The 45,342-nt window shown below is 72.6% G+C and carries 42 protein-coding genes, 1 rRNA gene and 1 riboswitch (1 of these 44 cut by a window edge); of the genes, 15 read left to right on the forward strand and 28 right to left on the reverse strand.

The annotated features are described in order from the left end of the window. The 3 genes in view from C8K30_RS13970 to C8K30_RS13980 are tightly spaced (each overlapping or abutting the next) and all read right to left on the reverse strand, a layout consistent with a single transcriptional unit that may run on beyond the window. A protein-coding gene (locus C8K30_RS13970; RefSeq protein ID WP_108493491.1) for an oxidoreductase crosses the window boundary here: on the reverse strand, nucleotides 1-1,410 show its 5' portion. Its footprint begins 249 nt before the window's first position; 1,410 of the gene's 1,659 nt are visible here — the first part of the coding sequence; it begins with the start codon at nucleotides 1,408-1,410; its stop codon lies off the left edge, out of view. Further along, nucleotides 1,407-2,312: an FAD:protein FMN transferase gene (locus tag C8K30_RS13975; protein ID WP_108493492.1), complete on the reverse strand. Its 906-nt coding sequence runs from the start codon at nucleotides 2,310-2,312 to the stop codon at nucleotides 1,407-1,409. Before C8K30_RS13975 ends, C8K30_RS13970 begins: the two co-directional genes overlap by 4 nt. After that, entirely contained in the window at nucleotides 2,305-2,811 is a 507-nt protein-coding gene (locus C8K30_RS13980; RefSeq protein ID WP_108493493.1) for an FMN-binding protein, read from the reverse strand. Before C8K30_RS13980 ends, C8K30_RS13975 begins: the two co-directional genes overlap by 8 nt. Nucleotides 2,812-2,998: 187 nt before the next feature. Here C8K30_RS13980 and C8K30_RS13985 point away from each other — a divergent pair, with 187 nt between their 5' ends. Together C8K30_RS13985 and C8K30_RS13990 are read left to right on the forward strand one after the other, a co-directional pair. Beyond that, a complete protein-coding gene (locus tag C8K30_RS13985) occupies nucleotides 2,999-3,541 on the forward strand; it encodes a GNAT family N-acetyltransferase (protein WP_108493494.1) in 543 nt (180 codons plus the stop codon). 243 nt (nucleotides 3,542-3,784) lie between these two features. Beyond that, a complete protein-coding gene (locus tag C8K30_RS13990; RefSeq protein ID WP_108493495.1) occupies nucleotides 3,785-4,057 on the forward strand; it encodes a hypothetical protein in 273 nt (90 codons plus the stop codon). Between the two features lies 1 nt (nucleotide 4,058). Here the strand turns inward: C8K30_RS13990 and C8K30_RS13995 are convergent, their stop codons facing one another. From C8K30_RS13995 to C8K30_RS14030, 8 genes are all read right to left on the reverse strand, one after another. Next, nucleotides 4,059-5,198: a dipeptidase gene (locus tag C8K30_RS13995; RefSeq protein ID WP_108493496.1), complete on the reverse strand. Its 1,140-nt coding sequence runs from the start codon at nucleotides 5,196-5,198 to the stop codon at nucleotides 4,059-4,061. A 10-nt stretch (nucleotides 5,199-5,208) separates the two neighbouring features. Beyond that, the gene (locus C8K30_RS14000; protein WP_146197471.1) at nucleotides 5,209-5,607 is read right to left on the reverse strand and encodes a hypothetical protein; all 399 of its coding nucleotides are present in this window, start codon (nucleotides 5,605-5,607) and stop codon (nucleotides 5,209-5,211) included. A gap of 83 nt (nucleotides 5,608-5,690) precedes the next feature. Then, nucleotides 5,691-8,747, reverse strand: a complete 3,057-nt coding sequence (locus C8K30_RS14005) for a S8 family serine peptidase (RefSeq protein ID WP_108493498.1) — start codon at nucleotides 8,745-8,747, stop codon at nucleotides 5,691-5,693. 169 nt (nucleotides 8,748-8,916) lie between these two features. Continuing rightward, on the reverse strand, nucleotides 8,917-9,273 hold the full coding sequence (locus C8K30_RS14010) for an RNA-binding S4 domain-containing protein (RefSeq protein ID WP_108493499.1): 357 nt from the start codon (nucleotides 9,271-9,273) through the stop codon (nucleotides 8,917-8,919). Between the two features lie 105 nt (nucleotides 9,274-9,378). Next, nucleotides 9,379-11,817, reverse strand: a complete 2,439-nt coding sequence (locus tag C8K30_RS14015) for a glycoside hydrolase family 3 N-terminal domain-containing protein (RefSeq protein ID WP_108493500.1) — start codon at nucleotides 11,815-11,817, stop codon at nucleotides 9,379-9,381. Nucleotides 11,818-11,902: 85 nt separating this feature from the next. Continuing rightward, nucleotides 11,903-12,778, reverse strand: a complete 876-nt coding sequence (locus tag C8K30_RS14020) for a carbohydrate ABC transporter permease (protein ID WP_108493501.1) — start codon at nucleotides 12,776-12,778, stop codon at nucleotides 11,903-11,905. After that, entirely contained in the window at nucleotides 12,778-13,797 is a 1,020-nt protein-coding gene (locus C8K30_RS14025; protein WP_108493502.1) for a carbohydrate ABC transporter permease, read from the reverse strand. Before C8K30_RS14025 ends, C8K30_RS14020 begins: the two co-directional genes overlap by 1 nt. Nucleotides 13,798-13,805: 8 nt before the next feature. Next, nucleotides 13,806-15,095: an extracellular solute-binding protein gene (locus tag C8K30_RS14030; RefSeq protein ID WP_369940038.1), complete on the reverse strand. Its 1,290-nt coding sequence runs from the start codon at nucleotides 15,093-15,095 to the stop codon at nucleotides 13,806-13,808. Nucleotides 15,096-15,278: 183 nt separating this feature from the next. Here C8K30_RS14030 and C8K30_RS14035 point away from each other — a divergent pair, with 183 nt between their 5' ends. Further along, on the forward strand, nucleotides 15,279-16,388 hold the full coding sequence (locus C8K30_RS14035) for a LacI family DNA-binding transcriptional regulator (RefSeq protein ID WP_108493504.1): 1,110 nt from the start codon (nucleotides 15,279-15,281) through the stop codon (nucleotides 16,386-16,388). A 29-nt stretch (nucleotides 16,389-16,417) separates the two neighbouring features. Here the strand turns inward: C8K30_RS14035 and C8K30_RS14040 are convergent, their stop codons facing one another. Next, nucleotides 16,418-16,993, reverse strand: coding sequence for a TetR/AcrR family transcriptional regulator (locus tag C8K30_RS14040; RefSeq protein ID WP_108493505.1), 576 nt, complete (start codon nucleotides 16,991-16,993; stop codon nucleotides 16,418-16,420). A gap of 110 nt (nucleotides 16,994-17,103) precedes the next feature. On the opposite strand from C8K30_RS14040, the gene C8K30_RS14045 reads away from it, so the two are divergent. Further along, nucleotides 17,104-17,727, forward strand: coding sequence for an NAD(P)-dependent oxidoreductase (locus C8K30_RS14045; RefSeq protein WP_108493506.1), 624 nt, complete (start codon nucleotides 17,104-17,106; stop codon nucleotides 17,725-17,727). A gap of 64 nt (nucleotides 17,728-17,791) precedes the next feature. Beyond that, the gene (locus C8K30_RS14050) at nucleotides 17,792-18,931 is read left to right on the forward strand and encodes a GNAT family N-acetyltransferase (RefSeq protein WP_108493507.1); all 1,140 of its coding nucleotides are present in this window, start codon (nucleotides 17,792-17,794) and stop codon (nucleotides 18,929-18,931) included. A gap of 70 nt (nucleotides 18,932-19,001) precedes the next feature. Here the strand turns inward: C8K30_RS14050 and C8K30_RS14055 are convergent, their stop codons facing one another. Next, nucleotides 19,002-21,458, reverse strand: a complete 2,457-nt coding sequence (locus C8K30_RS14055) for a glycoside hydrolase family 3 C-terminal domain-containing protein (RefSeq protein WP_108493508.1) — start codon at nucleotides 21,456-21,458, stop codon at nucleotides 19,002-19,004. A 123-nt stretch (nucleotides 21,459-21,581) separates the two neighbouring features. Between C8K30_RS14055 and C8K30_RS14060 the strand changes: the two genes are divergently transcribed. After that, on the forward strand, nucleotides 21,582-22,706 hold the full coding sequence (locus C8K30_RS14060) for a GNAT family N-acetyltransferase (protein ID WP_108493509.1): 1,125 nt from the start codon (nucleotides 21,582-21,584) through the stop codon (nucleotides 22,704-22,706). 45 nt (nucleotides 22,707-22,751) lie between these two features. Here C8K30_RS14060 and C8K30_RS14065 read toward each other — a convergent pair whose 3' ends face one another. Together C8K30_RS14065 and C8K30_RS14070 are read right to left on the reverse strand one after the other, a co-directional pair. Beyond that, nucleotides 22,752-24,245 (reverse strand): M81 family metallopeptidase, encoded by a 1,494-nt coding sequence (locus C8K30_RS14065; RefSeq protein ID WP_108493510.1) that lies wholly within the window; start codon nucleotides 24,243-24,245, stop codon nucleotides 22,752-22,754. A 56-nt stretch (nucleotides 24,246-24,301) separates the two neighbouring features. Further along, the gene (locus C8K30_RS14070) at nucleotides 24,302-24,880 is read right to left on the reverse strand and encodes a hypothetical protein (protein WP_108493511.1); all 579 of its coding nucleotides are present in this window, start codon (nucleotides 24,878-24,880) and stop codon (nucleotides 24,302-24,304) included. Nucleotides 24,881-24,982: 102 nt separating this feature from the next. Here C8K30_RS14070 and C8K30_RS14075 point away from each other — a divergent pair, with 102 nt between their 5' ends. The 4 genes from C8K30_RS14075 (at nucleotide 24,983) to C8K30_RS14090 (ending at nucleotide 28,927) form a co-directional block, all read left to right on the forward strand. After that, nucleotides 24,983-26,236: a phosphotransferase gene (locus C8K30_RS14075; protein WP_108493512.1), complete on the forward strand. Its 1,254-nt coding sequence runs from the start codon at nucleotides 24,983-24,985 to the stop codon at nucleotides 26,234-26,236. Beyond that, on the forward strand, nucleotides 26,233-27,714 hold the full coding sequence (locus C8K30_RS14080; RefSeq protein WP_108493513.1) for a cell wall metabolism sensor histidine kinase WalK: 1,482 nt from the start codon (nucleotides 26,233-26,235) through the stop codon (nucleotides 27,712-27,714). Before C8K30_RS14075 ends, C8K30_RS14080 begins: the two co-directional genes overlap by 4 nt. Next, on the forward strand, nucleotides 27,711-28,376 hold the full coding sequence (locus C8K30_RS14085) for a response regulator transcription factor (protein WP_108493514.1): 666 nt from the start codon (nucleotides 27,711-27,713) through the stop codon (nucleotides 28,374-28,376). Before C8K30_RS14080 ends, C8K30_RS14085 begins: the two co-directional genes overlap by 4 nt. A 122-nt stretch (nucleotides 28,377-28,498) precedes the next feature. Beyond that, the gene (locus C8K30_RS14090) at nucleotides 28,499-28,927 is read left to right on the forward strand and encodes a hypothetical protein (protein WP_108493515.1); all 429 of its coding nucleotides are present in this window, start codon (nucleotides 28,499-28,501) and stop codon (nucleotides 28,925-28,927) included. Nucleotides 28,928-29,045: 118 nt separating this feature from the next. Here the strand turns inward: C8K30_RS14090 and pgi are convergent, their stop codons facing one another. Then, the gene (pgi, locus tag C8K30_RS14095; protein WP_108493516.1) at nucleotides 29,046-30,761 is read right to left on the reverse strand and encodes a glucose-6-phosphate isomerase; all 1,716 of its coding nucleotides are present in this window, start codon (nucleotides 30,759-30,761) and stop codon (nucleotides 29,046-29,048) included. Next, nucleotides 30,758-31,522 (reverse strand): copper homeostasis protein CutC, encoded by a 765-nt coding sequence (locus tag C8K30_RS14100; RefSeq protein WP_108493517.1) that lies wholly within the window; start codon nucleotides 31,520-31,522, stop codon nucleotides 30,758-30,760. Before C8K30_RS14100 ends, pgi begins: the two co-directional genes overlap by 4 nt. Before the next feature lie 89 nt (nucleotides 31,523-31,611). Between C8K30_RS14100 and C8K30_RS14105 the strand changes: the two genes are divergently transcribed. Continuing rightward, a complete protein-coding gene (locus C8K30_RS14105; protein ID WP_233257174.1) occupies nucleotides 31,612-32,796 on the forward strand; it encodes a PrsW family intramembrane metalloprotease in 1,185 nt (394 codons plus the stop codon). Between the two features lie 75 nt (nucleotides 32,797-32,871). On the opposite strand, the gene C8K30_RS14110 is transcribed toward C8K30_RS14105, so the two are convergent. Together C8K30_RS14110 and C8K30_RS14115 are read right to left on the reverse strand one after the other, a co-directional pair. Then, entirely contained in the window at nucleotides 32,872-33,981 is a 1,110-nt protein-coding gene (locus C8K30_RS14110) for a M20 family metallopeptidase (RefSeq protein ID WP_108493519.1), read from the reverse strand. Between the two features lie 25 nt (nucleotides 33,982-34,006). Further along, the gene (locus tag C8K30_RS14115; protein WP_108493569.1) at nucleotides 34,007-34,360 is read right to left on the reverse strand and encodes a DoxX family protein; all 354 of its coding nucleotides are present in this window, start codon (nucleotides 34,358-34,360) and stop codon (nucleotides 34,007-34,009) included. A gap of 124 nt (nucleotides 34,361-34,484) precedes the next feature. Here C8K30_RS14115 and C8K30_RS14120 point away from each other — a divergent pair, with 124 nt between their 5' ends. Beyond that, the gene (locus C8K30_RS14120; RefSeq protein WP_233257175.1) at nucleotides 34,485-34,895 is read left to right on the forward strand and encodes a helix-turn-helix domain-containing protein; all 411 of its coding nucleotides are present in this window, start codon (nucleotides 34,485-34,487) and stop codon (nucleotides 34,893-34,895) included. Between the two features lie 105 nt (nucleotides 34,896-35,000). Here the strand turns inward: C8K30_RS14120 and C8K30_RS14125 are convergent, their stop codons facing one another. The 4 genes from C8K30_RS14125 to C8K30_RS14140 form a co-directional block, all read right to left on the reverse strand. Then, a complete protein-coding gene (locus C8K30_RS14125; RefSeq protein WP_199230476.1) occupies nucleotides 35,001-36,833 on the reverse strand; it encodes a CocE/NonD family hydrolase in 1,833 nt (610 codons plus the stop codon). A gap of 120 nt (nucleotides 36,834-36,953) precedes the next feature. Beyond that, on the reverse strand, nucleotides 36,954-37,721 hold the full coding sequence (locus C8K30_RS14130) for an ABC transporter ATP-binding protein (protein ID WP_108493521.1): 768 nt from the start codon (nucleotides 37,719-37,721) through the stop codon (nucleotides 36,954-36,956). Next, nucleotides 37,721-39,412, reverse strand: a complete 1,692-nt coding sequence (locus C8K30_RS14135) for an iron ABC transporter permease (protein ID WP_108493571.1) — start codon at nucleotides 39,410-39,412, stop codon at nucleotides 37,721-37,723. Before C8K30_RS14135 ends, C8K30_RS14130 begins: the two co-directional genes overlap by 1 nt. Then, nucleotides 39,409-40,491, reverse strand: a complete 1,083-nt coding sequence (locus tag C8K30_RS14140) for a thiamine ABC transporter substrate binding subunit (protein ID WP_108493522.1) — start codon at nucleotides 40,489-40,491, stop codon at nucleotides 39,409-39,411. The genes C8K30_RS14135 and C8K30_RS14140 overlap by 4 nt, the downstream gene beginning before the upstream one ends. Next, nucleotides 40,487-40,592: riboswitch (TPP riboswitch) on the reverse strand. (Overlaps the previous gene by 5 nt.) A gap of 37 nt (nucleotides 40,593-40,629) precedes the next feature. Between C8K30_RS14140 and C8K30_RS14145 the strand changes: the two genes are divergently transcribed. From C8K30_RS14145 to C8K30_RS14155, 3 genes are read left to right on the forward strand one after another with little or no spacing between them, the layout of a single operon-like run. After that, nucleotides 40,630-40,905 (forward strand): DUF4235 domain-containing protein, encoded by a 276-nt coding sequence (locus tag C8K30_RS14145; protein WP_108493572.1) that lies wholly within the window; start codon nucleotides 40,630-40,632, stop codon nucleotides 40,903-40,905. Nucleotides 40,906-40,917: 12 nt separating this feature from the next. After that, nucleotides 40,918-41,388: a cyclic pyranopterin monophosphate synthase MoaC gene (gene moaC / locus C8K30_RS14150; protein WP_108493523.1), complete on the forward strand. Its 471-nt coding sequence runs from the start codon at nucleotides 40,918-40,920 to the stop codon at nucleotides 41,386-41,388. After that, nucleotides 41,385-41,624, forward strand: a complete 240-nt coding sequence (locus tag C8K30_RS14155) for a MoaD/ThiS family protein (protein ID WP_108493524.1) — start codon at nucleotides 41,385-41,387, stop codon at nucleotides 41,622-41,624. The genes moaC and C8K30_RS14155 overlap by 4 nt, the downstream gene beginning before the upstream one ends. 78 nt (nucleotides 41,625-41,702) lie before the next feature. Here the strand turns inward: C8K30_RS14155 and C8K30_RS14160 are convergent, their stop codons facing one another. The 5 genes from C8K30_RS14160 to rrf form a co-directional block, all read right to left on the reverse strand. Then, entirely contained in the window at nucleotides 41,703-42,200 is a 498-nt protein-coding gene (locus C8K30_RS14160; RefSeq protein WP_108493525.1) for a molybdenum cofactor biosynthesis protein B, read from the reverse strand. Next, complete coding sequence (locus tag C8K30_RS14165) at nucleotides 42,197-43,123, reverse strand: sulfite exporter TauE/SafE family protein (protein ID WP_108493526.1); 927 nt, start codon at nucleotides 43,121-43,123, stop codon at nucleotides 42,197-42,199. The genes C8K30_RS14160 and C8K30_RS14165 overlap by 4 nt, the downstream gene beginning before the upstream one ends. A 168-nt stretch (nucleotides 43,124-43,291) precedes the next feature. Beyond that, nucleotides 43,292-43,750: an Rrf2 family transcriptional regulator gene (locus C8K30_RS14170; protein ID WP_108493527.1), complete on the reverse strand. Its 459-nt coding sequence runs from the start codon at nucleotides 43,748-43,750 to the stop codon at nucleotides 43,292-43,294. A 106-nt stretch (nucleotides 43,751-43,856) separates the two neighbouring features. Then, nucleotides 43,857-45,116 carry an AGE family epimerase/isomerase gene (locus C8K30_RS14175; RefSeq protein WP_108493528.1) on the reverse strand — a complete coding sequence of 420 codons (1,260 nt, stop codon included), beginning with the start codon at nucleotides 45,114-45,116 and terminating at the stop codon, nucleotides 43,857-43,859. A 139-nt stretch (nucleotides 45,117-45,255) separates the two neighbouring features. Further along, nucleotides 45,256-45,342 (reverse strand): 5S ribosomal RNA (gene rrf, locus C8K30_RS14180); the annotation flags it as partial.

The raw sequence follows: 45,342 nt of genomic DNA on the forward strand, positions 1-45,342 counted from the left end.
GACGGCGACCACCAGTGACGCCCCGGGAACCTCCTCGGGCAGCGGCAGCTCGGCGGCGTCGCGCACCGCATGCACCAGCACGACGTCGCGCCCGCCGTGCGGTACCGCCAGGTGCGCGAGGAACGGCGTGACGCCGACGCCCGAGGCGACGAGCGCGAGCCGGCGGAGGCCGCTCGGCCCCGATCGCCGGCCGGCCCCGCGGCGGCGTGGAGCGCCGGGGATGACCGGGGCACCGGGCAGGAGGAAGTCGCCGGCGACGCCGGTCGCGCGAACCTCGTCGCCCGGCACGAGTCGGGCGAGCTCGGCCTTGACGGCCGACGGGTGTTCCCCGACCCGGGTGATCAGCCGCACCTCGTCCGACGCCGGGTCGGAGGCGAGCGACAGCGCGCGGCGGCGGCCCCTGCCGTCCCGCGCGGCCGTCGGGACGTCCACCTCGAGGTACTGGCCGGCCCGGGCGCGCAGCGGCCGCGCGGCCTCGAACCGCAGGTCGAGCAGCGTCCCGCGCCGCTCGGCCGACCGGAGCCGGAGCACGACGGCGCGTCGCTGCCCGAACAGGAACGCCAGGACGTTGCCCGCCGCGAGGGCGAGCTCCGGCGTGAGGGGCACCGCGACGAAGAGCGGCAGCACGGAGCCGACGGCGACGAGCGCGGCGACAGCCGCTCGCTGACCGCGCCGTGGCGGCGTGGTCAGCGGCTCGGAGAGCATGAACCCGGCCAGGAACACGATCGGGCTCGCGCTCACGGCCCACCAGGCGGCGTCCGCGAGCGAGGTACCGAGCAGCAGGTAGCCCGCCGTCGTCAGGGCCCAGGCCGGCACGGCGTACGACGCCGCGTACCCGAGCCGCCGCGTGCGCCACAGCACCAGCAGGGCACCGAGCGCGACCACGGGCAGCAGCGCCGCGTTGCCGACCCACCACAGGGCCGAGCCGATGCCCGGTACGGCCAGGCCGACCAGTCCGACGGCGACGGCACCGGCGACGGCCGGGTTCAGCACGTGCCTGCCCCGCCAGGCCAGGACGAACTTGCTCAGGCCAGCGACGAGGCCGGCGACCGCGACGGTGGCCAGGGCGGCGGGCGTCAGGCCGGGCCACAGGAGCAGGGACAGGATCAGTCCGGTGATCGCCCACGAGCCCGGGTGCGGGCGGGCGCCCGTGAGCCGGGCACCCGCTGCGGTCCCGGCCCAGGTCGCGGCCAGAGCCACGGCAGTGCTGACGATCAGCGCGAGCGGGTCGGTGGACAGGACACCGACGGCCGAGAGCGTGACGGCCGCGGTGGCGACGAACCCGAGAACGGCCCGCACCAGGGTGTACATCGAGACTCGCCCCAGGGCCTGGTCGAGCCGCCCCGCGAGACCCGGGCGCGGAACGGCGGCGCCGGCGGGCATGGACGGGACGACGGCGGCGGCGGTCACGCGAAGACCTGCCCGTCGACCCCGACGGCCTCCAGCGGGCCGCGACGTGGCATCCGGACGACGCCCGTCACGGGCAGGAGCTCACGGACGGCGGCGGGGTCGAGGAAGAACGCGGCGGTCGCGGCGGCGTCGGCCAGCATGGCGGTCGGCGCCACCGCCCAGGTCGCGACGACGTCGGAGGTGGGCAGGCCCGTACGGGCGTCGAGCACGTGGTGCAGGCCGTCGCCCCAGGAACGCCGGTTGGTCGCCGACGCGCACACGGCGCCCCCGCCCGCGGGCAGGCGTACGAGGCCGACGGCGCGGCGCGGGTCGCCGGGGTGTTCCAGCGCGACGCGCAGCCCACGGCCGCCGACCTGGCGGATGTCGCCGCCTGCGTCGACGGTGAACGGCCCGACCCCTGCGGACCCCAGCAGGCGGCTGACGAGGTCGACGAGCCTGCCCTTCCCGATCGCGCCGACGTCGAGCAGCAGGGCGCCCGCCGGGTCGACCGTCGACGTCGTGGCGTCCCAGCCCAGCGCAGGCCACGCGGGGACGGGGCCGCGGCCGCGCGGGTGCTGGCGCAGGGTGTAGTCGGCGTCGTACCCCAGGTCCTCCAGGGCGTGGCCGACCAGCGGGTTCACCGCACCGCCGGTCGCCGACGCGAGCGTGGCGTAGACCTCGAGCATCGCGGCGCCGTCGGCGTCGACATGGTGCCGGCGCGGGCGCCGGGCCAGGTCCTGCACGAACGAGTCGGTGCGGAAGCGCGACCAGGTGGCGTCGAACGTGGCGACCTCGCGGCGCACCGCGGCCTCCACGCCGAACGGTAGCGGCGCGGAAGTGTCGATGATCCACCTGGTGCCGATCGCCTCGAACTCGAGGCGCCCGGGCGCGGTCGGTGCGGTGGGTGCGGCCGCCTCACGCACTGGCCTGCTCCGCGATCTGGGCGACGGCGGCGTCGAAGCCGCCGGAGGTGAGCGAGGAGCCGGCGACCTTGTCCACGTCGAGCTCGTCGAGCGCGACGCCGACGACCTCGGCGGAGATGCCCGACGCGAACTGCTCCTGGTACTGCGCGGACGTCGGGTCCTCGGCCTCGGGCGTGACGGTCACGGCGGTCACGACGCCGTCGGCGATCGTCAGCTCGACGCCGATCGTCTCCGTCCCGGCCGGGGACACGTAGCTGCCCTCGGCGGCGTAGGTGCCGTCGGCGTAGGCGCTCGTCGCATCGGTGGTGCTGTCGTCGGTGGTGCTGGTGCTGTCGTCGGTCTCGCCCGAGGTGCCGGACGACTCGTCGGCGGAGACGCTGCTCTGCGACGTCGACGTGCCGTCCTCGGCGGTGGCGTTCGCCGCGCACCCGGCGAGGGCGACGGCGGCAGCGAGCGGCGCGAGGCCGATGAGGACGCGGCGTCGGAGGGTGTGGTTCATGACGGTCTCCCTGTCGTGGTGTTGGGGGACAGTTCACCGGCCGATCATGGAACGGGCCTCGGACCCGTCTGTGAGTTGTCTGGGCCTGCTGTGAGAACGGGTGGCGCCCGGCGATGCCGGCCCTCCGCATGTTTCGACCGGACATGGCTGGTCAGGAGCGGCGGACTCCCTCGTCTAGCCTGAGGACATGCCCTTCCAGACCCCCCTGGCGGCCGACGTCACGCTGCGCGAGCTCAGCAAGGACGACGCCGCGGCAATCGCCGACGCCTACCTGCGCAACCGCGAGCACCTCGCCCCCTGGGACCCCGCGCGGCCCGAGGAGTTCTACACCGAGGAGTGGCACAAGGAACGCCTGTGGGCGCAGGTGGTGGAGAACTCGACGGGCCGCGCGCTCTACACCGTGCTCGAGTCGGACGGCGCGATCGTGGGCCGGCTGAACCTCACCGACGTCGTGCACGGCGCCTTCGAGAACGGGCACCTCGGCTACTGGCTGGACGGCCAGTTCACCGGGCGGGGCCTGATGACTCGCGCCATCGAGGCGCTCGCGAACCACGCGCGGGACGAGGTCGGCCTGCACCGCCTGCAGGCGGCGACGCTGCCGCACAACGAGGCGTCGCAGGCCGTGCTGACCCGGGCCGGCTTCGAGCGGATCGGCTTCGCGCCCGCCTATCTCAAGATCGCCGGGAAGTGGCAGGACCACGTCATGTTCCAGCGGATCCTGCACGACTGAACGCACGACTGAACCCACGGCTGAGCCCGGACGGCCGATCGGTCACCCCCGGGCCCAGGCGGTGCGACACGCCGCCGTCGGGCCTCTTTCGCCCCTGTCAACAGGCGCGACGCCCTGACCTGCGGTACACAAGGGTGTACGACCGAGGCCACAGGGGGTGGGGCAGCGGACGAGTAGCCCGCGGGCCTGCCCGCGGGTGCCTGATGCCCGGGGATCCCGGGCCCCGACCGGGGGGAGACCACCATGGCAAGCATCCACGGGAGCTCGTTGTCGATCGCACTCCTGACAGCCCTGCTCGATCCCGAGGAGGAGGGCCTCAGATCACCTCACGTCCAGGACCTGCTGCAGGAGGCGCTCGAGACCCGCGAGGACGCGCGTGACGTGATCGTCGCGCTGCTCGCCTCGTCCGGCTCGATGCTGCGGCAGATCAGCCACCACAACGAGCAGGAGCCGCTCGAGTCCCTGCAGAAGGTGGCCCTGGGCTTCCAGCGCAAGGTGGTCCAGCTGCCCGGCTGAGTCAGCGTTCGGCCAACCGGGCCGCCGCCGACTCGGCGTCCCGCAGCACTCGCAGCGCGTTCCCGCTGGTCAGCTTGCCGAGGTCGATGTCGGACCAGCCGTTGTCCGCGAGCGCCGCGAGCAGGCGCGGATAGCCCGTGACGTCCTCCAGGCCTTCCGGCAGGGCGGGCGTGCCGTCGTAGTCGCCGCCCAGGCCCACGTGGTCGATACCGGCGGCCTCGCGTACGTGCTCGACGTGCGCGACGACGTCGGACAGCGTGGTGCCCGGCTGCGGGTGCTCGGCCCGCCACCGCTCGATGAACGGCTCGAACGCGCCGATGTCGGTGCTCCTGATCCCCTCAGCCGCGGCGGCCTCCGCGCCCCCGGCCCGCCACTCGGCGACCGCTGGCGAGACGAACTGCGGCACGAACGTCACCATGCAGACGCCGCCGTTGGTCGCGAGGGCGCCCAGGACGTCGTCGGGCACGTTGCGGGGGACGTCGCAGACGGCGCGGGCGCTGGAGTGGCTGAAGATCACCGGGGCCGAGGTGATGCGCAGCGCGTGGCGCATGGTGCCCGCCGAGGTGTGCGAGAGGTCCACGAGCATGCCGAGGCGGTTCATCTCGCGGACCACGTCCTCGCCGAACGACGAGAGGCCGCCGAGCACCTCCTCGTCGGTACCCGAGTCCGCCCACGGCACGTTGTCGTTGTGCGTGAGCGTCATGTATCGCACGCCGAGCGCGTACAGCATGCGCAGCACGGCCAGGGACCCGTCGATGGAGTGGCCGCCTTCGGCGCCCATGAGGCTCGCGATCCGCCCCCGGGACCACGCCTGCTCGACGTCGGCGGCGGTCAGGGCGAGCTGGAGCGAGTCCGGGTACTTCTCGACCAGCCGGTGCACGCAGTCGATCTGTTCGAGCGTGGCCGTTACCGCCGCTCCGCCCTGGAGCCGGGTGGGCACGTAGACGGACCAGAACTGGGCGCCCACGCCGCCTTCGTGCAGGCGCGGCAGGTCGGTGTGCGTGGTCGTGAGCCGCTGCGCGATGTCGACCGCGTCGAGGTCGTAGAACGACTGCTCGCGCAGCTCCCACGGGAGGTCGTTGTGCCCGTCCCAGACGGGGTGCTTCTCGAGGAGCGCGGTGAGGCGGTCTGCGGTCGTCATGCGGGCGACGCTACCGCGCCGCCGCCCTGATCCTTCTCAGCCGCTCGTGGACCTCGTACGTCGTGAGTGCCTCGCCCGCGTGCCGCACGAGCCGGGACGTCCGGGGGTCGATGTACTCCAGGTCGCCGGACTCGCTCGCGACCGTCGTGTACCCCGCCTGGGCCTCCGTCACCTGCCGCGACGTGGCCGAGCTGTCGAGCAGGCCTCCCGCGGAGACACCCACGACGGCGATCCCGCACGGCAGGAGTCCCCAGGCCCAGAGCCCCCGGTCTACCGCCAGGAGGGTGACTACCGAGACGGCGGCTGCTATCCCGATCACCGTGCAGACGAGGGAGTGCCTCGACAGCGCGGCCTCGGACCGGCCGGGGAGCAGGTCTCGCCTGATGTCCGGGTGCCACTCAGCCGACAAGGTGCCTCCAGGATCGCGCCGTCGGGCGAACAGGTCGGACCTGCAGGTCACCTTCAGTGACCTGCAGGTCCGACGGTGGCAGGTCAGCTCACGCGCTGCCAGGTGCAGTTCGACGTCTCGAACCCGGTAGCGGTGGACGGCAGCGTAATGGTCAGCGCCTCCGTCGTGCTGCCGCTCGACACGAGGTGGCTCTGGTCCTGCTTGCCGATGAACTCCTTGATGATCGCGTAGTAGCAGCTCCCACCGTCGTCGTCCGCCGGCCCGGTCGTCACGTAGGTGCCACGCTGGAGCTGGTCACCGAGCATGTACACGCCGTTGTTGAACGTGCGCGTCCTCGGCTCCGTCATGCCCGAGTAGTACTTGGTCCAGGAGCCGCAGCTGTCGGACCAGAAGTAGTAGTCGGTGGGCTTCACCGTGGCGATCCGCTGGCCGTAGCCGAAGTCCCGGCCCCACACGACCGACTCGGACCCACGCTCCCAGCTGCAGAACCGGGTGCCTGCCTGTGCGACATAGGTGCCCGCGGGAACGCTGTCGCTCCCCACGAGGTATCCCCCGTCCGCGGGGATCGCCGTGGCCGGCTTGCCGACGGCGGCGGTGGGCCCGCCCGAGCGGACGGCGGTGGCGTACCCGAACTTGCGGGCGGTGACCACCACGGAGATCTTCTTGCCGAGCTGCGGGCCCTTGACGGTGTACGTCGAGCTGGTCGCGCCCGGGATGGGCACGCTGTCGGCGAGCCACTGGTAGGTGAACGTGGGCGAGGGCCGCCACGTACCTACCTTGGCCGTCAGCTTCGCCCCGACCCGCGCGGTGCCCGAGATCGTGGGCGTGGGAGACGCCGAGAACTTGGTGTCGACCGTGGAGTGGGCCGAGGTCACGGACTTCGTGGAGATGCCGGGGCGCTTGCCCGTCACCGTGACGGTGAGCTTGCGCCCCTCGTACGACGCCGGGATCCGGAACGTCGAGCTCGTCGCACCGGAGATGTTCCGGCCGTCGACCTTCCACTGGTAGGTAGTGGTGGTGCGCGCCGGCGTGGCCGGCGGCGCGACCGCCGAGACGGTGGCGCCTGGGTAGGACATCCCCGAGATGCGGGGTGCGGCCATGGAGAACACGCCGTAGTCCACAGTGACGGCGGGGCTGGTGCGGGTCTCGGACACGTAGCCCGCGCGCTTGCCCGTGATGGTGACGGTGAGCTGCTTGCCGCGGTGCGTGCTCGTGGGGACGAACGTGAAGGCGGTGGCGCCCGAGATCGGCGCGCCGTTCGCGAACCACTGGTAGGTGAACGTGGTGCCGGAGGTCCACTCGCCCGACTTCGCGTAGAGCGTGGTGCCGACCTTCGCGGTCGGGCTGATGGTCGGGTCGCTGGAGGCGAGGTTGCCGATCGCTATCGGCTCGCTCGGCTCGCTGGTCACGGCGGTCGGGAGGTAGCCGTCGGCGGAGCCGACGACGGTCACGGTGAGCCGTGCACCGAGGTCCGCCGGCTGGGGCTCGTAGGCGAACCTGTTCGCGCCGGAGATCATCTGGCCGTCGCGGCGCCACTGGTAGGTGAACGTGGCGGCCGGGTCCCAGACCGGATCTGTCCCGACGGCCAGCAAGCCGTCGACCGTCGCCTCGAGCACGTCGATCACCGGCGCGGGCGTGCTGGTGAACTGCTGCCCCTGGGCGAGCTCGTACGCCGCGAGGACGTTGAGCTTGCCCTCGCCCCAGACGTTGTTGTCGTCGTTGGTGCCGCCGCAGGTCGTGTTGCCCACGTTGGTGGCCGAGTCGTCCAGGATGGCGCGGGTCGCGGGGACGTTGCCGATGAGCTCCGGCACGGCGTCCCACAGCAGCGCGACGGCGCCCGCGACGTGCGGTGCGGCCATCGACGTGCCGGACCACTGCTCGTACCCGCCGCCGGGCACCGCGGACCGGACGGTCTCGCCGGGTGCGGCGATGTCGGGCTTCACGGTGCCGCTCTGCCCGGGGCCGCGCGAGGAGAACGAGGCGATCGTGCCCGACGGCGTGAACGCGCCCACCGAGTAGGAGGCCTGGCGCGACCCGGGGCTGCCGGACGTCTCGCAGCCGAGCTCGCCGTCGTTCCCGTTGGACCAGGTGCTGAAGATGCCCGCCGCTTCCCAGGCGGCGATGACGTCCTCCATGAAGGGGTCGGTCGACAGGGACAGGCCCCACGAGTTGTTGATGACGTGCGGACGCAGGGCGGGGTTCACGTCGGTGCCGTCCCAGCGGGTCGGCGCCAGCAGCCACTGGCCAGACGCGATCAGGGTCGAGTCCAAGCAGTTCCCGGCGCAGCCGTTGGTCGCGATCCACTGCGCGCCGGGCGCGACGCCGATGTTCATCTCACCGTCGTCGGTGCCCACCATGGTGCCCATGGTGTGGGTGCCGTGCCCGTTGTTGTCATATGGGTAGTTGCCGCCTGGGTCCAACGAGTTGTACCAGTTGTAGTCGCTGTCACCCGACTCGTAGCCTCGCCACTGCGGAGCCAGAGCCGCATGGTTGCTCACGCCCGTGTCCAGGCCCGCGACGACCACACCATCGCCGGTATAGCCCAGGCCCCACATGTCGTCGGCATTGATCGCCTTGATGCCGTACGTGGAGTTCGCGGCGGCGTTCGGCACGGCGCCGTCCGTCGTCTCCGGCTCCTCGAGCGCGTGCCGCGTCGTCGGCCGGACCTCCAGGACCTCCGCGTCCGCCGCGAGGTCCGTGGCCAGGTCGAGCGAGCCGTCCTCGACCAGGATCGCGTTGGTGGCCCAGTACGAGGTGTACTCGGTGCCGGACTCCTCGAGGGCGGCGACCGCCTCCTTCTGGGAGGACTCGGCCGCCGCGAGGAGCGTCTCGTACACGTACTCGCCGCGCTCGGACCAGTTCGTGATCCCCCCTGCCGCCGACAGGTCGGTCTCGCCGGCGAACCGGAGCCAGAAGTCGGTGGTGTCCTGAGCCTGGAAGGCCCGGGTGGCGGCGGGGGTGATCTTGTCCGCCGGGTCGACGACGCCGGGCGCCACCTGGACGGCAGCGCTGCCGGGCCGGGTGGCGGGTCCGCCGTCGGAGGCGGGGTCCGGGGCGGCGACCGCGGCGGCGGGGGACGCGAGGAACGCGACCGCCGCCGCCGATGCGACGCTCCGGGACACGAACGTGCGACGAGGCATATGTGCACTCCGAAGAGGTGGATGAGGTGCCCAGTCACGGGCGGGAGCCCAGCCGTTTCCGGCGGGGAAGACAGCCGCACACTAGCCGCCGGACGACCCCGATACCGCGTAAATTGCCGGAAATCACCCGCCCCGATCGGCGGGCGGTGAACCGGCGGGAACCTCTACCTCAGCGCCGCCCGCGCAGCTTGTCGATGTCGCGCCGCTCGCGCTTGGTGGGGCGACCCGCGCCGCGATCGCGCAGCCCGACGGCCTCGCGCTCGACCCGCGTCGGCAGGGCCGGGCTGTGGTCCAGGTACGCCTTGGCGGCGATGGGCGCGCCCACGCGCTTGAGCAGCAGCTCGACGACCTCGACGTCGCGGTCCCGGAGCGGGTCGCGCCACGTCACCCGGTCGCCGACGGCGACGGACGCCGACGCCTTGGCGACCTTGTCGTTGATGCGGACCCGGCCGCTCCGGCACAGCTCCGCCGCGACCGACCGGCTCTTGGTCAGCCGCACCGCCCACAGCCAGACGTCGATGCGCATCGGCCCATCCTCCCACCGCCCGTCCCCTGGTTGAGTGCTGGGTACCTGCGGGTTTCTGGACCCGAAGCCCACAGATACCCGGCACTCGACGAGGCCGGGGACGGATCAGGTGGTCGAGACCTGGACCCACCGCTCGTCCGCGGTCGTCACCTCGTGCACTTCGCCCGTGATCGCGACCACCTTGCGTGCCGCCGCCGGAGCGGCAGCCTGGACGCCGTTCGGCGCGTCGTTCGGCTCGTCCAGGTCGGCGATGCCCTCCGCCACGACCCTGACAACGCTGTCGGCCGCATGCGCGCCGACCCACACCTCGACATCGCCGGGCTCGACGATCCGCACCATCTTGCGGTCGCTGAACGCGAACCGGGTGGTCGGCACGTCGAACGTGACGGTCGTCGACTCCCCCGGCTCCAGCGCGACACGGTGGTAGCCGAGCAGCTGCGCGACGGGCCGCGCGACGGACCCCAGCACGTCGTGCCCGTAGAGCTGCACGACGTCGGACCCGCTCATCCCGCCCGTGTTCGTCACCGACACGACGGCGCGGAAGGTGCCGCCCGCCTCGACCGACGGGTCCACGGAGACCAGCTCGCGCGCGAACGTCGTGTACGACAGGCCGAACCCGAAGGCGCGCAGCGGCGTCGAGTCGGTGGACGTCACCTCGGACGCGCCGCCGAGGATCGGGTGCAGGTACGAGTACGGCTGCGAGCCCGTGGAGCGCGGGAGCGACACGGGCAGGCGCCCGGAGGGGTTCACCCGGCCCGAGATGACGCCCGCGAGGGCGGTGCCGCCCTCCTCGCCCGGGAAGAACGCCTGGAGCACGGCGCCGGGCTTCCTGCCCCCGGCCGCCGTGCCAGGGGTGTCGAGCGCCCAGCCGATCGAGTACGGGCGGCCGGTGAGCAGCACCATCACGACGGGCTTGCCCGCGGCGAGCACCGCCTCGACGAGCTCGCGCTGCACGCCGGGCAGCTCGAGCGACTCGCTGTCGTTACCCTCGCCCACCGTGCCGCGGCCGAACAGCCCGGCCTGGTCGCCCACGACGACTATCGCGACGTCGGCGGCCTCCGCCGCGGCGACGGCGGCGGGGAACCCGGAGGTGTCGTCGCCCTCGACGGCGCAGCCCTGCGCGAACGTGAGCTCGGGCGCGGACAGGCCCGCCCGCTCGAACTCGACGGCGAGGGCCTCGGTCACCGACGGGATCTCGAAGCCCGCCGGGACGCCGGGGTGGTGCGCCAGCACGTGGTTCGCGAACGAGTAGCAGCCCATGAGGGCCTCGGGACGCGTCGCGTTCGGCCCGATCACCGCCACCCGGGAAGGCCTGTCGTGCCACGAGCCGAGCGGCAGCACGCCGTCGTTCGAGAGCAGCACCACCGACTCCTCGGCGAGGCGCCGGGCCACGTCGCGGTGCGCGGGCGAGTCCAGGTCGACGACGGCGGGCGGCGCGTCCTCGTACGCGTCCGGCTCGAGGAGACCGAGCTCCTCCTTCTGCTTCAGCGCGCGCAGCACCGCCCGGTCCACTATCTCGACCGGCACGGTGCCGTCCGTGACGAGCGCGGCCAGCGGCTCGAGGTAGGCGTCACCGGACGGCAGCTCGATGTCGACGCCCGCCTCCAGCGCGGCAGCGGCAGCCGCGCCCCGGTCGGCAGCTATCGCGTGCATGACGGTCAGGAACGCGACGCCGAAGTAGTCGGCGACCACTACGCCGTCGAACCCCCACTGCTCGCGGAGCAGCTGGGTGAGGTACTCGCCCGACGAGTGCATCGGCACGCCGTCGACGTCGTTGTACGAGGCCATGACGGAGCGCACCCCGCCGTCGCGCACCGCCATCTCGAAGGGCGGCAGGTAGACGTCGGCGATCTCGCGCGGGCCCGCGCTCACCGGGGCGTGGTTGCGCCCCGCCTTGGACCCGGAGTAGGCCACGAAGTGCTTGAGCGTGGCGTGCACGCCCGCCCCCTGCAGCCCGCGGACGTACGAGGTGCCGACCGTGCCGACGAGGTACGGGTCCTCGCCGATGCACTCGTCGACCCGCCCCCACCGGGGATCGCGGACGACGTCGAGCACCGGCGCGAGCCCCTGGTGGATCCCGAGCTCCCGCATGGACTCCCCGATGAGGCCGCCCATCTCGGCGACCAGCTCCGGGTCGAACGACGCCCCCCACGCGAGCGGCGTCGGGAAGGTGGCCGCCTGCCAGGCCGCAAGGCCCGTGAGGCACTCCTCGTGGACCAGCGCGGGGATGCCGAGGCGCGTCTCGCGCTTCAGCCTCCGCTGCTCGTCCCACAGCCACGCCGCACGCTCGGCCGGGTCGACCGGCCGTGTGCCGTACACGCGGGTGTAGTGCCCCAGGCCGTGCCTCGTGATCTCCGGGAGCGTCGTGGAGCCCTGACCGCCGGCCATCTCGCCCTGCATCGGTGCCACGACGTTGCCGCCCTGGTCCAGCCAGTACCCGACCAGCTGGGCGAGCTTCTCCTCGAGAGTCATCTGGGCGTGCAGCTCGTGCACGCGCTCCGACACCTCGGGCATCGCCCGAAGCGCCACCGGCAGCTCCGTCATCGAAATCCTTTCCTGACCTGCTTGTATGACCCTGCTTGAAACGTGGCCTGCGTGAATCGCGGGGCGCGGAGCCGCACCCCTGGGGTCACCCCTTGACGGCCCCCGTGAGACCGCCGACGATGCGCCGCTCGAACAGCGAGAAGAAGATCAGCGCGGGGATCATCGACAGCGACGTGAACGCCAGCACCCGCGCCGTGTCGACCGAGTACTGGGAGGCGAACGCCTGGACACCCAGCGGCAGCGTGTAGGAGAGCTCGTCGTTCAGGATGAACAGCGGCAGCATGTACGAGTTCCACGACGCGACGAACGCCAGGATCCCGGTGGTGATCACGCCGGGCAGCGACAGCGGCACGACCATCCGGAAGAAGAACCCGATGCGGCCCGCGCCGTCGATCGACGCGGCCTCCTCGATCTCCTTGGGGATGGCACGCAGGAACGGCACCAGGATGATGATCGTGGTCGGGAGCGCGAACGCGATCTGCGGCAGGACGATGCCCCCGAGGGTGTTCATCAGGCCGAGGTCGCGGATCAGGATGTACAGCGGGGTGATCGCCACCGTCATGGGGAACATGAGGCCCGCCGCGAACAGCGAGTACATCGCTCCGTTCAGCTTGAAGTCGTACCGCGCCAGCACGAAGCTCACCATGAGCCCGAGCGACACCACGCCGAGCGTGGTGAGGATGCCGGCGATCGCGGAGTTGGCGACCTGGCGCCAGAACACCCCGCTCGCGAGCACGCTGAGGTAGTTGTCGACCACCCAGGGGCTCGGCAGACCCGACGGGTCAACCGTGATCTGCGCGTTCGTCCGGAACCCGCCCACGATGATGTAGAGCACGGGGGCGATGCAGACCCCGACGAAGAGGAACGCGACGACGTAGGTCATCGGGCTGCCCCAGGCGACCTTCGGTATCCGGCGGAGCTTCTGCCCGGCCGATGTGGGGGCGTCGAGCAGCGTCGCCATCAGTTCTTCCCTTCCGTGAGCGCGCCCTCGGTGTCCCGGCGCAGCACGTAGCGCTGATAGACCAGGGCGATGACGAGCGAGATCAGGAACAGCACGACGGCGACCGCGTTGCCGTAGCCGAAGTTCCCGGCCAGCCGCCCGTTCAGGACCATGTAGGTCGCCATCGTCGAGGTGCCTGCCGTCGCGGAGACGTACTGGCCCCAGATGATGTAGACGAGGTCGAACAGCTGGAGCGAGCCGATGATCGACAGGAACGCCCAGATGCGGATCGTCGGGCCGAGCAGCGGCAGCGTGATGGTGCGCTGGATCTGCCAGTACGAGGCGCCGTCGATCGAGGCCGCCTCGGAGAGCTCCTCGGGGATGCTCTGCAGGCCCGCGAGGAACAGGATCACGGCGAAGCCGATGTACTTCCAGCTGATGATGATCATCAGCGACCAGAGGGCGATCCTGGGGTCGGACAGCCAGTCGACGGCGAGGAACCCCAGGCCCAGCTTGTCGAGCAGGTCGTTCACCGCACCCGAGGTCTGGAGCATCAGGCTCCAGCCGGTGCCCACGATGACCTCCGAGATCACGTACGGCACGAAGATCAGGACGCGGATGATGGACCGGCCGCGGATCTTCTGGTTCAGCAGGAGCGCCAGCGCCACTGCCGCGGGCCCCTGGATGATCAGGGACAGCACCACTATGTAGCCGTTGTGCAGGAGCGCCTCGTGGAAGGCCGAGTCCTGGAAGATGACGAGGTAGTTGTCGAGCCCGACGAACTCCGTCGGCGGCCCGTAGCCCTTCCAGCTGAAGAAGCCGTAGTACGCCGCCAGGAACACGGGGAAGATGACGAACGCGAGGAACACGACGATGGCGGGGCCCGAGAGCAGGGTGATCTCGAGCGTCTTGCGCCAGTCGGTCTTTCTGCCCCGCCGCGGCCGACGGGCCGGGGACGACGTCTGCACGTCGCCCCCGGTCACCGAAGGACCCTCAGGCGAGGTCGTCACGGCTGAGTTCTCGCCCAGGGAGTGAGTCATCTGAGTCGTTACTCCATCGCCGCCGCGGCGTTCACGGCGTCGACGATGCTCTGCGGGTCACCGTCGCCGGCCAGCAGCTCGACGACGCTGCCGTTGAGCGCGTTGCCCACGTTCTGGCCGTACAGCGTGTCCAGCCAGACGGAGACGTACGGGGCCGCGTTGTAGGCCTCGAGGACGGACTTGAGCGCGGGGTCCGTCACGACGCTCTGCGCCTCCTTGCTGGCGGGCAGCGTCACGAACGCCTCCGCGTACTTCTCCTGGTACTCCTTCTGCATGAAGAAGTTCAGGAACTCGGCGCACTCCGGCGGAGCCTCGACGAAGCAGGAGTAGCCGTCCACGCCGCCCATGAACGCGGCGGGGTCGCCGGCGCCGCCGTCAGTGGCGGGGAACGGGAACCAGCCGAGGTCCTTCAGCGGCTTCTGGTCCGGGGTCAGGCCCGCGATCACGCCCGGGTTCCACGCGCCCATGAGCTCCATGGCGGCCTTGTGGTTCGCGATGAGACCCGCCGAGGAACCGGCGCCCTGCTGGGCCGTCGCGGTGAGGTAGCCGTCCTGGAACGGCTCGGTGGCGGACAGCTCCTGCAGGTCCTCACCCGCCGCCAGCCAGCACTCGTCGTCGAAGCTGCGGGACACGGCGGCCGCCTCGAGGGTCTCCTGGGAGCACTCGCGGAGCGCGAAGAAGTAGTACCAGTGCGCGGCAGGCCAGGCGTCCTTGCCACCGAGCGCGATCGGGGCGATGTCGGCGGCCTTGAGGTCGGACACGACGTCGTCCAGCTCGGCCACGGTGGTGGGCGTCTCGGTGATGCCTGCCTCGTCGAAGAGGTCCTGGCTGTAGTAGATGCCGCCAGGAAGGATCGAGGTCGGCATGCCGTAGATCTTGCCGTCCACGGTGAGGGCGCTGAGGCCCGCGTCGCCGACGGCGGCCTTCGTGGCGTCGTCGATCGTGTCGGTGAGGTCCATGATCTGGCCGGCCTCGACGACGTCGGCCAGCTTGCCGCCGCCGCGCGCCATGAAGATGTCCGGTGCGTCGCCCGAGTTCAGGGCGGTCTGCAGCTTGCCGTCCATGTCCTCGTTCTGGATGGACTGGACCTCGATCGTCACGCCGGGGTTGGCCGCCTCGAAGGCGGCGACCGTGTCCTCCCAGTAGGCCTTGCCCGGCCCGGTGGTGGAGTTGTGCCAGAAGGTCATCGTGACGTCGCCGTCCGATCCTCCCTCACCGCTGCCGCCCGAACAGCCCGCGGCCAGCAGGGCAACGGTGGCGCCCAGGGCAAGAGCGCCCGCGGCCCGCGTTTTCCTCATCATTGTGGAACCCCTTGTAGGTCGTCATCGACGGTCGGCAGGAGCCTGCCGTTGACGGACTACGGGTCCGTCGATCAGGAGCCTCGCAGGACGGTCACGGTCAAGTCAAACGGTTTCGATATCGATTTCGAAACGGATCGGCCCGACAGACACACCACGTTGCCCGGATGTACTGTCTCTTCCGTGCACAGTGGGACAGGCCTACCCGGGTCCACCGCCGGACCGGGTGACAGCGTGACGAACGGTCCGGAGGCCCCGGAACCGTTCGCCACACAGGAGCGCGCGACCGGCCGCGCCACCATCACCGACGTCGCGCGCGTTGCGGGCGTGTCGGTCGCCACCGTGTCCAAGGTAGTCAACGGCCGGTACGGGGTGGCCGCGGCCACCGCCGAGCGGGTGCTCGGCGTCGTCGCCGACCTCGGGTACGAGTCGTCCCTCGTCGCGCGCAGCCTGCGCCGCCGGCAGACCAACGTGATCGGCGTGCTCGTGGCCGAGTTCGAGCCGTTCAGCACTGAGCTCCTCAAGGGCATCTCCGCCGGCATCACCGGCACCGGCTACGAGCTGCTCGCGTACTGCGGCGACGCCGGGCGCTCGGACCACGTGGGCTGGGAGCGCCGCTCCCTGTCCCGCCTCGCGGGCACCCTGATCGACGGCGTCGTCATCGTCACTCCCACCCTCGCCCTCCCGGTGCACGAGGGCGTCCCGATCGTCGCCATCGACCCGCACACGGGGCCCACGGGCCCGGCCACCGTGGACTCCGACAACCTGGGCGGCGCCCGTACCGCGACCGAACACCTGATCGGCCTGGGCCACACGCGCATCGGCTACCTGGGCGGACGCGCCGACCTGGAGTCGGCCCGCCTGCGCGAGCTCGGCTTCCGTGAGGCGATGCAGGCGGCGGGCCTCACCCCGGACCCGAGCCTGGTGCTGGAGGGCGGCTACCGCCCGGACCGGTCCGACCGCCCTACGCACGACCTGCTCGAGCGCCCGGACAGGCCGACCGCGGTCTTCGCCGCGAACGACCTGTCGGCGATCCACGTCATCGAGGTGGCCCAGGAGCTGGGCCTGCGCGTCCCGGAGGACCTCTCGGTCATCGGGTTCGACGACGTCCCGGAGGCCGCCGGGTCCACCCCGCCCTTGACGACGATCGCGCAGTCCCTGCACGAGATGGGTGCCGAGGCGCTCCGCATGGTCATCGCGATGCTGGAGTCGGGTCCTTCGGCGGGCCACCACACCCGCCTGCCCACCCGCCTGGTGCAGCGCGCGAGCACGGCTCCCCCGGCGGCCGCGTAACCAGGCGGCCGCCTGACCAGGCGTGCGGGTCAGCCCGGCAGCAGCGCCGGCAGGACCGAGGCCACCAGGCGCTGCCCCAGGCCGGGCTCGTCGACCCGCCCGTCGCCCCAGAACGTGACCAGGAACGCCTGGTGCAACGCCGCGCCCACGAGCAGGCGGGCCACCGCCTCGACATCGGCGTCGGCGCGCACCCGTCCGGCCGCGCGTTCCGCCTCCAGGTAGGCCTGCAGCCGTAGCTGCGGCGTCTGCGGACCGGCCCCGTGCGCCGCGATCGCGTCCCGGTGGCGGGCGAGGAGCGTGCTGCTGGAGAAGATCGAGGCCGAGATCGGGAAGCTGTCCACGTAGAAGTCGAGCAGCCCGGAGACGAACCGCGCGAGGTTGGCCTCGACGGTCGCGGCGCCGACGGCGTCGTCGGGCAGGGCGAAGCCGGGCAGGCGCTCCTGCAGGACCGCCATGAACAAGCCCTGCTTGTCGTCGAAGTGGCGGTACAGCAGCGCTTCCGAGCAGCCGGCCGCGCGCGCGATCTCCTTGGTCGTCGCGTGCGCGACGCCCTGCTCGCGCATCACCAGCGCCGCCGCGTCGAGGATCCGCTCCCGTGTGCTCATGGCAGACATTCTCGCCCCGTTCCCTTGACCTGCTGTCATACCCCGTGGCACGGTGTTAGTAAGTATTCACTCACACGCCGTCGAGCACCGCCCATACCCCAGGAGATGCCATGAAGATCGCTGTCGTCGGAGCGAGCGGCCGGACCGGCCGAGAGCTCGTCCGCGTCGCCGCCGCGGCCGGCCACGAGGTGGTCGCCGTTGTGCGCGACCCGTCCCGGCTGCCGGACCCGCCCGGCGAGTTCCGGGTCGCCGACGCGTCCGACGTCGCCGCCCTCGCCGCCGCGTTCGCGGGCGTCGAGGCCGTCGCGAGCTGCCTCGGACCGGTGCCCGGCGAGTCGGCGCACGTCCTGCGCGACGGCGTCACCGCCGTCCTCGCCGCCATGGACCGCGCCGGCGTGCGCCGCCTGGTCGCGATCAGCGCCAGCGGCTGGGTGGTCGACGGCGACGACCCGCTCTCCCGCTACGTCGCCAAGCCGATCCTGAAGCGGGCGCTGGCCACGACGAACGCGGACCTGGAGGCCATGGAGCAGGTGATCCGAGCCAGCCACGTCGACTGGACGATCATGCGTCCGCCACGTCTCCAGGACCGGCCCGGTACCGGTCGCTACCAGGCGCGGCGGGACGGGAACGTGCGCTGGGCCTGGACGATCGCCCGGCCCGACCTCGCCCTGGCGATGCTCGACGCCGTGACCGACCGCACCGCCGTCGGGCAGGCGATCTCCGTCGCGGCCTGACCCGGGCGCCCGGCCCCGTCAATATTGCCTCGCCGCCCGACGGCGGGCCGGGCACCCTGGTCGTATGACCTCCCCCAGCGGCTCCGCGCCAGAGCCGACGACGTGGCGCATCCTCGAGGTGACGGCGGTGCCCTCGACGGACCACCCCGACGCCTGGGCGTACCGCGGCATCGCCGCCGTCGACCATGCCGTGGAGATCGCTACCCGCGGCTACGACGACCTCGCCCGCACCCTGCAGCAGGTCGTCAGCGGGATGCTGCACCAGGAGTACGCGCACAAGCAGCGGTTCGTCGCGGTGCTCGACCGCGCGGACGGAGGCACCCCGACCGCCGACGACGTGATCGGGTACGGATTCCTCGCGTTGACGCGCGAGCACAACACGCATACCGCCGACGTCTACGTCGGAGTCCGGCCGGACCACCGGCGCCGGGGCATCGGGACCGCCCTCGCCGACCGGGCTGAGCAGGCGGCCGCCGACGCCGGCCGGACCACGTTCTTCACCTGGTCGGCGTCGCCCCGTGAGGCGGCCGAGGACGAGGAGGCCCTGGTACCGGCGACCGGCGTCGGCCGGCTCCCCGCCTCCGCCGCGGGTGGCACCCGGTTCGCGCTCGGCCGCGGGTACACGATCGAGCAGGTGGAGCGCATGTCGCGGCTCGACCTGCCGGTGGACCCGGGGAAGCTGGCGGAGTTCGAGGCGGAGGCGCGCGCGAAAGCCGGCGACGACTACCGGACGCACACGTGGGAGGGCATCCCGGAGGACTGGCACGACGGGTATGCCCAGCTCATGACCCGGATGTCCACGGACGTGCCGCAAGGCGAGCTCGACTTCGGCGAGGAGACCTGGGACGCCGAGCGTGTCCGGGTCTACCTCGCGGACCGCGCCGACAGCGGCGAGCGGCTGCTGACCACTCTGGTGGAGCACGTCCCGTCCGGCGAGGTCGCGGGCGGCACCTCGTTCCTGCTGCTGGACGGCAAGCCGTCGTTCGTGTTCCAGGAGGAGACGATCGTGCTGAAGTCCCACCGCGGGCACCGGCTCGGGATGCTCGTCAAGGCCGTGAACCTGCGCGAGCTCGCCGCCCGGTACCCGCAGACCGAGCGCGCGCACACGTTCAACGCCGAGGAGAACGCGCACATGCTGGGCATCAACGTGGCGCTCGGGTTCCGCCCGTCGGGCGCGGAGGCCGCGCTCCAGAAGCGCCTCTGACCCAGAGGTTCGCGTAGCCCACGCCACAAGTCACGCACGTTCTACGCTACGGATCCCGCATGCGGCGGGATCAGCGCTTGCGCAGGCGGCCGGCCAGGCCCAGCACCTTTCCGGCCGCTCGGGTGGCCAGGCCGCCGGTACCGTTCGCGACGTCGAGCAGCTGGCGCACCTGCCTGTGCGTCACGCCGGAGCCGGGCTGGTACGGGAGCCGTGCCAGGGGCATCGCCATGGTCATGGTCATGACGTCGTCGGACAGGCCGGTCGCCTTGAGCAGCCCCGTGACCGTCGGGCCGATGACGCGGTGCGCCATCGCCTCGCCCACCGAGCTCTCGGGGGTCAGCGGCGCGACGAAGGCGTCCGCCGGCACCTGCACCTCGGCGGTGACGCGGAGGTCGCGGCTGGAGGCGCCCACCTCGACGCGGTAGGTGCCGCCCTCAACGAGCCACCGGTCGGCGCGAATGTCCCAGTACGCGAGGTCGTCCCGCGCCACGGCCAGCTCCACCTCCCGGGACTCGCCCGGCGCCAGGTCGACGACGGCGAACGCGGCCAGCGCGCGCGGAGCCCGCGGGACCGCGGAGCCGGGCAGGGACACGTAGCACTGCACCACCTCGCGGCCGGCGACGCCGCCGGTGTTGGTGACGGTCACGCGGGCGGTGAGGCCGCCGCCGTCGGGCGTCACGTTCCCGCTGGCCACGCCCCCGCCGCTGGTCGAGCGTGTCGAGACCACCAGTCCCGCGTAGGCGAACGTCGTGTACGAGAGGCCGTGGCCGAAGGGGAACTGGACCGCCATGTCCCGCGCGTCGTACCAGCGGTAGCCCACGAAGATGCCCTCGCCGTAGGTGACGCGGAGGCCCGTGCCGGGGAAGCTCGTCCAGGCGGGGGTGTCCTCGATCCGAGGCGGGACGGTCTCGGCCAGCCGGCCGGACGGGTTGACGCGGCCGAACAGGACGTCGGCCATGGCGCCGCCGCCCGCCTGGCCCAGCAGCCAGCCCTCGACGATCGCGGGCACGCGGTCCGCGAAGCCGGACAGGCGAACCACCGAGCCGTTGGACAGCACCACGACCACGCGCGGGTTGACCTCCAGCACCCGGTCGAGCAGGTCGAGCTGGGCCGCCGGGATCTCGATGTGCTCGCGGTCGCGGCCCTCCGCCTCGGCCGACTGCGGCAGGCCCGCGAAGAACAGCACCACGCCTGCGCCCCGTGCCGCGGCGACTGCCTCGTCGGCGAGCGCCCCGGTGTCGTCGCCGGCGGCGGCCCTGGCCCGCCGCTTGCCGGCGGTCGCCCCCGCCTTCCCGCTTGGCGCGCCCGTCGAGTCGAGCTCGTACCCCGGCGCGAAGACGACGTCGGTGGCGGAGTCCCGGATCGCGGCGAGGGCGTCGTCGAGCTGGGTCGGGACGATCTGGGACGAGCCCGAGCCCTGGTAGCGCGGCGTACGGGCGAGCTCGCCGATCACGGCCAGGCGAGTCTGCGGGGCCAGCGGCAGCAGGCCGCCGTCGTTCTTGAGCAGCACTATCGCGCGGCACGCGGCCTCGCGGGCCAGGGCGTGGTGGGCGGCGTCGTGCCAGGCCTCGGGGTCGTGGCCGCGTTCCGCGAGCGGCGCCGCGCCTCCGCGCGCCGCCGGGTCGCGCGCGGCCTGCGCCGCGAGCGCCAGGGCGACCACGCGGGCGGCCGAGCGGTCGACGTCGGCGAGGTCCAGGGAGCCGGACTTCACGGCCGCGACGATCTCCTTGACCCGGCCCTCGCCGCCGCCGGGCATCTCCAGGTCCAGGCCCGCGCGGATGCCGGCGATGCGGTCGTGGACGGCGCCCCAGTCGGACATGACGAGGCCCTCGAAGCCCCACTCGCCGCGCAGGATGTCGGTGGTGATGCGGCGGTCCTCGCCGGTGTGCGTTCCGTTGATGCGGTTGTACGACGACATGAGCGTGGCGGGCCGCGCCCTGGTGACCACGCGCTGGAAACCGCGCAGGTAGATCTCGCGGAGGGTGCGCTCGTCGACGTCGGCGGAGACGCGCATGCGTTCCGTCTCCTGGTTGTTCGCCGCGAAGTGCTTGAGGCTCGTGGCGACGCCCTTGCGCTGGATCCCGGTGACGAGCGCCGCGCCGATCTCGCCGGCGAGCAGCGGATCCTCCGCCACGTACTCGAAGTTGCGCCCGCACAGCGGGCTGCGCTTGATGTTGATGCCCGGGCCGAGCACGACGTCGACGTCGCGCCGCCGCGCCTCGGTCGCGACGGCCTCCCCCACCCGTTCGACCAGGCCGACGTCGAACGTGCTGCCGAGCGCCACCGCCGGTGGGAAGCACGTGGCCGGGACGGCGCCCTCGATGTCGCCGACGTCGGCGTCGAGCCGGCGCACGCCGTGCGGGCCGTCCGAGAGGTAGACCGGCGGGACACCGGGCGCCTCGGCAGTGGTCCAGAACGAGGCCCCGGACAGGAGGCGCGCCTTCTGCTCGAGGGTGAGCTTCCGGACGATCGCCGCGGGGGCAGCTGCGGTGGCGACTGCGGCGTGCGCGAGCGGCTTCTTCGTCATGCCGCCACGCTAGCGGTGGCCACCGACAAGCGCCCCGCACCACAGCCGCGCCATCCACGCTTCAGGTCCCGCGCCGCACAAAAAGCCGTGCGCGTCCCGCGTCCCGGGAGCACGCTTGGCTCCATGACCTCAACCTCGGCAGTACCCGCCCCGACGACGTCGGCGTGGCGGCTGTTGGACCCGCCGCACCCGTCCTCGATCGACGACCCCGACGCCTGGGCGTACCGGGGTATCGCGGAGCTGCACGAGGCGGCGGAGACCGCCGACCTCGGGAACGCGGACAGCGCGCCGACGCCACTCGGGATCCTGGTGTCGATGAACAACCAGGACTACCGGCGCAGGCTGCGCCAGGTCGCAGTGGTGGACGCACCCGACGGGCCGCGGGTGGTGGGCAGCGCTCTCCTGAACCTCTTCGTCCGGTCGAACCAGGAGCTGGCGATCGGCGCCGTAGTGGTGCACCCGGAGTACCGGCGGCAGGGCATCGGCACCGCCCTGACCGAGTGGGCGCGCAGCACCGCGCGTGCGGAGGGCCGGACGTCGGTCCTCGCGCCCGTCGACTTCGGGCCGGAGGGGGCCGGCCGCGAGACGCTGGCGCCGGCGTCGGGCATCGGCGAGGTCTCCGCCGACCTGCCGGGCGTCCGCCTGGCCCAGAAGCTGGGCCTGACCCTGCAGCTCGTGGAGCGCCGGTCCCGGATCGACCTACCGGTCCTGCCGGAGGCGGTGTCTCGTTTCGAGGCCGAGGCGCGCGCGGCCGCGGGCGACGCGTACCGCGTGCACACCTGGACCGCGCCGACGCCGGAGGAGTGGATCGAGCAGTACGCCGCCCTCGAGCAGGCCCTGGTCGACGACGAACCGCGCGGCGGCCTCGACATCGAGTCCGACGTGTGGGACGTGGACCGGATCCGCGGCGAGGAGGCGGCGATCGCCGCCAAGGGCGACCAGTACGTGGTGACGGCGGCCGAGCACGTGGCCACCGGCGAGCTCGTCGCGATGACGATGCTGATGTGGAACGACCTCAGGCCCGACCACACCGACCAGCAGGCCACGGTGGTGACCAAGGCGCACCGCGGGCACCGGCTGGGCATGCTCGTCAAGGCCGTGAACCTGCGCGAGCACGCGCGGCTGCGCCCCGACACCCGGCGCATCTACACCTGGAACAACGAGGAGAACCCGCACATGCTCGCGATCAACATCGCGCTGGGGTTCGTCCCGGCGGGCGGCTCAGCGGAGTTCCAGGGCCCGCTCTGAGCTGACCTCCCGGCCCTGGTCACAGGACCGGGCCGGGAGCCCCTGTCAGAGCAGCTCCGGCGTCAGGTCCGGGCCGGTGCCGAACGCCTCGTCGGCGTCGAACGGGTGCACCGGGCCGCCCAGGTTCGTGTGCCGCAGCCGGAGCAGGTCCTGGTCCACGCCGCCCGGGGTGAGCATGAGCATCCAGTCCTCGGCCATGTCGTACAGCTCGGTCTCGAGGTTGCCGATCTTCACCACCACGACGTCGGTGCCGCGCGGGTCCAGGCCGATCGCCGTGAAGTCCGACTCCAGGTGGTACGGCCTGCGGCGTTCGGTCAGGACCACCTTCAGCCCGCCGACCGCCACCACGCACACGGCCCCCGCTACCGGGTCGTCCGCGCGGACGTGCTCGACCACGCCCCGCAGCGTGACCGGCCCGTGCGGGCCGTCGTCGACCCGCGCGCCGGCCTCCACCTCGACGAGGGCGCCCACCCCGGCGTCGGCCACCGCGCGGGCGGCCTCGGCGTCGGGCAGGGAGGCGTAGATCGCGGTGCGGCCGCCGTCGGCGGGCGGAGCCGCGAAGGCGGGCTCCACCAGGAGCCGCGCGAGGGTCCAGGTGACGTCGCCGGCGCCGCCGGCCATGGGGTTGTCGCCGGAGTCGGACAGCACGAACGGCCGGGCGTCGCTCGCGAGCACCGCCGCCAAGCACTCCTCGTAGGTGCCGGCCGGCGCGACGAACGCGAACTCGTCGCGCGCGTCCCAGTACCGGCGGGCCAGGCGTTCCGCCTCCCGCACGATCACCGCATCGGAGTCGCCCATGACAACGACGGTGGCCCGGCAGCGCGGCTCGTCCGCCCACGCGTACCCGACCCAGACGGAGGCGTCCAGCACGCCGTCCAGCGCCCCGACCCGCGCCACGTCCTCGTAGATGCCCTTGGCGGGCTCCAGCCGGGTGCTCGCCTTCTCCCCCGGCAGCAGCACCGGGACCTGCACCCATGCCTTGCGCGGCCGCCCCGCCCCGTCGATGCGGCGCAGCAGGTCGGTGGCCGCGCGCTCGCGTGCCTCGTCGTCGTCCTCGTGCGGGGCCATGCGGTGGCAGGCGATGAGGTCGACGGTCGTGGCGAGCTCCCGCGACACGTTGCCGTGCAGGTCCATCGACGCGGAGACCAGGCAGTCCGGCCCGACGGCGGCGCGCACCGCCCGCGCGAGGTCCGCCTCCGCGTCGGTGTACCCGAGCACAGCCATGGCGCCGTGGATCTCGAGCAGCACCCCGTCGAACGGACCCTGCGCCTCCAGCGCCAGGCCGATCTCGGTGCGCACCGTCTCGTAGACGTCCGCGGGGACCGCTCCGCCCGGGAGCGCCCCGGCCCGCAGGATCCCGACCCACTCGGCCTCCCGGCGCAGGGCCGCGCCGTCCCGGAGGAACGGGTACCGCCGGACGAGCTCATTGCCGCGCAGAAGAGTGAACGCCTCCCAGCCCGAGCGGTGCGGGGAGAACGTACTGGACTCGATGGCCATGCCGCAGATCGCGATCCGCGGTCGATGGTGGGTACGGGTCACGCGCGCAGTGTAGGCGCGATGAGTTACGGCTCTGCGCCACGGTTCACCAGCACGGCTCACGCATCGAAGTCATGGTCTCCGTATTCGACGTAGCCCCGGTCGATCAGCTCGTCCTCCAGCTCGTCCTCGTCGAGGTCATCAAGCTCGTCGAGATCGTCGAGCGGGCCGTCGCCAAGCAGCACGTAGTCGCCTTCTTCGGCCCTCTCGCCGACGAGCGGCGGCACACCAGCGCTGTCCCAGTCCACGGTTACGTCGACGGTGCCGTCGAGGTCGCCGGCGAACATCCTGTCGCCGAGCTCGGCAAGCACCGTCTTCACCCTGTCCGGATCATCAGTGCCAACGGCGTAGGCCGTCGAGCCGCCCGGGCCGCGGAAGGCTATGTCCGGATAGCCGGCAGCTCGGACCGTGACGAACGGGTGGAGGTCGATCGAGCTCACCCGTCGCCCCCTCTGGTACACGTCCAGGGCCAGATCCGCGCCGGACTGGAACAGGAGCCAGGTGTTGCCGGGGTCTTCGAACTCGAGATCCAGGGCGGCCATGGCCTGGTCGAGGCTGCCGCGGATGTGATGCGCATCCTTGCGAGCCGCGCCGGGTGCGACAGCAAACCTCACGTCGTAGAAGCTCTTGGGTGTCATGGGCGGGATCCTAGGGAGGGCCACTGACATCCGTGCGACAGGTGAGAGCTTTCTAATCCCGGTTAAGGGGCTTCGGCGGGTACCGGCTGCGAGGATTGCTGGGTGAACACGCACCTCGACCTCCTGACCGGTGATGCCGCCGCGGGCCTTCTCGACGCCGCGGTGGCGACGGCCGGCGGTGAGCTCGTGGACTGGCGGGTGCGCCAGGTGGACCATCGGCCGGGCTCGACCACCACTGTCGCGTACCGCGCGACGGTGCGCTGGGACGGCGTGGAGCGCTCCGAGACGCTCGGCGCGAGCGTGGGCCGGGCCCGCGACGGGCGTAAGCCGGGTGTGGTCACGCTGTCCGACGGCGACGCGACGGTCGCCGTGTGGCGGTTTCCCGGGGACCCGGCGCTGCCCGCGCTGCCGCGCGCGTTCAACCCGGCCGCCGTCGAGGAGCTCCTGGCGGGTCTGGGCGTGGGGCCGGACGAGCGCGCGCACCCCGAGCTCAAGGTCCGCGCCTACCGGCCGACCCGGCGGGCGGTGATCGAGGCGCGGGCGGCGTCGGCCCGGGTGTTCCTCAAGGTGCTGCGCCCGCGCAAGGTCGCGGACCTGCACGAGCGGCACTCGCTGCTGTCGCGGGCCGGGCTGCCGGTCCCGCGCCCCCTCGGCTGGTCCGACGACGGCCTCCTCGTGCTGTCCCCGCTGCGCGGCACCGAGATGCGCGCCGCCGTCCGCGACGGAGGCCGGATCCCGTCCCCGCAGGAGGTGCTGGACCTGCTCGACCGGCTGCCCGCGGAGGTGCGCGACCTGCCGCGGCGTCCCGCCTGGAGCGAGTCGGCCGAGCACTACGCGGGCGTGATCGGGGCGGCGCTGCCCGCGGAGGCGGGCCGGGCGGCAGACCTGGCCGGCGCTGTCGTTGCGCGGCTCGCGGAGCGCGGTGCCGGGGCGGACCCGACGCACGGTGACCTGTACGAGGCGCAGATCATGCTCACCGACGGCCGGATCACCGGGCTGCTCGACGTCGACTCCGCCGGCCCGGGCCATCGCGCCGACGACCTCGCGTGCCTGGTCGCGCACCTGGACGTGCTGTCCCTCGTGGGCGGGTCGGACCCCGCGCAGACCGCGCGCGCGTCCCGGATGCGCCGGCTCGCGGCGGACTACGTGGCGGGGTTCGTGTCCGCCCCGGGCAGCCGGGGCGCGGACCTGAGCGACCTGGCGGCCCGCGTCGCCGGGGTGCTGTTGTCGCTGGCCACGGGCCCGCACCGCGTGCAGGAGCACGACTGGCAGAAGGCGACGTCGCGCCGGCTGGACGTCGTCGCCGGCTGGCTCGACGGGACCCGGTTCGCGGCGACCGGCGTGAGCGGCGGATGAGCCTGCGCCGGCCCTCGGTCCGGGCGAAGGTGGTCGCGGTGGTCGTGGCGGTGACCGCCATCGGGCTGCTCGCCGCGGGGCTGCTCACCCACGCCATCCAGTCCCAGCAGATCATGGACGACATCTCCGAGGACTTCGACCAGGAGATCGGCGAGCTGGTGCGGCTGGCGGCAGACGGCGTGGACCCGGAGACGGGCGAGACGTTCCACGGCGCCGGGCGGCTCATGAGCGTCGCCATGGAGCGGAACGTCCCGGGCACCAACGAGATCTTCGTGAGCTACCTGGACGGGGAGCACCAGCAGTCCAACCCGCCCACCGCGGGACGGATCGTCGCGGAGAACGCGGTGGTCCGGGACGTCGTCGAGGGCCTCACGCCGCAGTCGAGCACAACGGTCCAGCGCGAGATCGAGACCGAGATGGGCCGGGTGTGGTTCGTCGTCGTGCCCGTGACCGTGCCGGACCGGCAGGAGGTGGGGGCGTATGTGATGGCGTCCGCGCTGGACCGGTCGCTGGCGGCGGAGACCGCGGTGATGCGCACCTACGCGATCGTCTGCTCCGTGGCGCTCGTGCTGCTGGGGCTGTTCGCGTGGCTCGTGGTGAGCCGCCTGCTGCGGCCGCTGCGGCAGCTCAGCACCACCGCCACCCGGGTCACCGAGACCGACCTGTCCGAGCGGGTCGTCGTCCGCACCGACGACGACCTCGGCGAGCTCGCCGGCGCCTTCAACACCATGCTCGACCGCCTGTCGACGGCCATCGAGACGCAGCGGCAGTTCCTGGACGACGCCGGGCACGAGCTCCGCACGCCGCTGACGGTGCTGCGCGGCCACCTGGAGGTCCTCGACCCCGACGACCCGGCGGACGTGCGCGAGACCCGGGACCTCCTGCTCGACGAGACGTCCCGGATGGGGCAGATCGTCGAGGAGCTCGTCCTGCTCGCCAAGGCGGAGCGGTCCGACTTCGTGACCCTCGCGCCCGTGGACCTGGGCCGGTTCACCGACGACGTGCACGACAAGGCCCGCGCGCTGGGCGCGCGCCGCTGGGTGGTCGACGCACGGGCCGACGCCGAGGTGGCCGCCGACGCGCACCGGCTCACCCAGGCCGTGCTGCAGCTCGCGGACAACGCGGTGAAGTTCACCGGCCCCGAGGACGAGGTGGGCATCGGCACGCAGGTGTCCGGCGGCCCGGCCGGCCGCCAGGTCCGGCTCTGGGTGCGGGACACCGGGCCGGGTGTGCCGCCGGAGGAGACGGACCGCATCTTCGACCGGTTCGCGCGGGGGAGCGTGACGGGCGGAGCACCGGGGTCGGGCCTGGGCCTGGCCATCGTGCGGGCGATCGCGCAGGGGCACGGCGGGGAAGTGACCGTGGAACGGTCCGACGGCGGCGGGGCACGTTTCGTGATGACCTGGCCCGCCGACGGCGTCGGGCCGCAGGGCACGCAGCCAGGGGCCAAGGGCGCGGCGACGGAGGAGGCAGGTTGAACCAGATCCTGATCGCGGAGGACGAGGAGCGCATCGCGCAGTTCGTGCGCAAGGGCCTCAAGGCGCACGGGTTCCAGCCCACGGTGGTGTCCGACGGCGCCTCGGCGCTCGCCCACGCCATGTCGGGCGGCTACGACCTCATGGTGCTGGACATCGGGCTGCCCGTCCTGGACGGGTTCACGGTGCTGCAGCGGCTGCGCGACGTCGGCTCCACGCTGCCGGTAGTGATCCTCACCGCGCGGGACTCGCTGTCCGACAGGGTGGCGGGCCTGGAGGGCGGGGCCGACGACTACATGTCCAAGCCGTTCGGGTTCGACGAGCTGCTCGCCCGGATCCGGCTGCGGCTGCGCCGTGCCACGGGGGAGGCCGCGTCGGCGGACCGGTTGGAGCACGGCGACGTCGGGCTCGACCTGCGCACCCGCACCGCGACCGTGGCGGGGCGGGAGGTGGAGCTGTCGGCGCGGGAGTTCGCGCTCGCCGAGGTGTTCCTTCAGCACCCGGGCCAGGTCATGTCGCGGGAGCAGCTGCTGTCGCGCGTGTGGGGGTACGACTTCGACCCCGGGTCCAACGTGGTGGACGTGTACGTGCGGTACCTGCGCAAGAAGCTCGGGGCGGACCGAATCGAGACGGTGCGCGGGGCGGGCTACCGGTTCCGGGGCTGACGCACCCCGCCGATATCATGAGAGCCGTCTCATCCGGGTCTCCTCGTCGCCTCATCCTGGCGGCACAGACTCGTACCAGCAGGCACCCGACGGGGGTGCCACGAGACCGGGAGGTCACTGAAATGAACCCCTCGACCATGAAGAAGCGCTGGGCCATCGTCGGCGCGGCCGCCGTGATCGGCGTCGCCGGCGCGAGCACCGCCGTGGCGCTGAACGACCCCGCCCCGCGTGCCGAGTCCTCCGCCGCCGTCGCCCTGTCCGGTGCCACACCGTCCGACGGCGGTACGACGGCCGCGACCACTGACAGCTCTCCGGAGTCGGCGGACTCGCCGAACGAGTCGGCCCGCGACACCGCGGGCTCCGCGCAGTCGGCGGACTCGCCGGGCGACGCGAACTTCGACCCGTCGCCCGAGTCGGCGGACTCGCCGAACGAGTCGGCGACGGACACCGCGGGCTCCGCGCAGTCGGCGGACTCGCCGAACGACGCGAACTACGTCGACCAGGACGACAACACCCCGAACGACGCGGACGACGACCAGGGCGACGACTGACCCGAGCGGGGGCCACCCACGCGATCGGGAGCGTCAGGCAATCTGCTCCTCGTGCGCCTTCCTCAGGCGCGCCGCACGCGGCCGACCTCGTTCTCGGTCGGCCGCGTGCTCGCCGTCGTCAGGCGCGCAGCTCGCGGTACTTCGTGATCAGCGCCGCCGTCGACGGGTCCTGCGCCGCCAGGGCCGCCTCGTCGCCCGCGACCGCCGGGGCGATCTCCAGCGCGAGCTTCTTGCCGAGCTCGACACCCCACTGGTCGAACGAGTCGATGCCCCACACGACGCCCTGCACGAACGTGATGTGCTCGTAGAGCGCGACGAGCTGCCCCAGCACCGACGGGGTCAGCGCGGGCGCCAGGATCGACGTCGTGGGCCGGTTGCCGCTGAACACCTTCGCCGAGACCAGGTCCTCCGCTACGCCCTCGGCCCGCACCTCGTCCGCCGTCTTGCCGAACGCGAGCGCCTTGGTCTGCGCGAAGAAGTTCGCGAGGAACAGGCCGTGCACGTCGGCCCCGGCGGCGACGGCGCCGCCGTCGCCCACGGCGTCAGCCAGCGGGTAGGCGGGGTTGGCCACGGCGATGAAGTCGGCCGGGATGAGCCGCGTGCCCTGGTGGATGAGCTGGTAGAACGCGTGCTGGCCGTTCGTGCCCGGCTCGCCCCAGAACACCTCGCCGGTCTCGGAGGTGACGGGCGTGCCGTCCCAGCGCACGGACTTGCCGTTGGACTCCATGGTGAGCTGCTGCAGGTACGCCGGGAACCGGTGGAGCTGCTGCGCGTACGGCAGCACGGCGTGCGTGTGCGCGTCGCGGAAGTTCACGTACCAGACGTTCAGCAGGCCCATCAGCGCGGGCACGTTGCGCTCGAACGGCGTGGTGCGGAAGTGCTCGTCGATCGCGTGGAAGCCGCCGAGGAAGTCGGCGAACGCGTCGGGCCCGATCGCCACGGCGAGCGAGGTGCCGATGGCCGAGTCCACGGAGTAGCGGCCGCCCACCCAGTCCCAGAACCCGAACGCGTTGGCGGGGTCGATGCCGAACGCCTCGACCTTGTCCAGGGCGGTGGACACCGCGACGAAGTGCTTCGCGACGGCGTCGGCGCGCCCGTCCTCGGAGTCCTCGATGGCGCCGGCGGCGACCAGCGAGCGCCACAGCCAGTCGCGCGCGAGCCGCGCGTTGGTGAGGGTCTCCAGCGTGCCGAAGGTCTTGGAGGCGACGATGAACAGCGTCGTCGTCGGGTCCAGGTCGGCGGTCTTCTGCGCGACGTCGGTGGGGTCGATGTTCGAGACGAACCGCACCTCCAGGCCGTCCTGGACGTAGGGCTCCAGGGCCTCGTACGCCATGACGGGGCCGAGGTCGGAGCCGCCGATGCCGATGTTCACGATCGTGCGCACGGCCTCGCCGGTGACGCCGGTCCACTCCCCGGAGCGCACCTTCTCGGCGAACGCGTAGACCTTCGCGAGCTCGTCGGCCACGTCCGCGGTGATGTCCTGGCCGTCGACGGTCAGCGGCTCCTCCGACGGGCGGCGCAGCGCGGTGTGCAGCACGGCGCGGTCCTCGGTGACATTGATGTGCTCGCCCGCGAACATCGCGTCGCGGCGCTCCGCGAGCCCGACCTCCTCGGCCAGGGCGAGCAGCGACGTGAGCACCTCGTCGGTGATCAGGTTCTTCGACAGGTCGACGTGCAGGTCGGCGGCCTGGTGGCTCAGGCGTGCGGCGCGAGCCGGGTCCGCGGCGAACCAGCCGCGCAGGTCGGGCTGGAGGTTCTTGGAGAGCTCGGTGAGCGAGCCCCAGGCGTTGGTGGTGGTGGCGTCGACAGGCAGACGGGCCGGCTCGGAGGTCATGAGACAACCGTAGTGCGGAGCGCCTCCGCCGCAGCCGCTGCCAGTGTCTGATCGGTCACCTCGTAGCCGGAGTCGCCTCCGCCACCGGGGCCCCCGGCGTCGACCACCGTGCGCTTCGCCGAGAGGTGCACGGCGTCCACACCCACGCTCACCAGGGCCGGGATGTCCGACGGCGTGACGCCGCCGCCCGCCATGATCTCGATGCCCAGCTCGGCGCTGCGCTCGACCAGGGCGGCCAGCCGCTCCAGCCCGTCGGCCGCGCGGGCCGCGCCGCCGGAGGTGAGCACGCGCGCGACGCCCAGCTCGGCCAGCGTGTCGAGGGCGGCTATCGGGTCGGCGATCACGTCGAGCGCCCGGTGGAACGTGACCTCGGCGCCGATGGCGGCGTCGACCAGGTCGCGCATCCGTGCCTCGTCCACCGTGCCGGACGACGTCAGCGCGCCCACCACCACGCCGTCGACCCCTGCGTCGACCGACCGGGTGACCTCCCGGACCATCAGGTCGATCTCGGCGGGCGAGTACACGAACCCGCCGGGCCGGGGCCGCACCAGGACATGCACCTCGAGGATCGACGCGCCGTCGGACGACGGGATCACCGCGGCGGCGTCGAGCGTCGCCTCGATGAGCGCGGCGCTCGGCGTGATGCCGCCGGTGGCGCCGAGCGCGGAGCAGAGCTCGACCCGCCGGGCGCCGACGTCGGACGCGATCACCGCCCCGGCCGGGTCCTGGACAGCGAGCTCGAGAATTACAGGTTGGGGCACGTGCGCCAGCGTAGCCGTGCGTGGGGCCCGTCCCGTCCCCCGCCGCGTCACCCGTCGCGGTCGCTGCCGAGTCTGTAGGGTCCCATGGCATGGCTATCGATCCCAGTGCGATCCTCCAGGGTCGCGCCCCAGGGCGTGCCCCGGTCGGAGTGATCCTCGGGATCGTCTTCGCGTCCGTCTGCCTGCTCCTCATCCTGGCTTTCGACGCCGTGACCGGGGGCGGCTCGTTCATCGTCGGGCTGCTGCTCGCGGTGCTGCCCGTCGCTGTCTGGCTGCCGCTGGTGCTCGCGCTCGACCGGCTGGAGCCGGAGCCGCCGAACGCCCTGATCTTCGCGTTCCTGTGGGGCGCGGGGGTGGCTGCGCTGTTCGCGAGCATCCTCAACACGCTCGGGCTGTCGCTGCTCACCGAGACCGATCTCACGGGCGAGGAGGAGGGCTGGTACCTCGTCGCGACGTTCGGCGCGCCAGTGGTCGAGGAGCTGCTCAAGGGCGCCGTCCTCTTCGGCATGCTGTGGTGGCGGCGGCAGGAGCTGAACGGCCCCACCGACGGCGTCATCTACGCCGCGATGGTGGGCCTCGGCTTCGCCGCGACGGAGAACGTCCAGTACTTCATCGACGCGCTCGAGGTGGACCAGCTCGGGTACGTGTTCGTGCTGCGGGCCATCGTCTCGCCGCTGCTGCACCCGCTGTGCACGGCGATGACGGGCATCGGTGTGGCGGTGGCGGCCCTGGCCGGACCCGGCAGGCTGCGCCGCACGGCGCCCCTGTACGGGCTGCTCGGCGCGATCTTCCTCCACAGCCTGTGGAACGGCTCCACGAAGTTCGGCATCGGCGGCCTCGCGTTCGCTTACCTCGTGGGGTTCGTGGTGCTGATCGGGCTGATCGTGATCCTGGCCCGCGACCGGCGTCGGATCGTCCAGCTCATCGAGCACTATCTGCCGCTGTACGGGCCGGTGGGCATCGTCACCCAGGACGACCTGCGCATGCTGTCCAGCCTGCCCGGCCGCCGGGCGGCGCGGAGGTGGGCCAGGTCCGCGGGCGGCCGGGTGGCCGAACGGGCCATGACCGACTACCAGCAGGCCGCCACGGAGCTCGCGCTGCTACACCAGCGGGCCGGCGCCCAGCGGGACCTCGACCCGCACGGCCTGGAGCAGCAGCGGCAGTACCTGGTGTGGCTCATGCAGCAGGCGCGGGCCACGTTCCTCGCGAGGCAGCCCCGCCCGCCGGCCTCCCCCTGGGGGGCCACGGGCTTCGGCCAGCCGGGCTACCCCTGACCCCCCGTTGCGTGCTGGGTCTCTGGTGGCTCGGCACGCCGAGACCCAACGGATACCCAGCACTCAACGGTCTGGTCAGCGGGTCGCGACCAGGTCCGTGATCAGTGCGCGCAGCAGCGCCGTGCGGTCGGCGATCCGGTCGACGAGCACGTGCTCGTCGTCGGCGTGCGCGCCCCCGCCCACGGCACCGAGGCCGTCCAGCGTGGGTGTGCCGACGCCGGCGGTGAAGTTGCCGTCGGACGCCCCGCCCACGGCCACGCCGGTGAGCGCGGGCAGCCCGGCCGCCTCGGCGATCCGGGCGGCCCGAGCGAAGAGGTCGGCGGACAGCGCACGCTCCAGCGGCGGCCGGTTGATCCCGCCCTCGATCTCGAGCGCGGCGTCGGGCAGCACGGGGGCCAGCGCCCGCAGGGCGGCGTCGACCCGCTGCTGCTCGGCGACGGTCCGCGCGCGGACGTCCACCGCGAACGACGCCTCGGCCGGGACCGTGTTGCGCGTCGTGCCGGAGGCGGCGACCGTCGGCACCACTGTGGTCCCTAGCGCCTGGTCGCCGAGGGCAGCGACCGCGAGCACCTGGTGCGCCAGCTCGACCAGCGCGTTCACGCCCTTCTCGGGCTCCAGGCCCGCGTGCGCGGCCCGGCCCTTGATCAGCATGCGGTAGATGGAGGTGCCCTTGCGCTCCAGCTTGAGCGCGCCGCCGTCGGCGGACGCCTCCAGCACGAGCGCGGCCGCCGCCCCGCGCGCCTCGTCCTCGATCAGCGCCTGGGACGACGGCGAGCCGAGCTCCTCGTCGCCCGTGACCAGGAGCGTGACCCCGGTCCGGTCGTCGAGGGACGCCAGCACGTGCAGCGCCATGGCCAGGCCGGTCTTCATGTCGAAGCTGCCGGGGCCGCGCAGCACACCCTCCGAGATCCCGAACGGGTGCGTCTCCAGCGAGCCGAGCGGCCACACCGTGTCGTGGTGCGCCAGCACCAGCACGCGGGTGGGACCGCCGAGCCGCCACCGCAGGTGGATACCGAGCCGCTCGGGCTCGGCGCCCAGGTGCGCGGCGCCGAGCCGGGCCACCAGGTCGGCGGACCGGGCCAGCGCGGCCGGGTCCTCCGACGGTGACTCGCACTCGACCAGTGTCCGCAGGTCCTCGATCAGCGCGTTGGTGTCGGGGCGGGCGGGGGTCTCGTGGAAAGCCATGGGGGCACGGTATCCGCCGCCCGGGTCAGAGCGAGAGCAGGCGGAGCACCAGGGCCGCCGCCGAGAACAGCATCAGCCCGACGACCGGTCCCAGGCCCGGCCAGTCCTTCGCGCGGGCGTGCGTGATGATCGCGCCGAGGAAGTAGAGCACGAAGCAGGCCGTGGCGGCGATACCGATCGGCGCCCACCAGATCCCGGCGACCGTGCCGACGGCACCCGCGACCAGCAGGGAACCGAGCACGGGGATGAGCCGCGCGGGAACGCCGAGCTTGGTGGTGAGCGGCTCGACCACCTGCGGGTTGCCCGTCAGCTTGCCGAAGCCGCTGAACGCGGTCGCCAGGGCGAGCAAGGCGGAGACGATGACAGATGCAATGAACACGGGTCCTCCGAGGACGATGACCGGGCGCACCCGGGGAGAGCGGGCGCCCGTTCGAGCGCCTCGTGAATCGTCCGGCATTGCACGAGCCTTGCCAAGGCGCGGGGAAGCAACTTACTCTTGGTAAGTGACTTCACCGAGGGCTGTCCCCGCCGCTCCGGCCCGGAGCATCCTCCCGGGCACCGCGCAGCCCGCTCCCGTGACCGGTCCGGCCGACGCAGACGAGTGCGATCTCTTCCAGCGCGTCGTCGAGCGCGCCGGGCGGCGCTGGTCGGGCGCCATCCTCTTCGCCGCCGTCGCGGGAGCCCGGCGCTTCGTCGAGTACCGCCGCGCCGTCCGAGGCATCTCCGACCGGATCCTTACCCAGCGCCTGCGCGAGCTCGAGCAGCAGGGGCTGATGGCGCGCGAAGTGGTCCCGACCATGCCCGTGCAGATCCTGTACACGCCGACACCGGCCGGCGCCGACCTCATCGAGGCGTTGGGCCCCCTGGCCCAGTGGGGCAGCAAGCACCGCGGCGCCCTCGAAGCACCCGAGTAGACCTTGCTTGTTGTGGGCGTGATCGTTGCGCCCATGACGGGCAGGTAGTCGCAACGATCACGCCCACGACCAACAGGGTGGTCAGGGGGTCAGGGGGTCAGGGGGTCAGGGGGTCAGGTCGAAGGATCCCTCGCCTACGCCGGTGAGCGTGGTCGTGTTCGCCGCGACGTAACGCGCCAGGTACGGCGCCGGCTCACCCTGCGTGGCGACGTCGCCCGCCGGGTCCTGCAGGTCGAGCGACAGCCGCGCGCCGGTCACGGACACGCTGTTCCCGGACGGCTCGGCCAGCCAGCCGCCCGAGTCGATGGTCCCGACCTGCACGCCGAGCTGGTGCCCCTCCGCCAGGGTCCAGTCCGTCGACTTCAGGTCGAACGCCAGCTGCCCTGCCCGCTCGACGAGCGCCACGTTCTCGTCGAACATGGTCGCCGTACCGTCCGGCGCGACGTCCCACAGCCGCACCATCAAGTCCCCGGTCGCGCTCGCGCTGAGCGTGACCGACGGCGTCCCCGTGATCCGCACGTCCGAGGCCACCGGCGTCGACCAGGTCAGGTACGACGAGGCGGCGCCGGCCTTGAACGACCGGCTCCGTCCGGGGAGCGCCGGCGCGTGCTCCATGTCCCAGCCGTCCACCTGCGCCGTGGTCGGCCCGGCGGCCGCGAGCGCCGACGACGATCCGCCGTCGTCCACGTAGGCGCCGTTGTCGAGCGCGGCCACCGTCGAGCCGCCGGCCTCTGGCCACGTGTTCTGCGCGCGCCAGGCGCCGGTGCTGTCCTGGATCGCGTACGCCGGGTCCTCGACGCCCGGCTCGACGCCCTTGAGGTACTCGTCGTAGAACCGCAGCATCTCGTCGTAGAAGCCGGCGCGCCCCATCGCGAGGCGCCCGTCCGCGACGGTGTCGGCGCCCCGCACGTGGTCCCACGGGCCGAGCCAGCCGCGCTCGACGCCCGTGTGGTTGTCGAGGTAGACCTGCATGTCCTCGGGCTTGGTGTTGGGCTCGATGAAGCCCTGCGTCACGAACAGCGGGGTGTCCGTGCCGGCGGCGTCGTCGGCGAGGTTGCGGGCGTCCCAGTACTCGGAGGCGAGGTCGGGCTCCTGAGCGTCCGAGAGGTTGTCGGACAGGCACTCCGGGTGCGCGTCCTCGTAGCGGGCGTTCGCGGCGTAGTGCGCGTCGTCGTCCGCCATGGGCTCCATCGTCGCGATGCCGTTGTACGCGTTGGGTGTGCCGGTCACGTTGGGCCGCGCCACCTCGTTGCTCCACAGGTAGTTGTACATGTTCCACAGCGGCTCCTGGGCCACCACGGCCTTGAGCGGCTCAAGGTCCAGGTTGTTGCCGGCCAGCCCGGTGACGGCGTCGTACGACTTGCCGTACATGCCGACGTCGCCGGTGGACCAGGCCTGGCCGGCGGACCACTCGATCGCCGCGCCGATGTCGTCCTGCTCGCCCGGGCCGACCCAGTCGAGGCAGCCGGTGCTGCCGCCGAAGCCGCGGATGTCGACCATGACGAACGTGTACTCGTTGGCCATCAGGTCGGCGCCGTTGATGAAGTCCTGGAACCTCGCGGACGGACCCACGACGTCCCAGCCCTCCGGCCCGGTCTGCCCGGCGTGGGCGAAGTACGGCCCGATCGACAGGATCACGGGCGTCCGCGCGTCGGGGGCGAGGTGGGCGGGTCGCAGGATGTCGGCGTGCAGCTCCACGCCGCCCGACGACGGGAAGTGCGCCTCGGTCCACGCCGCACCCTCGGGCACGCGCTCGTTCTCCTCGTGGGTGACCGGGTCGTCGGCAGCGGCTGTCGTGCCGCCGCCGGCGTCCGCCGAGCCGACGGCGTCCGCTGCGGGGCCGGCGGCCGCCGTCGGCGCGCCGGCGGCGGCCAGCACCAGTGTGGTCGCGGCGGCGACCATCGGCGCGGTGCTGCGAAGTCTCGTCCGGAGTCTCATCGAAGCGCCCTCCCAGGGTGAAAACCCGTCCCGGTATGCCCGGTTCACCCGAAAGGTTAGAGACTATTCACCCGCAATGCCCGGAATCACCGAAGAGTTGACCCGGGCGTAACACGCCGCCTAGCCGCGCAGGCCCAGGAACTCCGCCACGCGGTCCGACGCCGGAGCGGTCCGCAGCTCGTCCGGCGCCGCCACCTGCAGCAGCCGCCCCCGGTCCATCACACCTACCCGGTCGGCCACCGCTGAGGCCTCGGCGTGGTCGTGCGTCACGAACACCGCCGTCGTCCCCGTCTCGACCAGGACGGCCCGCACCTCGCCCGCGAGCCGTTCCCGGAGCTGCCGGTCGAGCGCGGACAGCGGCTCGTCCAGCAGCAGCAGGCGGGGTCGCGGGGCCAGGGCCCGCGCCAGGGCGACCCGCTGCTGCTCCCCGCCGGACAGCGTCGGCACCGCCCGCTGCTCGTACCCGGCGAGCCCGACGAGGTCGAGCAGCGCGGTCACGCGGGCGTCCCGTTCCTCGCGGGTGAGCGGCAGGGTCTCCAGCCCGTAGGCCACGTTCCGCCGCACGTCCCGGTGCGGGAACAGCTGGCCGTCCTGGAACATCAGCCCGAACCGGCGCTTGTGCACCGGCAGCCCGGCGAGGTCCGCGCCGTCGTACAGCACCTGGCCCCCCGCCAGGGGCTCCAGCCCGGCCACGGCGCGCAGGAGCGACGACTTGCCGCACCCGCTCGGGCCGAGCAGGGCCACGACCTCGCCGGGCGCGACGTCCAGCGAGAACCCCTCCACCGCCGTCACACCGGCAGCGTCCTTCCGCCGGGCCGGGCCAACGCGGGCCGAGCCGGTCGCGACCCCGTACCGGACCGACACGTCCCGGACCTCCAGCCCCGCCATCAGAACTCTCCTCCCGCGCGCTCGTCGCGCAGCCGCTCCGCCACCATCATCACCGTCGCGGTCAGCGCGGCGAGCACCACCGACGCCGCGAGCGCCATCCCGTAGTTCTCCGCCCCGGGCCGCCCGATGAGGCGGTAGATCACGACGGGCAGCGTGGCGCCGTCGGGCCGCGCGAGGAACGACGTCGCGCCGAACTCGCCGAGCGACACCGCGAACGCGAACCCGGTGGCCAGCCCGACCGACCGCAGGGCGATCGGCAGGTCCACGGTGCGCAGCACGCGCCCCGGCCCGGAGCCGAGGACCGCGGCGACCTCCCGCAGCCGGGGGTCGATCGCCCGGAGCACGGGCAGCACGGTGCGCACGACCAGCGGTACGGCGACCACTGCCTGGGCCACGGGCACGAGCAGCCCGGAGGTGCGCAGGTCCACACCGAGCACCGGCTGGTCCATGGTGATGAGGAACCCGAAGCCGACGGTCACGGCCGACACGCCGAGGGGGAGCATGAACAGCCCGTCGAGGGCACCGATCGCCCGGCGGGCTCCAGCGGACCGCGGGCGGCGGGACACCACGAGCGCGACGAGCCCGCCCACGACCAGCGCGATCACGGTGGCGGCCAGCGCGATCCGCAGCGAGGTCGCCGTGGCCTCCCACACGGTCACCACGAGCGCGTTCCGCTCGCCGGTCGTGCCGAGCGCCACGTAGTTCCCCGGGCCCCAGGATCCGTCCGGCTCCCGGAACGACCGGGCGATCAGCCCGGCCAGCGGCAGCACGATGAGCCCGACGACGATCGCCGTGCCGAGCAACGCCGCCGTCATGTCCCGGGGCGACCGCCAGGACAGCACCCGGGCCGAACACCGCGACGACACGAGGTGCAGCGCGGCCTCGCGTCGCCGCCGGGCCCGCGCGGACACGGCCAGGGCCCCCGAGATGACGACTAGCTGCAGGATCGACAGCACCGACGCCGACCGCAGGTCGAGGAACTGGGTGGTGCGGGTCCAGATCTCGGTCTCGATGGTCCCGTACCGCACGCCGCCGAGCACCAGCACCACCCCGAACGCGGTGGCGCAGAACAGGAACACGACAGAGGCCGCCGACGCGACAGCGGGCGCCAGGGACGGCAGCGTCACGGTCCGGAACACCCGCGCAGGTCCGGCGCCCAGCGACGCGGCGGCCTCCTCGGCCCGCGGGTCGAGCCGCTCCCACAGCCCGCCGACGGTCCGCACCACCACCGACACGTTGAAGAAGACCAGCGCGACGACGATCCCGGCCAGCGACTCCTCGAGCCCGAGGAACCCGAGTGTGCCGCCGGGCGCGAACAGGGCACGGAACGCGACGCCGACCACCACGGCGGGCAGCACGAACGGGACGGTCACGAGCCCGCGCACCAGCCCGCGCCCGGGGAACGACCGCCGGTACAGGAGGTAGGCGAGCGGCAGGCCGAGCAGCACGGAGAACGCCGTGCCGAGCACCGCCTGGGTGAGGGTGAGCCCCACGAGCCGCCACGTGCGCGGGCGGGAGAGCACCTCGACGAACCCGGTGAGGTCGAGCGCGCCGTCGGACACGAAGCCGCGGACCACGAGCGCGGCCACCGGCCACGCGAAGAACACGGCGAGGAAGCCGAGGGGGACGGCGACCGCCGCGCCCCAAAGGAGGGGTGCGGGCCTCAGCCCACGCCTCAGACCGGCCCTCAGCCGACCACTGTCGCGGTCCACCGCTCGATCCACTCGTCGCGATGCTCGCTCACGTCGGCCGGGTCCACCTCGAACGGGGCCTCGGCCTGGGGCGCGAACTTCTGCCAGTCCTCCGGAAGCTGCACCGAGGAGTCCGCCGGGTACATGTACATGGACTCCGGCAGCGCGGCCTGGACGTCCTGGGTGAGCAGGAAGTCCACGAGCGCCCGTGCGCCCTCGGGGTTGTCGGACCCGGCGAGCACGCCCGCGTACTCGACCTGCCGGAAGCAGGTCTCCAGCAGGGCGCTGGTGGTGGACTCCGAGCCGTCCTCGCTCACCGTGAACGCCGGAGACGTCGCGTACGACAGCGCGAGCGGCCGCTCGCCACCCTCGCCCGCACCCGAGAAGTCCACGTAGTACGCGTCCTCCCAGGAGTCGGCGACCTTGACGCCGTTGTCCACGAGGGACGCCCAGTAGTCCTCGAACCCGTCCTCGCCGAACGCCCCGATCGTCGCCAGCAGGAACGCGAGCCCCGGGGACGACGTCGCCGGGTTGGTCACCACGAGCAGGTCCCGGTACTGCGGGTCGGCCAGGTCCTCCAGCGTGGTCGGCACCTCGAGGCCGGACTCCTCGAACCAGGCCTGGTCCGCGTTCACGCAGACGTCGCCCTGGTCGACGGGGGTGAGCGCCCCGCCGAGCTGCTCGGCCCCCTCCGGTAGGTCGGCGGGCGTGTACTCCTCGAGCACACCCGCCTCCAGCGCGCGGGAGGCGAACGTGTTGTCGATGCCGAACACGGCGTCCCCGAGCGGGGCGTCCTTGGTCAGCACCAGCTGGTTCACCAAGGTCCCGGCGTCGCCCGCGGCGCTGACCTCGACGGTCAGGCCGGACTCCTCCTCGAACCGGTCGACCAGCTTCTCGTCGAGCGCCCAGGAGTCATGGGTCACCAGTGTCACCTTGCCCGACGCCGTCGGGTCGCCGGCCTCGGCGCCGCCGCCCCCGGAACCGCCGGTGCAGCCGGCGAACAACAGGGCCGCTGCGAGTGCTCCCGCGACCGCTCCCGCATGGATAGTGCCCCTGTGGGCACCGGAAAGACGCAACATCGTGCCTCCGACTTCCTCCGCCGGTGCTACCCGGATCAGGTTCAAGGGTCTGCGGCTTTCCGCACTCTCAGCGCCATCAGGGCGCTCCCCTGTCGTTTCCAGAGAGCCTAGCCGCCCGGCGGGTACTACGGTGTGAAGGTGGCCCAGAATGAGACGGAACAGACACTCGCCGAGAAGGTCGGCACTCTCGCCCTGACGCTGGCGGCCGGCTGGGTCGCGCAGCAGGCGGTCAGCATGATCTGGAAGGGCGTTACCGGCAACGACGCGCCCAACAGGCCGGACGACCCGGAGCTGGACCTGGTGCAGGCGACCGTGTTCGCCGCGGTCGCCGCGGGGACCGCCGTGCTGGCCAAGCGCATGGCCGCGAAGGGCGCGCACAAGGCCGCGATGCGGTTCGCCGCGCGTCGGGCATGACACCCTGGTGCCGTGAGCTTCACGCACCTCGATGACCGCGGCCAGGCCCGCATGGTCGACGTCACCGCCAAGCAGCCGACCATCCGCTCCGCGACGGCCTCTGGCCTCGTCCGCTGCACCCCCGCCGTCGTGCGGGCGCTGCGCGACGGCGCCGTGCCCAAGGGGGACGTGCTGGCGGTGGCGCGGATCGCGGGCATCGCCGCGGCCAAGAAGACGCCGGACCTGCTGCCGCTGGCCCATGTGATCGGCGTGCACGGCGCGGCGGTGGACCTTGAGGTGACCGACGACGGCGTCGTCCTCACCGCGACCGTCCGCACCGCGGACCGCACGGGAGTCGAGATGGAGGCCCTCACCGCAGTGGCCGTCGCGGGCCTCGCCGTGGTCGACATGGTCAAGGGCCTGGACAAGTCCGTCTCGCTCGCGGACGTGCGCCTGGAGCGCAAGACCGGCGGAAAGTCGGGCGACTGGGTGCGCTCGGAATGATCACGGTCCGCTACTTCGCCGGCGCCCGGGAGGCCGCAGGGCTCACCACTGAACAGCTGGACGGCCCGACGTCGGTCGCCGCCCTCCGCAGCACCCTCACCGCGGCCCATCCCGGCCTGGGCACCGTGCTGCCCAAGTGCGCGCTACTGGTCGCGGGCGCCCGCGCGACATCGGACGAGGCACCGATCCCGGACCAAACAACAGTAGACGTCCTCCCCCCCTTCGCAGGCGGCTGATCGTTCTTGGTTGTGGGCGCGATCGTTGCGCCCAAACCGGGCAGGATGTCACAAGGGTCGCGCCCGCAACCAAGAACGTCAGTGGTCGCCGCCGTCGAGCTGGGACCGCACGTGCTGCCAGAGGGCGAGGACCACCTCGACCCCGTCCCGCACGCCACCCGACGACCCGGGCAGGTTCACCACGAGGGCGCGGGTCCCGTCCGCCGCACGGGCGACGCCGGCCAGCCCCCGAGAGAGCGCGGCGGAAGGCACCCCTGCGGCGATGCCTCGCTGCCGGACGGCCTCCGCGATGCCCGGCACCTCGTACTCGAGCACCGCGCGGGTGCCCTCGGGCGTGAGGTCGCGCGGCGTGATGCCCGTGCCCCCGGTGGTGAGGACCAGCCGTGCGCCGCCGCCGAGCGCGGTCCGCAGCACGTCACGGACCGGCTCGACGCCGTCGGGCACCAGGTGGGTGGCCACATCGGTGAGGCCGGCCTGCTGCAGCAGCCGCACCGCAGCCGGGCCGGACCGGTCCTCGGCCTCGCCGCGTGCACAACGGTCGGAGACGGTGATCACCACTACCCGGTCGGACGTCATGCCGACACGCTATCGGCCTCCGGCTCCTGGGGCTTCGCTGCCTCGAGCTCGGCGTCGGCGGCCTTGGCCTGGCGGTATGCCCGCACGGACCACGCGACGGCGGCGGCCCAGGCAACCCAGATCACCGAATAGACGACCGTCTTCACGGGGTCGGTGGCGGCGATCCAGTCACTGTCGAGCAGGGTGCGCGAGTTGGTGAGGACGATGACGCCACCCACGAGCGAGCCCAGGATCCGCGGCGGCACGAGCCGCACCAGCCAGGCGGCGATGGGCGCGGCGATGAGGCCACCGATGAGCAGGGCCAGCACCCAGGTGAAGTCGATGCCCTCGCCGCTGAGGCCGACGAAGAAGCCGACGCTGGCCGCGACCGCCACGAAGAACTCGCTGGTGTCGATCGAGCCGATCACCTTGCGCGGCTCCAGGCGGCCGCTCGCCAGGATCGCGGGCGTGCCCACGGGACCCCAGCCGCCACCACCGGTGGCGTCCATGAAGCCGGCAACCAGGCCGAGCGGGGTGAGGAAGCGGCGGCGCAGCGGCTTGTCCGAGCGCACCGGCAGGCCCTGCAGCGTGAAGCGGAGCAGCACGTAGAGGCCGAGCCCCAGCAGGATCACCGACATCACCGGCTTGGCGATCTCGGTCGAGAGCGACGACAGGAACGTGGCGCCGGCGAACGCGCCGATCGCACCGGGGATGCCGATGCGGGCTACGACCTTCCAGTCGACGTTGCCGAAGCGCCAGTGCGAGGCACCGGACGCGAGCGTCGTGCCGATCTCGGCGAGGTGCACGGTGGCCGACGCCGCGGCGGGGTTGGTGCCGATCGCCAGCAGCAGCGTGGTGGAGGTGACGCCATAGGCCATGCCCAGACTGCCGTCCACCAACTGCGCACCGAGGCCGACGAGCGCCAGCAGGATCAGGGTTCTCATGGTCGTGACCTTCCAGGTCTTTGGGGGGTTACGGCACAGGCCACCAAGAGCGGCCCGAGTAGAGTAACCATCCAACCCGGTCGGAAACAACAAGCATCTCAGACATCGGATAAGTGCGCACCAGAAAGGAGGGTGAAAGCCCTCGAATTCCTCAGGATTCGATCAGGATCAGTTGTTCGACCAGGCCGACTCGCCCTGCGTGAGCGCGCGCACCTCGTCCGGCAGCGTGCCCGCCACCAGGTCGGCGAGGGAGACCGCCTCCAGCACCGCGCGCACGTTGGCCCGCAGCGCGACCCACACGTGCAGCAGGGGTGCGGCCGGGCCCTGGAACTCCAGGTCGGACGGCCGGTTGCCGCGGACGAAGACCAGCGGCCCGTCCACGGCCCGCACGACGTCGGCGATCGTTATCGTCTCTGCCGCCCGCGCCAGGCGGTACCCGCCGCCCGCGCCGCGGTGGCTCGTGACGAGCCCGTCGCGGCGCAGGTCGCTCAGGATCCCCTCGAGGAAGCGGTGCGGGATGTCCTGCGCCCGGGCCAGGGCTTCGGCGCGGACAGGTCCGTCGTGGTCGGCGGCCGCCAGCTCGGCAGCTGCCCGGACGGCGTAGTCGGCTCGTGCGGAGATCCTCATGGGTCCATTCTCTCCCGGACGCCGCTCGTGGTGCGCCAGGGGTCCGCAGGCCCGGAGGAACTGGCTCGCCGGGCCTCCTGTCCGCGGTGCTGGCGGCGGTCCGCTGTCAGGTCAGGATCTGGCCGACCCGCTGGGCCGAGGCCGCGAACGAGCCCGTGAGCGGCAGCTCCGGCAGGATCACCGCCTGGGCCGCGTGGTAGACGTCAGGCTTGCCGACCCAGGTGAGGCCCGACGGACGGTTCTCCGTGTCGAGCTCGTGGTGCCACGACCCGTGCTCGGCGTCGACGAGGTGCTCCCGGATCCAAGCCCACCACTCACGTTCGAGCTCGGCGTAGCGCGCGTCGCCAGTGACCCGACCCAGCACGTTCGCGGTGGCGACCCCCTCAGCGGCCACCCAGTGGAAACGGCGTGGTTCGACCGGTGTGCCGGCCCAGTCCGTGGTGTACGCGAAGCCGCCCCCGCCCTCGGCATCCCAGCCGTCCGCGACCGCCCGGTCGAAGAGCGCGGCCGCGGCCTCGGTCCGGCGGCCGGGCGTGCCCGCCTCTGCGTCGATCTGCAGCAGCAGGCGGGCCCACTCGAGCCCGTGTCCCGGCGTCGCGCCATACGGCTTGAACTGGTCACGCGGCCGATCGGCGTTGTACTCGAGGAGCGGGTTCCATGCCGCGTCGAAGTGCTCGGGAATCCGCCAGTCGTTCGACCGGGCCCAGCTCACCACCTGGTCGCCGATCGCCGCGGCCCGCTCCAGCCACAGGTCGTCCCCGGTCGCGGCGTGGGCCGCGAGCAGCGCCTCGACGGAGTGCATGTTCGCGTTCACGCCGCGGTAGTCCGACGTCGAGGACCAGTCGCGCGACCGCTCATCCAGGTGCAGCTCACGCTCCGGCTCCCAGAACCGCGCGTCGAGCACAGCGAGCGCATCGGTCAGCAACTCGGATGCGCCGGCGATCCCGGCGACCTTGCCGCTCGAGCCGGCGAGCACGACGAACGCGTGCGCGTAGGCCTCCTTGGTACCGACGAGCTCGTCACCCTCACCCCGCGCGGCGAGCCACCCGCCGAACTCGACGTCAGCCAGCACGTCGCGCAGCCCTGCGATCGCCCGCGCGGCAAACTCTCCGGCCCCACTTACGCCAAGCAGATGGCCGATTGCGAAGGTGTGCGCCATCCGCGCCGTGATCCACGTTTCCACGGGGTGCGAGTCGTCCGGGCGTCCCTCGTCGTCGAGCCAGCAGGCAGCGCCGTCCTCACGAATCGAAGCCTCGGCGAAGCGCAGCAACGAGACGAACTGGTCGCGGCGCCACGCGGCTTCGGAGGTGCTTGCGGGCGGGTTGCTGGTGGAGCCCGCGGCGGTGCGGGTGGTATCTGCGTTCACACCGCCACGATAGCCGTGGCCGCTGTGTGGCCCGCAAGTTTGTGGTTGTGGCCTTAAAAGCAGTAAGGGGGTGGGAGGTTCTCTTCCTCGACCATCACTGGTCAAGACGAGAACCTCCCACCCCCTTCTGGGAATGGTTGTCCGGCGGCGTCCTACTCTCCCACCCCGTCTCCAGGGCAGTACCATCGGCGCTGTAGGGCTGAGCTTCCGGGTTCGGAATGGGACC

The sequence above is a fragment of the Promicromonospora sp. AC04 genome (assembly GCF_003058225.1).
In the GTDB taxonomy this organism is placed as follows: domain Bacteria; phylum Actinomycetota; class Actinomycetes; order Actinomycetales; family Cellulomonadaceae; genus Promicromonospora.

What these genes read in the sequence shown, in the direction of transcription:
- C8K30_RS14020 (WP_108493501.1), bottom strand. Translation starts at nt 12,778, where the DNA reads ATGGCGACGCTGCTCGACGCCCCCACATCGGCCGGGCAGAAGCTCCGC.
- C8K30_RS14160 (WP_108493525.1), bottom strand. Translation starts at nt 42,200, where the DNA reads ATGACGTCCGACCGGGTAGTGGTGATCACCGTCTCCGACCGTTGTGCA.
- C8K30_RS13980 (WP_108493493.1), bottom strand. Translation starts at nt 2,811, where the DNA reads ATGAACCACACCCTCCGACGCCGCGTCCTCATCGGCCTCGCGCCGCTC.
- C8K30_RS14155 (WP_108493524.1), top strand. Translation starts at nt 41,385, where the DNA reads ATGATCACGGTCCGCTACTTCGCCGGCGCCCGGGAGGCCGCAGGGCTC.
- C8K30_RS14010 (WP_108493499.1), bottom strand. Translation starts at nt 9,273, where the DNA reads ATGCGCATCGACGTCTGGCTGTGGGCGGTGCGGCTGACCAAGAGCCGG.
- C8K30_RS14050 (WP_108493507.1), top strand. Translation starts at nt 17,792, where the DNA reads ATGACCTCCCCCAGCGGCTCCGCGCCAGAGCCGACGACGTGGCGCATC.
- C8K30_RS14170 (WP_108493527.1), bottom strand. Translation starts at nt 43,750, where the DNA reads ATGAGGATCTCCGCACGAGCCGACTACGCCGTCCGGGCAGCTGCCGAG.
- C8K30_RS14090 (WP_108493515.1), top strand. Translation starts at nt 28,499, where the DNA reads ATGAACCCCTCGACCATGAAGAAGCGCTGGGCCATCGTCGGCGCGGCC.
- C8K30_RS13990 (WP_108493495.1), top strand. Translation starts at nt 3,785, where the DNA reads ATGGCAAGCATCCACGGGAGCTCGTTGTCGATCGCACTCCTGACAGCC.
- C8K30_RS14165 (WP_108493526.1), bottom strand. Translation starts at nt 43,123, where the DNA reads ATGAGAACCCTGATCCTGCTGGCGCTCGTCGGCCTCGGTGCGCAGTTG.
- C8K30_RS13985 (WP_108493494.1), top strand. Translation starts at nt 2,999, where the DNA reads ATGCCCTTCCAGACCCCCCTGGCGGCCGACGTCACGCTGCGCGAGCTC.
- C8K30_RS14110 (WP_108493519.1), bottom strand. Translation starts at nt 33,981, where the DNA reads ATGGCTTTCCACGAGACCCCCGCCCGCCCCGACACCAACGCGCTGATC.
- C8K30_RS14025 (WP_108493502.1), bottom strand. Translation starts at nt 13,797, where the DNA reads ATGACTCACTCCCTGGGCGAGAACTCAGCCGTGACGACCTCGCCTGAG.
- C8K30_RS14105 (WP_233257174.1), top strand. Translation starts at nt 31,612, where the DNA reads ATGGCTATCGATCCCAGTGCGATCCTCCAGGGTCGCGCCCCAGGGCGT.
- C8K30_RS14140 (WP_108493522.1), bottom strand. Translation starts at nt 40,491, where the DNA reads ATGTTGCGTCTTTCCGGTGCCCACAGGGGCACTATCCATGCGGGAGCG.
- C8K30_RS13995 (WP_108493496.1), bottom strand. Translation starts at nt 5,198, where the DNA reads ATGACGACCGCAGACCGCCTCACCGCGCTCCTCGAGAAGCACCCCGTC.
- C8K30_RS14005 (WP_108493498.1), bottom strand. Translation starts at nt 8,747, where the DNA reads ATGCCTCGTCGCACGTTCGTGTCCCGGAGCGTCGCATCGGCGGCGGCG.
- C8K30_RS14040 (WP_108493505.1), bottom strand. Translation starts at nt 16,993, where the DNA reads ATGAGCACACGGGAGCGGATCCTCGACGCGGCGGCGCTGGTGATGCGC.
- C8K30_RS14045 (WP_108493506.1), top strand. Translation starts at nt 17,104, where the DNA reads ATGAAGATCGCTGTCGTCGGAGCGAGCGGCCGGACCGGCCGAGAGCTC.
- C8K30_RS14080 (WP_108493513.1), top strand. Translation starts at nt 26,233, where the DNA reads ATGAGCCTGCGCCGGCCCTCGGTCCGGGCGAAGGTGGTCGCGGTGGTC.
- C8K30_RS14060 (WP_108493509.1), top strand. Translation starts at nt 21,582, where the DNA reads ATGACCTCAACCTCGGCAGTACCCGCCCCGACGACGTCGGCGTGGCGG.
- C8K30_RS14055 (WP_108493508.1), bottom strand. Translation starts at nt 21,458, where the DNA reads ATGACGAAGAAGCCGCTCGCGCACGCCGCAGTCGCCACCGCAGCTGCC.
- C8K30_RS14130 (WP_108493521.1), bottom strand. Translation starts at nt 37,721, where the DNA reads ATGGCGGGGCTGGAGGTCCGGGACGTGTCGGTCCGGTACGGGGTCGCG.
- C8K30_RS14070 (WP_108493511.1), bottom strand. Translation starts at nt 24,880, where the DNA reads ATGACACCCAAGAGCTTCTACGACGTGAGGTTTGCTGTCGCACCCGGC.
- pgi (WP_108493516.1), bottom strand. Translation starts at nt 30,761, where the DNA reads ATGACCTCCGAGCCGGCCCGTCTGCCTGTCGACGCCACCACCACCAAC.
- C8K30_RS14015 (WP_108493500.1), bottom strand. Translation starts at nt 11,817, where the DNA reads ATGACGGAGCTGCCGGTGGCGCTTCGGGCGATGCCCGAGGTGTCGGAG.
- C8K30_RS14030 (WP_369940038.1), bottom strand. Translation starts at nt 15,095, where the DNA reads ATGAGGAAAACGCGGGCCGCGGGCGCTCTTGCCCTGGGCGCCACCGTT.
- C8K30_RS14125 (WP_199230476.1), bottom strand. Translation starts at nt 36,833, where the DNA reads ATGAGACTCCGGACGAGACTTCGCAGCACCGCGCCGATGGTCGCCGCC.